At 64.2% G+C, this 57,671-nt stretch carries 36 protein-coding genes and 2 pseudogenes; 24 read left to right on the forward strand and 14 right to left on the reverse strand.

Translation table 11 applies throughout. The annotated features are described in order from the left end of the window. Positions 1-399: 399 nt before the first annotated feature. From XcyCFBP4188_RS17470 to xopQ, 3 genes and pseudogenes are all read right to left on the reverse strand, one after another. Positions 400-1,173, reverse strand: coding sequence for a C1 family peptidase (locus tag XcyCFBP4188_RS17470; RefSeq protein WP_104592534.1), 774 nt, complete (start codon positions 1,171-1,173; stop codon positions 400-402). A gap of 312 nt (positions 1,174-1,485) precedes the next feature. Next, positions 1,486-1,857 (reverse strand): annotated as a pseudogene (locus XcyCFBP4188_RS17475) (transposase); the annotation flags it as partial. Between the two features lie 56 nt (positions 1,858-1,913). Further along, complete coding sequence (gene xopQ, locus XcyCFBP4188_RS17480; protein ID WP_006449289.1) at positions 1,914-3,293, reverse strand: type III secretion system effector XopQ; 1,380 nt, start codon at positions 3,291-3,293, stop codon at positions 1,914-1,916. A gap of 438 nt (positions 3,294-3,731) precedes the next feature. Here xopQ and xopAV point away from each other — a divergent pair, with 438 nt between their 5' ends. After that, the gene (xopAV, locus tag XcyCFBP4188_RS17485; RefSeq protein ID WP_006449287.1) at positions 3,732-4,481 is read left to right on the forward strand and encodes a type III secretion system effector XopAV; all 750 of its coding nucleotides are present in this window, start codon (positions 3,732-3,734) and stop codon (positions 4,479-4,481) included. A 64-nt stretch (positions 4,482-4,545) separates the two neighbouring features. Here xopAV and XcyCFBP4188_RS17490 read toward each other — a convergent pair whose 3' ends face one another. Then, positions 4,546-5,175, reverse strand: a complete 630-nt coding sequence (locus XcyCFBP4188_RS17490) for a TetR/AcrR family transcriptional regulator (RefSeq protein WP_074056892.1) — start codon at positions 5,173-5,175, stop codon at positions 4,546-4,548. 171 nt (positions 5,176-5,346) lie between these two features. Here XcyCFBP4188_RS17490 and XcyCFBP4188_RS17495 point away from each other — a divergent pair, with 171 nt between their 5' ends. Together XcyCFBP4188_RS17495 and XcyCFBP4188_RS17500 are read left to right on the forward strand one after the other, a co-directional pair. Further along, positions 5,347-6,126: a histidine phosphatase family protein gene (locus XcyCFBP4188_RS17495; RefSeq protein ID WP_006449285.1), complete on the forward strand. Its 780-nt coding sequence runs from the start codon at positions 5,347-5,349 to the stop codon at positions 6,124-6,126. Further along, positions 6,126-6,995 carry an NAD(P)H-hydrate dehydratase gene (locus tag XcyCFBP4188_RS17500; protein WP_006449284.1) on the forward strand — a complete coding sequence of 290 codons (870 nt, stop codon included), beginning with the start codon at positions 6,126-6,128 and terminating at the stop codon, positions 6,993-6,995. Before XcyCFBP4188_RS17495 ends, XcyCFBP4188_RS17500 begins: the two co-directional genes overlap by 1 nt. 169 nt (positions 6,996-7,164) lie before the next feature. Here XcyCFBP4188_RS17500 and XcyCFBP4188_RS22910 read toward each other — a convergent pair whose 3' ends face one another. Beyond that, positions 7,165-7,548 carry a hypothetical protein gene (locus XcyCFBP4188_RS22910; protein WP_155767020.1) on the reverse strand — a complete coding sequence of 128 codons (384 nt, stop codon included), beginning with the start codon at positions 7,546-7,548 and terminating at the stop codon, positions 7,165-7,167. Positions 7,549-7,649: 101 nt separating this feature from the next. On the opposite strand from XcyCFBP4188_RS22910, the gene XcyCFBP4188_RS17505 reads away from it, so the two are divergent. Then, on the forward strand, positions 7,650-8,969 hold the full coding sequence (locus tag XcyCFBP4188_RS17505; protein WP_104592543.1) for a glycoside hydrolase family 30 protein: 1,320 nt from the start codon (positions 7,650-7,652) through the stop codon (positions 8,967-8,969). Positions 8,970-9,260: 291 nt separating this feature from the next. Here XcyCFBP4188_RS17505 and XcyCFBP4188_RS17510 read toward each other — a convergent pair whose 3' ends face one another. Then, positions 9,261-10,163, reverse strand: coding sequence for an SDR family oxidoreductase (locus XcyCFBP4188_RS17510; protein WP_006449281.1), 903 nt, complete (start codon positions 10,161-10,163; stop codon positions 9,261-9,263). Positions 10,164-10,346: 183 nt separating this feature from the next. On the opposite strand from XcyCFBP4188_RS17510, the gene XcyCFBP4188_RS17515 reads away from it, so the two are divergent. Further along, positions 10,347-11,054, forward strand: coding sequence for a DUF429 domain-containing protein (locus tag XcyCFBP4188_RS17515; RefSeq protein ID WP_006449279.1), 708 nt, complete (start codon positions 10,347-10,349; stop codon positions 11,052-11,054). Position 11,055: 1 nt separating this feature from the next. On the opposite strand, the gene XcyCFBP4188_RS17520 is transcribed toward XcyCFBP4188_RS17515, so the two are convergent. After that, positions 11,056-13,410, reverse strand: a complete 2,355-nt coding sequence (locus XcyCFBP4188_RS17520; RefSeq protein WP_104592544.1) for a GH92 family glycosyl hydrolase — start codon at positions 13,408-13,410, stop codon at positions 11,056-11,058. Positions 13,411-13,583: 173 nt separating this feature from the next. Between XcyCFBP4188_RS17520 and XcyCFBP4188_RS17525 the strand changes: the two genes are divergently transcribed. From XcyCFBP4188_RS17525 to XcyCFBP4188_RS17535, 3 genes are all read left to right on the forward strand, one after another. Further along, positions 13,584-14,213 (forward strand): alpha-ketoglutarate-dependent dioxygenase AlkB, encoded by a 630-nt coding sequence (locus XcyCFBP4188_RS17525; protein WP_006449275.1) that lies wholly within the window; start codon positions 13,584-13,586, stop codon positions 14,211-14,213. A gap of 213 nt (positions 14,214-14,426) precedes the next feature. After that, positions 14,427-16,136, forward strand: a complete 1,710-nt coding sequence (locus XcyCFBP4188_RS17530) for an FAD-dependent oxidoreductase (RefSeq protein WP_006449273.1) — start codon at positions 14,427-14,429, stop codon at positions 16,134-16,136. After that, positions 16,133-16,438: a UBP-type zinc finger domain-containing protein gene (locus XcyCFBP4188_RS17535; protein ID WP_074056899.1), complete on the forward strand. Its 306-nt coding sequence runs from the start codon at positions 16,133-16,135 to the stop codon at positions 16,436-16,438. The genes XcyCFBP4188_RS17530 and XcyCFBP4188_RS17535 overlap by 4 nt, the downstream gene beginning before the upstream one ends. 201 nt (positions 16,439-16,639) lie before the next feature. Here the strand turns inward: XcyCFBP4188_RS17535 and XcyCFBP4188_RS17540 are convergent, their stop codons facing one another. Next, entirely contained in the window at positions 16,640-17,386 is a 747-nt protein-coding gene (locus tag XcyCFBP4188_RS17540; RefSeq protein WP_074056900.1) for an EAL domain-containing protein, read from the reverse strand. 146 nt (positions 17,387-17,532) lie between these two features. Between XcyCFBP4188_RS17540 and XcyCFBP4188_RS17545 the strand changes: the two genes are divergently transcribed. From XcyCFBP4188_RS17545 to XcyCFBP4188_RS17560, 3 genes are all read left to right on the forward strand, one after another. Further along, a complete protein-coding gene (locus XcyCFBP4188_RS17545; protein WP_006449267.1) occupies positions 17,533-18,171 on the forward strand; it encodes an HD domain-containing protein in 639 nt (212 codons plus the stop codon). A gap of 621 nt (positions 18,172-18,792) precedes the next feature. After that, on the forward strand, positions 18,793-21,369 hold the full coding sequence (locus XcyCFBP4188_RS17555; RefSeq protein ID WP_104592535.1) for an excinuclease ABC subunit UvrA: 2,577 nt from the start codon (positions 18,793-18,795) through the stop codon (positions 21,367-21,369). Positions 21,370-21,900: 531 nt separating this feature from the next. Then, positions 21,901-28,050: a transducer protein car gene (locus XcyCFBP4188_RS17560; protein ID WP_104592536.1), complete on the forward strand. Its 6,150-nt coding sequence runs from the start codon at positions 21,901-21,903 to the stop codon at positions 28,048-28,050. A gap of 385 nt (positions 28,051-28,435) precedes the next feature. Here XcyCFBP4188_RS17560 and XcyCFBP4188_RS17565 read toward each other — a convergent pair whose 3' ends face one another. The 4 genes from XcyCFBP4188_RS17565 to XcyCFBP4188_RS17580 all read right to left on the reverse strand — a co-directional run bounded on the left by XcyCFBP4188_RS17565 (position 28,436) and on the right by XcyCFBP4188_RS17580 (position 34,947). Further along, positions 28,436-30,721 carry a glycoside hydrolase family 3 N-terminal domain-containing protein gene (locus XcyCFBP4188_RS17565; protein ID WP_104592537.1) on the reverse strand — a complete coding sequence of 762 codons (2,286 nt, stop codon included), beginning with the start codon at positions 30,719-30,721 and terminating at the stop codon, positions 28,436-28,438. Positions 30,722-31,016: 295 nt separating this feature from the next. After that, positions 31,017-33,314, reverse strand: a complete 2,298-nt coding sequence (locus XcyCFBP4188_RS17570; RefSeq protein ID WP_104592538.1) for a xanthine dehydrogenase family protein molybdopterin-binding subunit — start codon at positions 33,312-33,314, stop codon at positions 31,017-31,019. Next, positions 33,311-34,396 (reverse strand): FAD binding domain-containing protein, encoded by a 1,086-nt coding sequence (locus XcyCFBP4188_RS17575; RefSeq protein WP_006450814.1) that lies wholly within the window; start codon positions 34,394-34,396, stop codon positions 33,311-33,313. Before XcyCFBP4188_RS17575 ends, XcyCFBP4188_RS17570 begins: the two co-directional genes overlap by 4 nt. After that, positions 34,369-34,947 carry a (2Fe-2S)-binding protein gene (locus XcyCFBP4188_RS17580; RefSeq protein WP_006450813.1) on the reverse strand — a complete coding sequence of 193 codons (579 nt, stop codon included), beginning with the start codon at positions 34,945-34,947 and terminating at the stop codon, positions 34,369-34,371. Before XcyCFBP4188_RS17580 ends, XcyCFBP4188_RS17575 begins: the two co-directional genes overlap by 28 nt. Positions 34,948-35,238: 291 nt before the next feature. Between XcyCFBP4188_RS17580 and XcyCFBP4188_RS17585 the strand changes: the two genes are divergently transcribed. From XcyCFBP4188_RS17585 to XcyCFBP4188_RS17610, 5 genes and pseudogenes are all read left to right on the forward strand, one after another. Continuing rightward, entirely contained in the window at positions 35,239-35,763 is a 525-nt protein-coding gene (locus tag XcyCFBP4188_RS17585; RefSeq protein WP_023903059.1) for an RNA polymerase sigma factor, read from the forward strand. Next, positions 35,760-36,845, forward strand: a complete 1,086-nt coding sequence (locus tag XcyCFBP4188_RS17590; RefSeq protein ID WP_104592539.1) for a FecR family protein — start codon at positions 35,760-35,762, stop codon at positions 36,843-36,845. The genes XcyCFBP4188_RS17585 and XcyCFBP4188_RS17590 overlap by 4 nt, the downstream gene beginning before the upstream one ends. Before the next feature lie 197 nt (positions 36,846-37,042). After that, a complete protein-coding gene (locus tag XcyCFBP4188_RS17595; protein WP_104592540.1) occupies positions 37,043-39,949 on the forward strand; it encodes a TonB-dependent receptor in 2,907 nt (968 codons plus the stop codon). A 314-nt stretch (positions 39,950-40,263) separates the two neighbouring features. After that, positions 40,264-41,658: a histidine-type phosphatase gene (locus XcyCFBP4188_RS23230; protein WP_233397337.1), complete on the forward strand. Its 1,395-nt coding sequence runs from the start codon at positions 40,264-40,266 to the stop codon at positions 41,656-41,658. Positions 41,659-41,767: 109 nt separating this feature from the next. Next, a pseudogene (locus XcyCFBP4188_RS17610) lies at positions 41,768-43,072 on the forward strand (jacalin-like lectin). A gap of 249 nt (positions 43,073-43,321) precedes the next feature. Here the strand turns inward: XcyCFBP4188_RS17610 and XcyCFBP4188_RS17615 are convergent. After that, positions 43,322-43,747, reverse strand: a complete 426-nt coding sequence (locus tag XcyCFBP4188_RS17615; protein ID WP_074058752.1) for a type II toxin-antitoxin system death-on-curing family toxin — start codon at positions 43,745-43,747, stop codon at positions 43,322-43,324. An 8-nt stretch (positions 43,748-43,755) separates the two neighbouring features. Then, positions 43,756-43,977 carry an AbrB/MazE/SpoVT family DNA-binding domain-containing protein gene (locus tag XcyCFBP4188_RS17620; RefSeq protein ID WP_006450805.1) on the reverse strand — a complete coding sequence of 74 codons (222 nt, stop codon included), beginning with the start codon at positions 43,975-43,977 and terminating at the stop codon, positions 43,756-43,758. A gap of 158 nt (positions 43,978-44,135) precedes the next feature. Between XcyCFBP4188_RS17620 and lexA the strand changes: the two genes are divergently transcribed. The 8 genes from lexA (at position 44,136) to XcyCFBP4188_RS17665 (ending at position 57,642) form a co-directional block, all read left to right on the forward strand. Beyond that, a complete protein-coding gene (gene lexA, locus XcyCFBP4188_RS17625) occupies positions 44,136-44,753 on the forward strand; it encodes a transcriptional repressor LexA (protein ID WP_006450804.1) in 618 nt (205 codons plus the stop codon). A 1-nt stretch (position 44,754) separates the two neighbouring features. After that, positions 44,755-45,408 (forward strand): translesion DNA synthesis-associated protein ImuA, encoded by a 654-nt coding sequence (imuA, locus tag XcyCFBP4188_RS17630; RefSeq protein WP_006450803.1) that lies wholly within the window; start codon positions 44,755-44,757, stop codon positions 45,406-45,408. 9 nt (positions 45,409-45,417) lie between these two features. Next, on the forward strand, positions 45,418-46,836 hold the full coding sequence (locus tag XcyCFBP4188_RS17635; RefSeq protein WP_006450802.1) for a Y-family DNA polymerase: 1,419 nt from the start codon (positions 45,418-45,420) through the stop codon (positions 46,834-46,836). A 166-nt stretch (positions 46,837-47,002) separates the two neighbouring features. Then, complete coding sequence (locus tag XcyCFBP4188_RS17640) at positions 47,003-50,254, forward strand: error-prone DNA polymerase (RefSeq protein ID WP_006450801.1); 3,252 nt, start codon at positions 47,003-47,005, stop codon at positions 50,252-50,254. Positions 50,255-50,601: 347 nt separating this feature from the next. Next, positions 50,602-51,420, forward strand: a complete 819-nt coding sequence (locus tag XcyCFBP4188_RS17650) for an HDOD domain-containing protein (protein WP_006450800.1) — start codon at positions 50,602-50,604, stop codon at positions 51,418-51,420. A 369-nt stretch (positions 51,421-51,789) separates the two neighbouring features. Beyond that, the gene (locus XcyCFBP4188_RS17655) at positions 51,790-53,760 is read left to right on the forward strand and encodes an OPT family oligopeptide transporter (protein WP_006450799.1); all 1,971 of its coding nucleotides are present in this window, start codon (positions 51,790-51,792) and stop codon (positions 53,758-53,760) included. Between the two features lie 545 nt (positions 53,761-54,305). Next, the gene (locus tag XcyCFBP4188_RS17660) at positions 54,306-55,151 is read left to right on the forward strand and encodes a transporter (protein ID WP_006450798.1); all 846 of its coding nucleotides are present in this window, start codon (positions 54,306-54,308) and stop codon (positions 55,149-55,151) included. Positions 55,152-55,506: 355 nt separating this feature from the next. Beyond that, a complete protein-coding gene (locus XcyCFBP4188_RS17665; RefSeq protein ID WP_006450797.1) occupies positions 55,507-57,642 on the forward strand; it encodes an alpha/beta hydrolase family protein in 2,136 nt (711 codons plus the stop codon). Positions 57,643-57,671 lie beyond the last annotated feature (29 nt).

Genomic DNA, 57,671 nt, shown 5'->3' on the forward strand with positions numbered 1-57,671 from the left:
GTGAGATATGGCGCAGCGAAGGCCCATTCTTCGTCGGAGATATCGGTTGGATATGGCTTACGAGGCTTCATCCGTATACGTTATCGCGACAAGGGCAAAGTTCATAACACGCTCTATACATTTGCCTGTACGTTGCTACTATCTAAGTGCGCAAATCTATCAGCTAATGCGAAGTAGGCCAATAATATCTGGTCTAGTGAAATATCTATAAGATACACTTAGAGCAATATTCAAGGGGTTTTGTTAACGGTTCTTAGTTTGTAGCGCTGAACATTGAATTTCAAGTGTTTGACGCTGGCGGTGGAGTCAGATGCATTGAGGCGGTACCCTTCGTTCGGAAGTTGGCCGCGCCCGCACTTGCGGCGGACGCGGCCATCATCATGTTTCCTTTAGCGGCTTCTAATGAGCTACTACCGCTATGAGGACATCCTTGCCAACTACTTCCCAAGACAGCGTGCCAAAGCCCCGAGAGCCCCAGTTCTCGCCCCAACTGTTCTCGATAATCAGCCCGCTTTGATTGTAGCCAAGTGCTACGACGGCGTGCCCACCATTGATAGGACTGGTAGTGTCGTTGTCTACTTCGTTGGCGCCTAGGTCGTCAAAGCCTTGTCTGGTGTTGAAGCCGATCACCACCGGTGTTGATGCAGCTAGCGCTCGTTTTATCTGTTCGATCAGCGGGGCCTTTCCGTTCCCGCTACCCGAATAAATCACAGTGTATTTCTTGTACGGCGTTCGATGGTTTGCCGCACTGGCACGGTCGGCTGCGGTTGGTTTGTTCTTCCAGTTATAGTTGCCCCAGGAATAATGCTGCTCCGTGTCGATTCCTTGTAGAAGCGCCGTATCCAGGTTCGTTTCGATGTAGCTACCTTCATCGACGCCATTATTTACTTGGCTATAAAGATACATGGGGGCAAATCGTTTAACAGCCTGCTTCCCTGCGTTGGCGTACCAGCCGCCCAATGTGTGAGCCGTGGACCAGGATGCGCAGGAATTGACTTGCCCCTGGTCACCGGGCTCAATGGCAAAGCCGCGCAGATCAACACTGGCGGGTAGGTCGCCGGCACCGGTGCTCGTGGTGCCAAAGATGGGGGTGACTGGCTGGACCATCAAAGACTGCTTGAAGCCTTTGCCATGGGTTGCAGCCTGCGCAAGGGACATGGTGGAGCACCCCATCAGTACAACGAGGCAAGTGGAAATCGAGCATAATTGTTTCATTGGTTTCTAGTTCGCTTAAGGAGTGAGTCGCACAGAGCAGCCGCGTGGGCATGAACCACGCAGTGTGAGTGACGGCGGTTTGGTTTTTGAAGAGTGTAGAAAACTAGATCTTCGCGGCTCCCCAGCCGCAGCACAATATGATGGCCGCACGGGAGCCATGCTCACCGCAATGCGAAGAAATCTTCGCAATAAAGAACGTTTAGTCGAACTGGATTTTGCGAGACTTTCTCTCTATTTTCAGGGCGGTTAACAACACCCAGGAAGAAGCTGTCAACAGATGATGGAGCAAGCAAGCAAGAGCAACGTCAAGTGGAGATCGATGCAGCGTTCAAAGCGGATGCGCAGTTTGCCCATGCCTGCGAACCAGGCATGCGTGCGCTTGACGACCCAGCGATGACGGCCCAACCGGTGGTTGCGCTCAATGCCTCTGCGTGCGATCCGCGCAATGATGCCGCGCTGCTTGAGGAAGGTGCGACAGCGGGCGATGTCGTAGGCCTTGTCGGCGTGCAATCTGCCTAGCCAGCGTCGCGGGCGCCCTGGCTTGCCACCAATTGGCGGCAAGGCGTCGATCAGCTCCTCGAACACGACCGAGTTGTGCCGATTGGCGCCGGTGAGGCACACCGCCAAGGGCACGCCGAGGCGGCCTTCGGCAATTTTTCCTAACGCGGACTCAACGTGTTACTGCAGTGATTTACCCTTCATTTTTCAGAAGCAAGCGCCACTTTTGCCAAGGCAGACATCAACAGCTTCGCCTTTTCTGGGTGCTTGACTTCCTGTTCGTCCACCAGCTCCACAACGCTGAGTCCATCGGCCTGTATCTGCCTTGGCGTGAACAGCATGCCTGCCGCGCCGGGAACCGAGGCCAGCAGCGTCAACGGGTCGTACAAGTTGAGTTTGGTGACCCTCGGCCAGATCTGGTCGAAGGCCATGGCTTGATTTGCGCCCTCTTGCGGGCTGCTTGCCTGCGGTAGTGCGTCTGCGGTGAACGTGCGAAAGAACCACGCCTGATCCAGGCCCGGAAGCAGCCCTGCCTGAATTCCGTCCCACAAGCCGTTCAAGGCGTTTTTCTGCACGTCTTCGAGATACCTGCCCACCGAATGCCCACTCTTCGCCAGGCCTTCGTAGAACGAGGGCGACACCTCTGTCTTGTAGGCAGCTTCCTTGGTAACGATGCGCAACGGGATCTGCAGTTGCTGTGCCTTGCGGTACAGGCCACGGGCCGCGTCCAGGTCTGTCGCATTGTTGTAGGCGCGTGCGTCGGGCTGCACATGGCCCTCAGCGTCCCTGGCCGGCTCGACGCCCCCCATGATGGTGATGCTCTTGACGCGCTCGCGCACAAGCGCCGGATGCGCATCGACCAGCGCATGGGCGTCGGTCATGCCGGCAATCACCACCATGCTCAGCCCCTGCGGTGCCTGCATCAGGCGCTCCTGCAGCGCTTGCAGGCTGTTGTCGCAAATTTCGGCCGATTCCGCACGCAACCCCTGGCCTTCCTGCAGGAATTTGGCATGGTCCTTGGCCTGTTTCGCACTCATCGGGTAATCCTGCCCGCGTGAGACACGCACATCGGGGAGTTGCAGGCGGTTGAACACGCCCTTTGCGAGCCGGGCGCGCTGCTCGCGCACGCTGGCATCGCCCAAGGTCACCGCAACGTCGGTGAGGCGTACAAAGCCCGTTACCTGCAGTTGCTTGCCGATGGTGTAGGCGACCACATCGTCGGGGTCCTTGTTGGGGTCGGTAAACAGCACCGTATCGCGCGGTGTCGCCGGGGTGTGGAAACTGAGCTCCCGCAGCACCGCTGCTTCGTCGGGCGTCAGGCACGTACCGCCTTCAGCCCCGAGTTCGGCAAGCATTCGGCGCTGTGTTGCCGTCAGCGCAGGCGCACTGAGTGAGCGTTTGAGAATGGCAGCGCCTTGTGGTCTTTTCCGCGGCAATGCCTGCAGCGCCCCATCGCTGATCTGCGCGCAGGGCAGGTGTTGATCTGCCGACACGGTTGCAGTGCGCTCACCCGTAGACCCGGACGTTGCATGAGCGCCTGCAGGCACGTGCAGTGTGGGGCGATGCCTGATGGAATCCATCTGCTGTCCTTGCGTCGATGCTGGCCAATGAGGCGATCAGGATGGAGGCGGCTCCATTCTCTGGGATATCGATCGGCGAAGGGCGTTGCAACGACACGAAGCGGAGGTTGCCTGTTGCACTGCTTTGAGTGTGAAAGCGTGACCATCAGCATGGCGCGCGTTGCGATCTGCAGAGATCCTGCGCCCTCACGATGCCATTGCCGTCTGCCTGACGACTGCCTTCTACGCCGTTGTCAGATGGATTGGTCAGTCACTTCCTTGCGGCTGCGCGAAGCCGCGCATCTGCGGAAGCGTCTGCATCATCTGCTGGCTGAGCGCGCTGCGACGCATGCACGTCGCCAGACCGTCCATTTTTTCGGTCTTGCGCCAAGCGCAATGACGCTTGCGTAGCAGAGTGGTACGCAAGCACTTTGGTGAATCTGTTCTAAGAGGTGAGACATGGGTTCCTTCCCAGTGAGTTCTGTGGCTCGTGAAGCGGTAAGACACGATCAACGCGAGGCGCAGGCCCCGCGTGAGGTGGGTTACTCCTCGCAACGCGGCGACCCGCAGGCCAATCCACAATTGAAGCAAGACCTGTCGCGTGCGCCCGTGCGTGCGGCGCGGCTCAAGGCCCCACGCGTGCCCATCGGTGTGCACATTGCGAACACCGGGCTGCAGGCAGCGCGGTTTGCCACCTCTGCGGTCGCAGGGCCAGCCGAAGCCGCAGTTCTGGACGTGGTTCATGCGCCCGCTGCGGCGGCATATGAATATGCAAAAGGGGAGGTGTCCTGGAAAAAGAATGCGGGTGTCACGCTTGCGCCGGCCTTGGCCTACGCCGTGGTGATGGGCACGCTGTCTGCCGTGCAGTATCTGGCGAACCGGTACCTGCAAGCGCAGTCGCAGACGAGTGTCAGCAAGGCCGACAGGGCGAAGGAGTTGGGCGTCACCGAAGCATGTCTGGACGCGGCCGTTGCCATGGTGAACAAGGGGGAGGTGGCCGGTCCCGGGGGTGAGATGACCGAAGAAGAGGCAGCTGCGCTGGCAGCAGATCTTCAGAACCTGGCAACCGCAGACCGTTCCCGGCTGCCGCCAGAGCTCTGGCGCGCTGCCAGCGGCGTTGGCGACGACGCCTGCGCATTGGTCACTCGACTGCTCTTGGCCGCAAGAGCCCGCGCGTCTGCAGAGGCGTCTGCATCGTACGGCAGTTGAAAGGCGATCCCACGCGTTGCTGGTTGGAGTGGCGGGCCACGCATGCCCTGCCGGGTTTTCCGAACTACACCGGCGCAGACTTCAAAATCCCCGACAAACTCTCGCGCAGGATCAACTGCAGATGCATGCGGTTGAGTTCCATGCCGCTGGTCATCACGTTGTGCAGGCCGCCGCACATGGCGGCCACGGCGAAGACGCGGGCCTGGAATTCCTGCTCGCTGCTGGCCGGGTCGGCGTGGCCGCGCAGCAGGCGCTTGAGCAGGGCGCTGAGGTGTTCGATCAGCGATGCGCTCTGCCTGCGCATGAAGGCGGCCAACACCGGGTCGCGCAGGGTGGCCAGGTGCAGCTCCAGGTCGATGCGGGTGCGCTTGATGTTGATTTCCTGCAGCAGCCATTCTTCGAGCAGGCCGGCGATGAAATCCACCACGTGCACGTTGGCCGGGCGTTCCACCAGCCACATCTGGCGGATGGCGCGCATGTAGTTGCGCTCCAGCAAGGCGCGTACCAGCGCGTCCTTGTCTTCGAATCGCTGCAGCAGGCAGCCGCAGCTGACCTTGGCGCGCTCGGCAATCAGTTCGAAGCTGGTGGCGCCCAGGCCGGCGGCGTCGATGCATTGCTCGGCGGCGTCCAGCACCTCTTCCAGCAGCAGTTCTTCGCGCTCTTTCGCCGTGCGCAACAGCAGAACGTTGGACATGGGAAGCAGGGTGGCAGGGGGCTGCAGTATACCGGCGCGACGTTATCGCCCCGTTGTGCCTGCTTGTTGGTGTGCCGCGTTGCGCGCGGTGCTGAAACGCCTGCAGGCAACGGGTGATCGACCACGTTTTCACGGGCGCTGTGCGACACGTGGGGCTGATTTGTGCAGGAGATGGATGTGAGTGAGAAAAGTGCGATGGCTGGCGTGTCGACCCAGTGGCCCGAGCGGTTGTGGGTGGTGCGGCATGGGCAGAGTTCGGGCAATGTGGCGCGCGATGTGGCAGAGGCGCATGGCCATGCATTGATCGATCTGGAACATCGCGATGCGGATGTGCCGCTGTCGGCGTTGGGCGAGCGGCAGGCGCATGCGTTGGGCACATGGATGTCGGGTCTGCCGCAGCGGGAGCGGCCCACGGTGGTGCTGTGTTCGCCCTATGTGCGTGCGCGCCAGACCGCCACAGCGGTGGTGCGCGCGCTGGGCCACGGCGACGATATGCTCAGCATCGACGAGCGCCTGCGCGAGAAGGAGTTCGGCGTGCTCGACCGTTACACCACGGCCGGCATCCTCGCGACGTTTCCGGAGCTGGCCGAGCAACGCAAGTTGGTGGGCAAGTTCTACTTCCGCCCGCCCGGTGGCGAGAGTTGGTGCGATGTGATCTTCCGGCTGCGCGCGGTGGTTGGCGATCTGCAGCGAAATCATGTGGGTGCGCGGGTGTTGATCGTGGGGCATCAGGTGATCGTCAATTGTTTCCGTTACCTGGCCGAACGCATGGACGAGGCCACGATTCTGGGCATCGACCGCGAAGGCGAGGTGCCCAACTGCGGCGTCACCGAATACGTGGCCGGCCGCGGGGGGCAGGCGTTGCAACTGGTGCGGACCAACTTCGTCTCGCCCGAGCTTGCCGATGAGCCGGTGACCACTGAATCCGACCGCCCGGCCGGAGCACGCTGATGGCCACCGCACGCGTCCGCACGCTCAGCGCTGCCGCATTGCGTGCGCTGCCGCTGCCATCGCCCGGTGGCGACAAGGAACAGCGTGGGCGGGTGTTGATCGTGGGTGGGTCGATGCGTGTGCCGGGCGCGGCGCTGCTGGCCGGCGAGGCGGCACTGCGCGCAGGTGCGGGCAAGTTGCAGATCGCCACCGCTGCGAGCGTGGCGCCCGGCATGGCGCTGGCGGTGCCGGAGGCCCTGGTACTGGGATTGGCGCAAAACGGGCAGGGCGAAATTACGCGTGGGCATCGTGCGCTGGATGCGGCACTGGAAGCCTGCGATGCGGCGGTGATCGGGCCGGGGATGGCGTCGTCGGCAACCACCGCTGCATTGGTGAAAAGCGCGGCTGAAAAAGCGGTTTGCACGTTGGTGCTGGATGCGGGAGCGTTGTCGCGCGGCTTGCGTGCGCCGGTTGGGCGGCCATTCGTGTTGACGCCGCATGCGGGCGAGATGGCGGCATTGGCTGGAGACGACAAGGCAGCGATAGAAGCGGCGCCGGGCGAGTACGCGCTGACCTATGCGAAGACACTGCGCAGCGTGGTGATTGTCAAAGGCGCGGACAGCTTTATTGCCGGGCCGGAGGGGGCGCTGTGGGTGCATCGCGGTGGTGCATCCGGGTTGGGGACGTCCGGATCGGGCGATGTGCTGGCGGGATTGATTGCCGGGTTTGCCGCGCGTGGGTGCGATGCGTTGACGGCTGCGTTATGGGGTGTGTTTGTGCATGCGGCGGCGGGGAAGCTGCTGTCGAAACGGATTGGGACGGTGGGATTTCTGGCGCGTGAGCTTGGGGTGGAAGTGCCGGGGATTTTGGATCGGTTGTCGCGCCGGTGATCGAAGCTCTTCATCTTTGATGCTGTACGCAGGCCAGAAGCCCCTCTCCAGCGGGAGAGGGGTTGGGGTGAGGGTACGTCTGCTGGAGCAGTGGGTCTGTCTTTCCAGATGGGGTTTATGTTGTTGCCTTGATTGCAGGGGCTCGATCGCACTCTCAGCAGACGTACCCTCATCCGCCCTTCGGGCACCTTCTCCCGGTGGGAGAAGGGAAGGTCTGGAGCGATATGAAGGAATGCGCGCTTGCGCTCGTTTGTTGCGCGATGTTGCGGCGCGTTGGTCGGTTAGGCTTGCACACCAACCTGGGAGGGTGCACGGTGAAGCGAACGATTGCGTGGTCGATGGTGGGGGTTTTGGGGGTTTGGGGCGTTGCGACTGAAATGGTGTTGGCATCTGCATCTGCATTAACAGCAACAACAACTGCAGCAACAACAGCCGCAGCAAAAACAGCCGCAGCAAAAACAGCCGCAGCAAAAACAACCGCAGCAACGCCGATTCCGATGCCGACATCGACGGCATCATCTGTCTCTACACCTGCATCGAAAGTGGCGGACATCGAAAGTGGCGGATGCCGCAGTTGCGGATGCTGCTACTCAGCCAGCAGCACCCGCCGGCACGCTACGCGTCTACACCACCGCCCAAGGGGCGACGCAGCAGATGCGGGTCAGCACCGTCGAGGCACTCGAGACCGGGCATGCGTTGACGGAGAAAGAGAACAGCATCTTCGTCAATCCGCAGCACCGCTTTCAGGAAGTGTTGGGCATTGGCGGGGCGATCACCGATTCCAGTGCGGAGACCTTCGCCAAGCTGCCCAAGCGTGCGCAGCGCGAACTGCTCACTGCCTACTACGATCCGCAAAAAGGCATCGGCTACACGCTGGCGCGCACCACCATCCATAGCTCCGATTTCAGCAGCGCCAGCTACACCTACATCAAGGAGGGCGATGCGGCACTGAAGAGCTTTTCGGTCAAGCACGATCAGCGCTATCGCATCCCGATGCTACGCCAGGCCATTGCGGCGGCCGGCGGTAAGTTGACGACATTTGCCAGTCCCTGGAGCGCGCCGGCCTTCATGAAAGACAGCAACACCATGCTCAAGGGCGGCAAGTTATTGCCCGCGTATGCGCAGGCCTGGGCCACGTACTACACGCGCTTCATTGCGGCCTACGAAAAAGCCGGCATTCCGATCTGGGGCATCAGCGTGCAGAACGAGCCGATGGCGGTGCAGACCTGGGAGTCGATGCAGTTTTCTGCGGAAGAAGAACGCGATTTCCTCAAAAACCACCTCGGGCCCACCATGGCAAAAGCCGGCTACGGCGATCGCAAGATCATCGTGTGGGACCACAACCGCGACATGATGGTGCACCGCGCGCATGTGATCTTCGACGATCCGGAAGCGGCCAAGTACGCGTGGGGCATGGGCTTCCACTGGTACGAGACCTGGGCCGGGTTTGCGCCGATGGTGGAGAACGTGGCGGCGGTGGCGCAGGCGTACCCGGACAAGCATCTGCTGCTCACCGAGGCGGCGGTGGAAAAGTTCGACCCCGCCAGGTTGCAGTACTGGCCCAATGGCGAGCGCTATGGCACGGCGATCATCAACGACCTCAATCATGGGGCGGTGGGTTGGACCGACTGGAACATCCTGCTCGACCAGAACGGCGGGCCGAATCATGTAGGCAATTACTGCTTTGCACCGGTGCATGCCGACACGCGCACAGGCGAGGTGACTTACACGCCGAGCTACTGGTATATCGGCCACTTTTCCAAATTCATCCGGCCGGGTGCGCAGCGGGTGAGTGCGGCCAGTAGCCGTAGCAATCTGATGACCACTGCATTTGCGAACCGCGATGGCTCACTGGCGACGGTGGTGATGAATGCCGGCGATGTGGCGATCCGCTACAACCTGTATGTGGGCGAGGCGTCGCGCGCGTTGGAGATCCCGGCGCATGCGATCCAGACGGTGGTGATGACGCAGTAAGGGTGGATGGTGGTCGCAGTGTTGGTGGGAGATTGCGTACCCTCATCCGCCCTTCGGGCACCTTCTCCCGGCGGGAGAAGGAGGGGCTTGCGTGATCGAAGCCATCTTTGCGTAGCCGGTCGAACTAACTTGCGTATCCGTCTTACTGATGCATCACCAGTCGATACTGTCGCCAGTACCAAAAACGCCACCGAAGAGACGCTTGCCGATCACTGCGCATGCAGCGATCGGCAAGGTTTTGGTGACGCTACGGCGGAAGCTCTTTCTGTTGGCTCAGGACAGCCGGTTGGCTCAGGACAGCAGCAGACCACCGGTGGCACCGAACACTTCGCCAGTGACGTAGCTGGATTCCTGCGAAGCCAGGATCACATACAGCGGCGCCATCTCCACCGGCTGGCCGGCACGCTTGAGCGGGGTTTCCGAGCCGAAATCGGGAATCTTCTCCGGCGGTTGGCCACCGCTGGGTTGCAGCGGGGTCCACACCGGTCCGGGTGCGACCGCGTTGACGCGGATGCCCTTTTCGGCGACCTGCTGCGCCAGGCCCTTGGTGAAGTTGACGATGGCGGCCTTGGTGGAGGCGTAGTCGATCAGGGTTGCCGAGGGCTGGTAGGACTGGATCGAGCCGGTGTTGATGATGGATGCGCCCGGCGGCAGATGCGGAATGGCCGCCTTGCATAGCCAGAACATCGCGTAGACGTTGGTCTTGTAGGTGGCGTCGAACTGCTCGGTGGTGATGTCGGCAATATCTTTCACCGCGGTCTGCTTGCCGGCGATGTTGACCAGCAGATCCAGCCCGCCGAGTTCCTTGACCGCGCGTGCGACCAGTTCATTGCAGAACGCTTCGTCCTTGAGGTCGCCCGGGATGCTGATGGCAGTGCGGCCTTCGGCCTGGATCAACTGCACCACCTCCGCCGCGTCCTGTTCTTCTTCCGGCAGGTAGTTCAGCACGATGTCGGCGCCTTCGCGTGCGTAGGCAATCGCGGTGGCGCGGCCGATGCCCGAATCTGCACCGGTGATCAGCGCCTTGCGGCCCTTCAGGCGGCCGAAGCCCCGGTAGCTCTGCTCGCCGTGGTCGGCCTTGGGTTGCAATGCATGGATGGTGCCTGGCGCTTCCTGGGTTTGCTCGGGGAACTTGGGCTGCGGAAACTGGGTGAGCGGGTTCTGCATTGCGTACTGGTTCTTGGTGCTGGACATGCACTGGCTCCTGCAGTGGGGGATGGCAGGCCGCAGGGTGCTGCGGCCCGATGCAGATCAGTCTGGAAAGCAACGCGATGCGTGCGGGTGAAAGAATGTTGTGCATGATGTGAACGCGTCAGGCAGATCGCATGCGAGCGATGGCGCAGCGCCGTGCACGCACGTCACGACCGGAGAACAGCAATGCAGTGTGTGGGGATCGATGGCGCCGGCAGCGGTTGGTTGGCGGTGTGGGAGGAAGACAATGGGCTGCAATTTGCCTGTTACCCGACAGTTGACGCCTTGGCGAGCGCACTGCGCCACATCGATGTGCTCGGCGTGGATATTCCGATCGGCTTGAGCGAGCACGCGCCCCGCGCTGCGGATGCGCAGGCGCGGCGCTTTGTCGGCGGCAGACGCGCATGCAGCATCTTTTCCGCGCCGCTGCGCGGGATGTTGCATGCAAGCACGCAGGTGGAAGCCTCTGCATTGCATCGGGTGCTGGACCACGACGGGCAGCGTGGCTTTGGCGTGCAGTCGTTTGCGCTGCTGTCGAAGATTCGCGCCTGGGACGACGCCTTGCGCGCTGACCCGGTGTGGGCGGAGCGCGTATTCGAGGTGCACCCGGAAGTGTCGTTCGCCGTGCTCGCTGGCGGGCAGGGCCTGACGGCGGGAAAGAAGAGCAGTGCGGGCCATCAACAGCGAGCCGCCTTGCTGGGCCAATGCTACGGCGACGGACAGGTCGCCGCATTGCTGGAGCGCGTGCCGCGTGCGCTGGCCAAGCCGGACGATGTGTTGGATGCCTTGGTGGCCTGCTGGAGTGCGCAGCGCATTGCCGCAGGCACCGCCGGCAGCTTGCCGGCGGTGGTGGAGCGGGATGCCTGCGGGTTGCGCATGGGCATCCACTACTGACTCAGTGCGTCTGCGTCGACATCGAATACGGTCGCTGCGCCGGGTCGGTGGCCCATTGCTGATTCGGCGTGGCCTGCATGTGGAAGCGCAGTTCGCCGCCGGCCTGAATCTGCTCGTGCGTGAGGTAGGCGCGGGTCAGTGGTTGGCCGTTGAGGGTAGCGCTGCCGATATAGGCGCGTGCAGTGCTCAATCCCTCGGCGATCACGCTGAAACGCTTGCCGTTGGGCAGGTTGAGCGTGGCGCGCGGCAGGAACGGGCGGCCGATGATGTATTGATTGCTGCCCGGTGCGACGGGATAAAAACCCAACGTGGTGAACACGTACCACGCCGACATCTGGCCGAGGTCGTCGTTGCCGGCCAGGCCTTCGGGGCCGGCGTGGTACTGGGTGTCCATGATCTGGGTCAGCCGCGCCTGGGTGCGCCAGGGCTGGCCGGCGTAGGCGTACAGATAGGCGACATGGTGGCTGGGCTCGTTGCCGTGCGCGTACCAGCCGATCAGGCCGGTGATGTCTTCCATGTGCTCGAACACCTTGGGGTCGACTTTGGCATCGAACACCGCGTCCAGACGTGCCAGCAGTTTGTCGTCGCCGCCATGCGCGGCAGCCAGCCCGGCGACGTCCTGCGGCACATACCAGGAGTATTGCCAGGCATTGCCTTCGGTGTAGTCGCTGCCATAGCCGCTGGCGGATGGATCGAACGGCTCGCGGAAATTTCCAGCACGCGTGCGCGCGCGCATGTAGCCAGTAGCGGGATCGAAGGCGTGTTTCCAGTTGCTGGCGCGCTTGCTGAATTCTGCGGCGATGGCCGGCTTGCCGAGCTTGTCGGCCATGCGCGCGATGGTCCAGTCGTCGAAGGCATATTCCAGCGTCTTGGAGGCGGCTTCGCCTTCTTCGTCGATGGGCACATAGCCGAGTTCGCGGTATTGCGCGATGCCGTCGTAGTGGCCGTAATTGGCGCTGGCGACCATGGCCTCCAGCGCTTCGTTGGCATCGAAGCCGCCGATGCCTTTCATGTAGGCGTCGGCAATCACCGGCACGGCGTGGTAGCCGATCATGCACCAGGTTTCCAGGCCGTGGAACGCCCAGACGGGGAGGATGCCGTAGGCGCTTTCGCGGCGCGAGGCGAGCAGGGAATTGACCACGTCGCTGCTGCGTTGCGGCGGCTGCACCAGGGTCAGCAGCGGATGCAGGGCGCGGTAGGTGTCCCACAGCGAGAAAGTGGAGTAGTTGGTCCAGCCCTTGGCCTGATGCACGGCATTGTCCGGCCCGCGATAGCGGCCATCGCTGTCCATGAACAACGTAGGCCCGAGCAGCGTGTGATACAGCGCGGTGTAGAGCTGGGTGCGTTGTTGCGGCGTGCCTTGCGCATCGATCGCCGACAGTGCCTGCGTCCACTGCGCACGCGCATCGGCGCGCACGCGGTCGAAATCGAAACCGGGCACCTCCGCATCCAGATTGGCGATGGCGCCAGCTTCGCTGACCGGCGACAGCGCGACCTTGACCACCAGCGGGGTACCGTCGTTGGCGACATCGAACACGCCCACCAATTGGCGGCCTTCGATCTGCGCACGTTGCGCTGGGTTCTTCTCGCCCGGCGGCGGGAATCCCTTGTACGGGATGTCCTGCTCGGTGTCGTGCAATTGGGTGGCGGTGAGCGGGCGGGAGAAGCGCATGGCGAAGTACAGCTGGCGGCCGGGTGCCCAGCCGCGGGTTTCGCGAAAGCCGGTGACGGTGCCATCGCTGCGCACGCGTAGCCGCGACCACTGCACCTTGCCGGGGTAGTCGTACAGGCTGGTGCGCAGGTCCACCAGCACGTGTGCCGGCTTGTCTTTGGGGAAGGTGTAGCGATGCACACCCACGCGCGCACTGGCGGTGAGTTCGGCGCGGATAGCGCGGTCTTTCAATGTCACCGCGTAGTACCCGGGCTGGGCCTGCTCGCTGGCGTGGTCGAACTGCGCGGTGTAGCCGCTGCCGGGTGTGGCGATATCGCCGCGTTCGAGTTTGACCTCGCCGGTTTGCGGCATCAGCAGGATATCGCCCAGGTCCGAATGCCCGGAGCCGGAGAAGTGCGTATGCGAGAAACCGACAATCGTGCTGTCGCTTTGCCGATACCCGGCGGCCCAGCCGTAGGCCTCCTTGCGCGGTTTGATCTGCGTGTCCGGGCTCAGCTGCACCATGCCGAACGGCACCGTGGCGCCGGGATAGGTGTGGCCTTCGCCGCCGGTGCCGATAAACGGGTCCACCGCCTGGAAGCCAGCGTCTGCAACGCGTGGCGCAGCGATGCCGGCAGACGTGGCGAGGGCGGCAAACAGCGCCAGCCAGCGCAGAGGAGACAAGGCGATCGACCGATGCTGCATGCGGAAGGTTCCAGGCGGATGCAGCGCCGGACCGTAGCACAGCTGTCGGGCCTGATCGTGTGGCATCGTGCGCCTGCATCGTTGAGCTCGCTGGTCTGCACGCAACGCGGTTGCCAAAGAAAAACGCCAAGCCGTGCTGCTGAAATCGCGCAGACCGCCCGCATATCACGCAGATGGATCTGTTCGACGCTCCTTCCATGCCCTTGCAGGTGCTGCACGATGCCGAGGGCGGTGTGCGCTATTGGCCGCAGCTCCTGACGCCTTCGCTGGCGCAGGAATGTTTCGCCGCATTGCGTGAGGCAATCGACTGGCGCAGCCAACACCGCGAGATGTACGACCGCATCGTCGCGGTGCCGCGCATGCTCGCCTCGTATCGGCTGGATGCACCGCTGCCGCCGGGGTTGCCATTGCACGCGCTGCTCGCTGCAGTGCAGGCCGTGCTGCCCGCGCCGTACAACGCAGTGGGCTTGAATCTGTATCGCGATGGCCGCGACAGCGTGGCAATGCATCACGACAAACTACAGACGCTGCTGGCGCCGCACCCGATTGCCTTGATCTCGTTGGGCGCGCCGCGCCGGATGCAGTTGCGGGTAAAGGACGGCAGCACGCGTGCGATGGGTGTGGACCTGGCGCCCGGGAGCCTGCTGGCAATGAGCCATGCCTCGCAAGTCACCCACGAACACGGCATTCCCAAGACGGCCCGTGCGGTGGGCGAGCGCATCAGTGTGGTGTTTCGTGTGCGCCCGGCCGAGCGCATGGCTGCCGGGCAGCACGGCCCACATTGGGAGCCGGCGCAGACATAGTGCGCACGGTTGCGGTTGATTGCTGCGTTGAGTTCGGTAACGCGCCACTGGCCCGGTTCCTGCGCAAACGCTGCACATGTCCTTGCACAGCAGCAGCTTTTGCTCGCGTGCGCGTGTGCTGCGTGTCATCGCCGGTCTTGCGCATTCGGGTGATTGCCATCGCCCTCACGGCTGGCCATGCTTGCATGCAGTCCCCCTCAGCGTCGCCATCCCATGTCCCTGGCCGATACCCGCCACCATCAGATGTTTCCCGAGCTGGACTCGGGCCAATTGGCGATCACGCGGCGTTTTGCCAGCGGGCCGGCACAGCGTTTCGATGCGGGCGAGACCGTGTTCGAGGTTGGCGATGCGCATGCGCCGGTGTGGGTGGTGCTGCAAGGCGCCATCGAGGTGGTGCGCCGCGACGGGTTGGGCAACGAAAAGCCCATCACCTTGCATACGCCCGGCCAGTTCACCGGTGAGGTGAGCCAACTGGCCGGGCGCGCGTCGCTGGCCGGCGGACGTGCCGGGCCGGAAGGTTGCCTGGCATTGCCCTTCGACACCGCACATTTGCGCGCCTTATTGATCAGCTCGGCGGAAGTGGGCGAGGTGGTGATGCGCGCGTTGATCCTGCGCCGCGTGGGTTTGATCGAAGGCGATGCCTCGGGGTCGGTGTTGATCGGCGAACCGGACGACCCGCACCTGACCCGTTTGCAGGGCTTTTTGACCCGCAATGGCTACCCCAACACGGTGATGGATGTCTCCGATGAGGAAGGCCGCGCGTTGGTCGAGCGGTTGGGCATCCAGGAACACGATTTGCCGGTGATGGTGTGCCCCAGCGGGCGCGTGTTGCGCCAGCCCAGCGATACCGAAGCCGCGCATTGCCTGGGCATGACCCCGGAGATCGACCCGGACAAGCGCTACGACGTGGCGATTGTCGGCGCCGGGCCGGCCGGTCTGGCCACCGCGGTGTATGCCGCCTCCGAAGGCTTGTCGGTGATGGTGCTGGACCAGCGTGCCATCGGCGGGCAGGCGGGTGCATCGGCACGCATCGAAAATTATCTGGGTTTTCCGACCGGGATTTCCGGCCAGGCCCTGGCCGGGCGCGCCTATAACCAGGCGCTGAAATTCGGTGCCGAACTGGCGATCCCGATCGAGGCCGGCACGCTGGAATGCGGGCGCGAAGACGGTGCGCTGAAGCTGGATCTTGCCGATGGCAAGCAACTGCTGGCCAGCACCGTGGTGATCGCCTCGGGTGCGCGTTACCGGCGCCCGGAGATCGAAGGGCTGGACCGTTTCGAAGGCCACGGGGTCTCGTACTGGGCCTCGCCGGTGGAAGCGCGGCTGTGCGAGGGCGGGGTGGTGGCGCTGGTGGGCGGTGGCAATTCGGCCGGCCAGGCGGTGGCGTTTCTGGCACCGCGGGTGAAGCAACTGCACCTGATCATTCGTGGCGAAGGCCTGGAATCGTCGATGTCGCAATACCTGATCGAACGCATCGCGGCGTTGCCGAATGTGCAACTGCATACCGGCACCGAAGTGTCCGCACTGGAAGGCGACCCGGAGCGCGGTCTGCAGGCGGCGGTGTTGCGCACGCGCGCGGATGGGCAGACCACGCATGTGGAGCTGCGGCATCTGTTTCTGTTTGTCGGCGCCGACCCCAACACCGGTTGGTTGCAGCAGTGCGTGGAGACAGATACACGCGGATTCGTCATCACCGGCACCACGCGCGGCGATGGTGTGCCGGCGTGCCTGCCGCTGGAAACCAATCGGCCGGGCGTGTTCGCCATCGGCGATGTGCGCGCCGGCTCGGTCAAGCGCGTGGCGGCCGCAGTGGGCGAGGGCGCTGCAGTAGTGGCGCAGATTCACCAGTACCTTGCGCACCAGGCCAACCCGGTGCCCGAGTCCGAACTTGCCACTGCCACCCAGGAGTCCGCCACATCATGAGTGATCACTGCACGCATACCGGGCAGATTGCCGAGGTCACGCCGAGCGCGCGTGGTTGCGAAGACTGCCTGGCCATCGACAGCACCTGGGTGCATCTGCGCCTGTGCCGCAGTTGCGGCCATGTGGGCTGCTGCGATGATTCGCCGCACAAACACGCCACTGCGCATTACCACGCCACACACCACCCCATCATCGAAGGCTACGACCCGCCCGAAGGGTGGGGCTGGTGCTATGTGGACGAGGTGGAAGTGGCGTTGCCGGATCAGACGCCGCAGCTGGGGCCGATTCCGCGGTATGTGTGATTGGCGGCGCGGGGTGTTTGCTGGGGCGGTGATGGGTTCTTGGGCGCCGCCGGGAATCGGGATTGGGGAATCGGGAATCGTAACTGCGGTTTCGATGCGTTTAATTTCTTTCCTGCTGGGACGTTGTGCGTTGGTGATTGCTAGTGGCACCCGCTGATGAGGTGTGTGCTGGTTCGCTTGCTTCACTCGCACACATGCGAATCACTCCGGCCAATGCACCTGCGGCAACACACCGATCTGCGGGCGGGCGAACAGATAGCCTTGTTGCAGGTGGATGCCCATATCGCGCAGGGCGCGGTATTCGTCGGGGTGTTCGATGCCTTCGGCAATCACGGCGATGCCGAGTTCTTCGCACATGCGGGTGGTGTGGCGCACGATTGACTGGCGGCTGCGGTCGGCGTCGATGCCGCGCACCAGCGCGATGTCCAGCTTGAGCAGGTCGGGCTGGAAGTCGGCGAGCAGGCCGAGCCCGGAATAACCGGCACCGAAGTCGTCGATGGCGGTCTTCAGGCCGCGCGCTTGATAGGTGCGCATGATGTCGAGCAGATGCGCCGGCTCGGCCAGGTGCTCCTGTTCGCTGACTTCGAAAATGATGGCGTCCAGCGGCCAGCCGTATTGCTCGGTGGCCGAGAGCGTGGCGCGCAGGCAGTGCTCGGGGTTGTAGACCGCATTGGGCATGAAGTTGATCGACAACAAGGCCGGCAGTGCGATCTGCGCGGCGCATTCGATCGCCTTGATGCGGCAGGCCTGATCGAAGGCGTAGCGGTTGCGCTCATCCACTGCGGCCAGGATGCTGCCGGCCGATTCGCCGTTGACGCCGCGCACCAACGCTTCGCCGGCGTAGACCGTGCGGGTGGACACATCGACGATGGGCTGGAACGCCATGGTGATGGCGGTGGGGAAGTCCTGACCATCGCGGCAGGCATTGCAAACGGGAAGGGGCGGCATGGCTGAGCAATCGTGCGGCGTGGGGAAACTCTAGCCTTATCGACTGCAACAGCGTGTCATTGAGCCTGCACACATCATCGCGGCGTCCTCACCCTGCGTCTGGGCACGCTCGGCGATAATGCGCCATCGCTCGCATCGGACGCCCCATGACCGCTCTCACCGAACGTTACGCCCTGGCTGTGGATTACGCGCGCATCGCCCATGCCGGGCAGCTGCGCAAGGGCACGCAAATTCCGTATCTGAGCCATTTGCTGGGCGTGTCCACGCTGGTGCTGGAATGCGGCGGCGATGAGGAGCAGGCCATTGCCGGGCTGTTGCACGACGTGGTGGAAGACTGCGGCGGCGGCCATGAGGCCTCGATCCGCGCGCAGTTCGGCGATACCGTGGCCGATATCGTGATGGCGTGTACCGACGCCACTGCCGAAGACAAGGCCGAGGTGGACAACACCGAGCGCGCACGCAAACGCGACTGGCGCGAGCGCAAGTCGGCCTACCTGGACCACTTGCGCAAGACGCCGGAGCGCGCGCTATTGGTATCGGGCTGCGACAAGCTCTATAACGCGCGCACCATCGTGCAGGACCTGGAAAACCCCGCCGTGGGGCAGGACATCTTCAACGTGTTTACTGCCGGGCGCGAGGGCACGCTTTGGTACTACGGCGAGCTGGAAGCCATCTTCCGTACGCGCGATGCCGCCACTGCGCGGTTGTTCAGTGGCGTGGTGACGCGCATGCAGGCGTTGGCCGATACCGGCGAGCAGCCGGTGCCGGCGCATGCGTTGGGGTGATCGCATTGTAGAGCGGCTGATTTGCGGGTTTGCTGCAGGGCCCTTGCCCGCCCGCCGTCGCGGGACACGCCGCAAGTACGTCCTTGTAGTGTCATCGGCACGTTGGTTCGCGGCTGATCTGCGGGTTTGTTGCAGGGCCCTTGCCCGCCCACCATCGCGGGACACGCCGCAAGTACGTCCATGTAGGCTCTTACGCGGCATCCATGCCGCGTAAGGTCCCGCGACGGTGGGCGGGCAAGGACCAGTCGAGATGGTCGGTGTGTATGGTTAAAAGCAATGCATGGCGTGCTTCTGACTCGATAGCTCATCTGTAGTTCTGCTACCCGCACCAGCAAGCCGCAACTCGCGAGACCACCAGCTTTTACTCAGCTACCGACCAACTTTCTGGTGCGGTGTCCTCGCCGATTGCGGGACCGTGTGGCGGCATGGATGCCGCCACCGAGCCTACATGGACGTACTTGCGGCGTGTCCCGCGAGCGGCGAGGGCACCGCGCACTCGACCGACCAGGCTGTTGACTGTTGACCTAAAGCACTCGACTGCACCTAAACGATGCGACGACGACATCGGCTGCATGCGCGCCGCGCTAGGCTAGTGCGTTGTCGAACGTCGGTCTGGTAGTCATGTCCAACGCAATCTCGTCGTCCTCTGGCCTGGTGCGTGTGCGCGGTGCGCGCGAGCACAACCTCAAGAACGTGGACGTGGACATCCCGCGCGATGCGCTGGTGGTGTTCACCGGAGTGTCCGGCTCGGGCAAGTCGTCGCTGGCGTTCGGCACCATTTTTGCCGAGGCGCAACGCCGCTATCTGGATTCGATTTCGCCATATGCGCGGCGCCTGATCGACCAGGTCGGCGTGCCGGAAGTGGATTCCATCGAAGGCCTGCCGCCGGCAGTGGCCTTGCAGCAGGCGCGCGGCGCACCGAGTGCGCGCTCGTCGGTGGGCAGCGTCACCACCATCTCCAATTCCTTACGCATGCTGTATTCGCGTGCGGGCACGTATCCGCCAGGGCAGGAGATCATTTATGCCGATGGTTTTTCGCCGAACACGCCGGCCGGTGCGTGCCCCACCTGTCACGGGTTGGGGCGCATCTACGATGCCACCGAAGCGACCATGGTGCTGGATCGCACACTGAGCATCCGCGACCGTGCGGTGGCCGCGTGGCCTGGCGCCTGGCACGGGCAGAACCAGCGCGACATCCTCACCACGCTGGGCCACGACGTCGACGTGCCGTGGCACACGCTGCCGAAGAAAACCCGCGACTGGATTCTCTACACCGACGAACAGCCGGTGGTGCCGGTGTATGCCGGCTACAGCCTGGACGAGGTCAAGCGCGCGCTGCGCCGCAAGGAAGAACCCAGTTACATGGGCACCTTCACCAGTGCGCGGCGTTATGTGCTGCACACCTTTGCCACCACCCAAAGCGCGCAGATGAAAAAGCGCGTGGCGCAGTATCTGATCAGCACCCAGTGCCCGCAGTGCGATGGCAAGCGGCTACGGCGCGAGGCGTTGTCGGTGACCTTTGCCGGGCTGGATATCGGCGAGCTGTCGCGCAGGCCACTGGATGACGTGGCCGAGTTGCTGCGCCCGGCTGCGGAGGGCAATGCTGGCAAGCGCAAGCGCAATAACGCGCGCACGCAGGCCGACACGCATCCCGAGCAAGCGATCGCCGCGCAACGCATCGCTGCCGATCTACGCGCGCGGATCGAGGTAGTGCAGGCACTGGGCCTGGGCTATCTCAGCCTGGAGCGCAGCACGCCCACGCTGTCGCCGGGCGAGCTGCAACGGCTGCGGCTGGCCACGCAGATCCGCTCGCAATTGTTCGGCGTGGTGTATGTCATGGACGAACCCTCGGCCGGCCTGCATCCGGCCGATGCGCAGGCATTGCTGGGCGCGCTGGATCAGCTCAAGGCTGCGGGTAATTCGGTGTTCGTGGTGGAACACGAGGTGGACGTGATCCGCCATGCGGACTGGATCGTGGACGTGGGCCCTGCGGCTGGCGTGCATGGCGGGCAGGTGCTCTACAGCGGCCCGCCTGCAGGATTGGAACAGGTGCACGCCTCATCCACGCGGCGCTATCTGTTCGGCACGCCGCCGCAGGTGCACAGCCATGCGCGCGATGCCACCGGGTGGCTGCAGCTGCGCGGCATCACCCGCAACAATGTGCGGGAGTTGGATGTCGACTTGCCGCTGGGCGTGTTCACCACCGTTACCGGCGTGTCCGGCTCGGGCAAGTCGTCGTTGGTGAGCCAGGCGCTGGTGGAATTGCTGGCCGCCCATCTTGGGCAAACGCAGGCAGAGGAAGACGAGGCGCTGGATCCGCTGGAGCGTGGCACGCAGGTGCCGCTGGGTGGCGCGATCGTCGGTGGGCTCGATCAGGTGCGCCGGCTGGTGCGCGTGGACCAGAAACCGATCGGCCGCACACCGCGTTCGAATCTGGCCACCTATACCGGCCTGTTCGATCCGGTACGCAAGCTATTCGCCGCCACCCCGGCCGCGCGTCGCCGACGTTACGACCCGGGGCAGTTTTCGTTCAATGTCGCCAAGGGCCGCTGCGCCACCTGCGAAGGCGAAGGCTCGGTGCACGTGGAATTGCTGTTCATGCCCAGCGTCTACGCACCGTGCCCAACCTGCCATGGCGCGCGCTACAACGCCAAGACCCTGGAGATCGAACTGCGTGGCCACAGCATCGCGCAGGTGTTGGAAATGACGGTGGACCAAGCCGCCACATTCTTTGCCGAAGACGCCAGCGTGCTGCGTCCGTTGCAGGTGTTGCGCGAAGTAGGGCTGGGCTATCTGCGGCTCGGCCAGCCGGCCACCGAACTCTCCGGTGGCGAGGCGCAGCGCATCAAGCTGGCCACCGAACTGCAACGCGCGCAGCGGCGCGACACCGTCTATGTGCTGGACGAGCCGACAACCGGCCTGCATCCGGCCGACGTGGATACCTTGATGCGCCAGCTGCAAGGCCTGGTGGCGGCGGGCAATACGGTGATCGTGGTCGAACACGATATGCGCGTGGCCGCCAGCAGCGACTGGGTGCTGGACATGGGGCCGGGCGCCGGTGGTGCGGGCGGCCATGTTGTGGTGGCGGGTACACCTGATGTGGTTGCACGGCATCGCGGCAGCCTGACTGCTCCCTTTCTCGGGGCGCTGATCTGTTTGATGATAGATGTCGCAGTTGGACGACAACGCGCCGTCTAAGTGTCAAGAAGGTTCGCTAGCTCGCGCAGAGTTTCGCATGTGCATTTCCGCACCGAAATAATCGAACTAAGGTAATCGGGACTAACCCAAGCTGGGTGTCTAGGGTTCTTAGGACACTATGTGCTCGCGCGATGTGCCAACTCTTCTGGGAGGGAGACGGGCATGTGCTTGATTGTGGAAGATGCAACGGTACCGGCGTCGGTCTGTATTGATCACGATGCTTATGTTTCGGCCAGCAGTGCGCGTGCAAACACCGCGCGCGATGGTCTAGATGGACCGCGCTGCGTGACTGTGCGCTCGGCTTGCGCAGCTGGGGACGTAAGCACTGCTTCGCCTCAGCGGTCGGATGCCTTGTGCATCTCCGGTATCGCAGCGGTTCGAATGCATTTCCAGCCAGCGATCGGACCCATGCATTTTCTGGCGTCGTGGATTCGCACGCCTGCTGCATAGCCGCGCGTGGGCGTTGCAGAGAATGCGAGATCGTCGTCAGTAGATGCCGATGTCTAGTATCCATATCTTTGGGCTATTCAAATGACCTTACCGGATTCGATCACACGTTCGAGTCAGTCGCGACAAACGCCAACGCTGGAGCCTGCAGAACCAGCGACGGCTTCACCGCAGAGTAGGCCTGCACCCGAGACTGCGGCCGACATCCTGGGCGCCTTGCCTGCACGGGCGGGGCGCAGGGCATCCAGTAAGACCGCCAATGCTGCGCTCCACGTGCAGAACGTTTCATCGCATGGTGGACGGCGGGCTCGCATGCACCTCGAGGGCGCGGCTGCCGCAGACGGCGATGTCACGAGCTTGATGGAGGCGTGTCTGGCGCGTCGGCCCGTCGTTCACAGCGAATCCAGTCTGGGTGGCGGTGGACGTCTGTTGCGCTACATGCCGGATCGTGACGACTCGCGCATGCCACGCAACGAGGCGTTCTTCACCACCATCCCCGGCTTGCTGATCGCAGCTCTTACCGTGCATCCGGCGGTCGAGCGCCGCACCGGTACTACGCCGACGGCCGACCAGGTCGCCAGTCAGCTGGCCGATCCGCCGATCGGCCAGCTGACCGGCATCTGGCAGGCTGCCGACGGGCAATGTTTCGCCCTGCGTGCCAACCAACTGCATCGTGTCGAGGCGTCCGGGCACTGGGCAGCCGTACCGCTGCCACCGGCATGTGATGCGATTGCTCATCTCTGCATGCTTGGCCGGCAGGCCGATGGCGGTGTGTACGTCCGTGCAGGCGAGCTGTGCTGGCGTGCCGGCAACGAGCAGATGTCCATCGCGGTGGGCCCGACGCCCGAAGGCGCCTTGCTGCGGTTCGATGCGGACGGCAGGCCATGCATGCTCCATGCTGGTGTACTGCGCCGCTGCGATGACGATCAGCCCGGCCGGGTCGTGGAACTGACGCGTCCGGTAGCTGGCGGCCCGGCCTTCGAGTCGACACCTGCGATGCCTGTGGATGTGTTGCCACTGGCGCATGCCGCTGCCTTGGTGCTTGATGACAAGGGACGTGTGTATGAAGCCGACATGCGCGGGAGCGGGCCAATTGTCGCGCGACGATTGACGTTGCCTCGCCCGATGGGCAGCGAGCAGGGCTGGGCGGTGACCTCCATGGGGTTGTCGACCGATCACAGCGTGCATCTTCTGCTCGAACACAGCGACGGCAGGCGCATCTCGCTGCAGCGGCCGGCAGGGCAAGCGCAGTTCCAGCCGGCGTTCATGCTGGATCGTCCGTTGTTGCTCATGCGCAGCGAGGGGCTGCAGATGCCTGCGGATGAGGCGATGCAGTCGCGGGTGGTGCTTGATGGGCACGCGCAACTGGGACATCTGGACGGCGTACTGCATTACTCGCCTTCTCCGAACCAGCCATGGGAGCGGCTGACGCTTCCCGGCGGCGCGCCGTTGACCGGCGTTGTCTCCCTGCATAGCGGTCCGCGCGGTTTTGTCGATCGTCGTCCGGTGTTCGCACTGCTGGCCGCACCGTCCCGATTGGTCGAGCTCAAGCTTCCCGGGCGCACCACCTGGCTGGCTGCTCATGCGGCGCCCAGCACACCCTCGGGTGGGCCGCTCGCCGTGGTGCCGGACGTGGTGGAGGTGCGTTGCCTGCCGATCGCCCGCTTCGATGAAGACATCGCGCAGGCGGCGGTGCATGCAGACCGCAGCGCTGTGGTGATGGCCGCCTCGGGGCGATTGATCAAGGTCGATGCGGATCGAAACAGCGGGGACGTGCCCGCGCTGGAAGGCGTTGTCGCGATCGCGGTGGGATTGGATGATGCCTTGTACGCCTTGAGCCAACCCGGCGATGGATCTGCACACGTGCACCGTCTTTCGCACGACCATGACCGGTGGGAGGCTTTTCCGGTTACGTTGCCGCAGACCTCTCCACTCCCGAGTGCGCTGCGAACCACGCGTACCGGACAGCTGCAGTTACGGCTCGGCGCGCAGTGGCACACGGTGCTGCCAGCGATGACCGGTCCCGACCGGGCCCGCTTGCCTGCACGCGTGGCTGCGCATGCGTCGCCTGATGACGTGGCCGTTTCCGGCACCCAGTCCGGCTCCAATGCACGGGTCAATCGGCAGCAGGCAAGCCGTCTCAGGACACCGGACCACGATGCGGCGGTCAGCACCACGTTGCTGGGGACCACCTCCACCGATCCACTGAGCCTGCGCTCGAATGCACGGGTGCTCGCACAGAGCGGCCGCGCGCAGGCCGCTGCGCTCGTAAAGGTGCTCACGGACGTTGCCGGTGGCACTGCGCGTGCCGTGGCCGGGTGGACTGGCGTTGGATACGCCCCCACCACGCAGCAACGGCGGCTCGCCCGTTTCCGTTCCGAGGCAGAGCAGGTCCTGTCTTTGGCGCTTGAGATGTTCGACACCTTGCCGGTACTGGCAGAGGCGCGTATTGCCGGTGCCGCAGGTCCGCACCAGCCTGCCGCGCTGTCGCAGAGCCAGCACGAACGACTTACGACGCTGCGTAAAACAACCTTGGCTGGCTTGCTGCGCGATCTGCGCAAGATCGGGTTCCGTGAGGGCGTTCTGGCTGCCGATTTCTCCATGGCGGATGGCGGGTGCACCCAGCGCGCGAGTTCGACCGCAAGTTATCGCGCCGCCGAGCTTTGGCGGCGGGCGCGTTCGGCCGTGATGCGCACGACGGTACAGAACAGCGATGACATGTTGCCGCACTTGGATCGTTGCATCGCTGCGCTGGCCGGCGGTGCGTCGCTGCATCCGCAGGCGTTGACCGCTATGGAGCATGCACAACTGGCCGAATTGCGCGAGGTCAGTCATCGGCTCAAGGCTGCCGGGGTCAGATTGCCGATCCGAAATGGTCGCGCCACCGATGCGTCGAGTGATCCGCATGCCCTGCGCAGTGCATGCCTGCTCGCAAGTCTGATGGAGTACAACGCGTTGCTGGATGTCGATGATGCGGCGGCGCTGGAGGCGGCCGACGCAAGGCAGCGGCAATCCGGGCTGCGAGCCCTGGCGAAGCTGGGTCTGTCGTCATGGCGTGAATTGGAGGCCTTCGACGACGTGGTGACCACCTTCCGCGAGGAAGTCGCCACCCCGGGGAGCGCGCGTCAGCTGCAATTGCTCAAGAGCATCGGCCTGTCGCCAGGCGCGGCCCCGGACGAAATGGCTGCGCGCATGATCGATGTGTTGCAGGACCTGTTCAATCGCAGCACGTTCTTCACAAGCAGAGTGCGCTCTGCCGAGCTGCGCGGCTCGCTCGGTTCTACGCAATGGATGGATCTCAATCCGGTCAGCGTCGGCATGGGCGGCGAAGCCATCCACGCGCTGGGTGTCGAACGCATCGGCGACTCGAAGGACGGCGATGCGGGACTGGTTGCCTTCTTCGTTCGGCATGCCAAAGCGACCGCGTCAGGGACGGCAGGCATACGCATTGATCTGCGGCCAGGCCCAGGAACCGGCGCACATGTCTACGATGCGGATCCTGCACGGACCTTGTCGGCGACGTGGGGCGGGGCGGCAAATCTCAGCGCAGGCGGTACCTACCAACATGGCGTGGGCGCAGCCGTCATCCTCTCGCCATCGACGATTCCTGAGTTCGCCAGGCTGTTGTTTGATCGTCATGATGACGACACCACCAAGCTATTGCGTGCAGGCGTGAACGAGGGGGCGATCGGGCTGGATCTGTTCGAAACCAATGCCAATGGATCGCTCAACGTCAACCTGACCTTACAGCCGCTCGCGGTGCGGCATTCTTACGGTCCAAGACAGCCCGTCGCACCCAACGCCGCGCCAGACGCAGCCGGCACCGACAACCCGCGTAGCGCAGTCTCGGCCTCCTTGCCGTTCAGCATGACGGCGCAGGCCGGTGTGCAATGGAGCCAGATGGAGCTGCATCTGGACCATGCGTGGCAAGAGATCATCGGACTCGAGTTCCAGGGCCGCGTCGGCCTCACTGCCGAGGTCAGCAGCGGCATCAATCTCTCGGGCGCATTGACGTCGGTGCTTGGCCGAAATTTCGCACGGCTGGTCAACGCGGTTACCGGTGCCGGCAATCTGCAGTTGGCCGGTGTTCGAGTGGCCTCCAGCGACGTGCAACTGCCGACCGATGCGCCATTGGACGATACGCGCACCGGTCCTTTGCTGGGGACCGCCAGCTACAAGCGCACGCTTGACACGCAAGCCGCCCAGCCGATTAGCCCGCAGGCATGGGACGCGATGCGCAAACGGCTCGAAGAGATCATCCCGGAGAGCATGGCCGAACTTGATGGAATGCGATATCCGGCGACACCTGGCGAGCGACGGGACGTACTGCTGAAAGCAATCGAACGTATTCAGGGGGCGCAGGCGCGTGCGATCGAAGCTGGCGCCTTGCTGGAGGGTCCGGCGCTGGCACAACAACGTGCGTGCGCCGAACAAGCCACCCTTGCCGAGGCGTCCTCGCTATGGAAGGGCGGCTCGCCCTCCGAGCGCGCGGCCATGGTCGACCTGCTGCACCAGTTGCGGCAAGAGGACGCTGCCGCCATCCAGCAGCGTGCGCGCATCATTCCTGGCGCACGTGTGGAGATCAACATGTTCGGGCGCGAATCGCTCGACGCGGTGGTCAGCCATGCCATTGGTCATTACGCGCTTGGCGAGAAGATGCGCGACGTTGCGGAGCTGCGTCGCAAGATTCCCGGGCTGGGCGAGGTATTGCAGAGGTTCAAGGATGTTCCCAACGTGAATCAGGTTCGCTTCGTGTTCGAAATGCGGCCACAGGCAATTGTCGCGATCAACGACGCGCTGGAGGTCAAACAGCACGCGCAGGCTGCAGCCGCACTGGGATTGCGGGAGCCCGCAGGTGCAATGGCCTGGCGTGATGCGCTCGTTGCCGCGCAGCGGTCGCCGGATCTCTACCGTCTGGCGGCTATCGCTGTGCACAATACCGACGAAAACCCGGTGACCAGTCGCGTCGGCCTGCCGCTGCTGAATGTGGCAGCTACGGCAGTGTCGTCGCACCAGCTGTTCGAGGCAGAGATCCAGTTCCGTTATGGGCTGTACGATCGTATCGAGGGCGCCGAAGTGCTCGAGGCAGGAGTACGTGCACTGCGACAGTCACTGGACCCTTTGCAGGTGGTGGGTGTGCAGGCGCTCGGGCAACGTCAGAGGGCGAACATTCCCTCATCCGTTCCGGCCTCGCCGCGCGGCGAACGGCCCAGGCTGAAGGAAGCGCGCGACCTGGAATTCGAACGCCATCTCCAGATGGGCGTCGTGCCGGTTGGCCCACACCTGCGCGCCTTGACGCGCGACCTGACACGGTTCGAGGAGCAGACCCAGCGCACCGTGGCACAGTATCTGGCACACGACGCTTTAGCAGATGCAGTGAGTGGCGCACAGGCCAATGTAGGCGAACGCATCAATCAATTGTTGGCCAGGCTTGCACCCGCAGACGACGGCGTGACCGAGGCAGCTATCACCGGATCAGGCCTGCATCGTAGGCTCGCTTCGCTGCAGGCCTGTCGCGATGCTGTGCATCAGGCAACCGATGCGCTGGACAAGGCATACGACGACTTCCGCACCCACATGGACGCCAGTCGCGCTGAGAACAGGGACATTGCGGCGGTTCAACATGCGTTCGAATTTCTACAGCGCGCTGCCGAGTGCGATCACACGCTGGTGTCTGCAGTCGACGTTCTCTTGCGTCGGACCGCAGAAATATATGAGGTGCAGGACCGAGAGCTCCGGGATATGGACGACAGGCTGGACGACTTGCTGCCGCGTCTCGATGGACTGGGCCAGGCCTCTGAGCTGGAGCGCAGGGCTTTTGAAGATGCCGAACAACGCCTTGTAGAGGTCCGGAACGAAGCGCTGCAGGTATTGGACAGGCATGCTGGGGGGACGGACGCTGCAAAAGCGATTGATGCGGAGGGCAAGGCAGAGGCCATCAAGACACTTGAAGATGCGATGAAGGACGCCTTGCAGCAGATGGCTGCGACCCGTGATCGCATCGCAGAGCTCGTGTCGTTGAAAGATAGTCTTTGCGCCCGGCTGGCAGACGATATCGGGGCGTTGCGCGACATCGACGAGCATACACTTGCCGCGCGATCGGTCGTGATGCAGGCGCGTGATCTGGGCGCCGGTGCGCATGCCGCAATAGTGGCCATGCTGAAGGAATTGTCGGATGACGATGCCCCGGGCCAGGACGTCGCCGGCAGCCAGATCACGTCGGGCCAGGAGTAACCGACCACCCAGGCATCGTGCAGTTTCAATCAGCTGTGTCGCTCCGCAGCGCAACGCTGCTTTCGCATCATCAGGCATGGGACTTCAGGCCGCTTGTCCTACGCTGGGGGAGCATGCCTTGGCCGGCGCCAATTGTCCGAGCCTCATTATCCGATACATCTGGGATCGCGCGAGCGGTGCGCTTCGTCGAGCCGATGCGAAGTTGATCGCCGCATCAATACGTGTCACGGTGCGCAGCCTCTGTTCCGTGCGCGCCAGATGCGCGTTGAATGTCTCCCGCATCTGCGCGGCAGTTTCCCCTGTGTCAGGCAAACGCTGGAAGTCGAGAATCGTGGTGACGTAAGGGAGAGAGATCCAGGCCGCCAAACTGAGCGACGCAGAGCACTCACTCTAGCAGTTCAAATCTCGCAGAAACGCCTGCAGCTTCGGCCGATGGCGCCACCCACACATCGAACACGCCGGGCTCCACGGTTGGCTGCAATGCCTGGCCGATAAACAACAGGTCCTCACGGCGCAGCACGAACTCCACCGCCACGCTGCCGCCTGCCGGCACTGCAAGCTTGCGAAAATCCTTCAGCTCGCGCACCGGGCGGGTGACGCTGGCGCTGCGGTCGCGGATGTAGAGCTGCGCCACTTCTTCCGTATCGCGCGTGCCGCGGTTGTGGATGCGCGCGCTTATACGCAGGCTGCCGGTCGCCGTCATCCGCGTATCGCTCAAGCGCAGCTCGCCGTATTCGATGCGGCCATAGGTCAACCCGTGGCCGAAGGGGAACAGTGCGGTGTTGGGCACCGTTCGGTAGTGCGTTTTATACGGCTCCAGCACATCCGGCTGCGGATTGGGGCGGCCGCTGGAGGTGTGTGCGTAGAAGTAGGGCACCTGGCCTGCCGCGTGCGGAAAACTCACCGGCAAGCGGCCCGATGGCGCACGCGTGCCAAACAGGATGTCGGCTACCGCAGCGCTCGCCTCCGAACCCAGGAACCAGCTGACCAGGATCGACGCGCATGCGAGTACCGGCCCCTCCAGCGCGAGTGCACGGCCGGTGCTCAGCAGCACCACGACCGGCGTGCCGGTGGCGATCACGGCCGCCAGCAATTGCTGCTGTACCTCGGGAATGCTGATCTCGGTGCGCGACTGCGCCTCGCCCGAATAGCTCAAGGGTTCACCGATTGCCAGCAGCGCCACATCGGCATTGCCAGCGGCTGCCACTGCCGCCTGCACCCCGCCCGGCAGCGTTTGATCGAAGCCGCAACCGTCCTCCACGCGCAGTGCAGTGGGGTCGTCCAGCGCGCCCGACAGTGCAGCGGCCAGCGTGTTGCGGTTGTCCTCTTCATCGAACAGGCTCCACGGCCCGGCGTGATTGAGCCAATCGCGCGCCATTGGCCCGATCAACGCAATGCGCTGGCCGCTGCGTCGCAATGGCAACAGCTCGCCGTCGTTCTTCAGCAACACCACCGATTTGCATGCGGCTTCGCGCGCCAGTGCCAGGGTTTCGGCGCGGCGCTGACGCGACTGCGCGAGCCTGGGCCGGATGCGCCGGAACGGATCGTCGAACAGCCCCAACGCCGCCTTGAACGTCAGCACGCGGCGCACCGAGGCATCCAGCCGTGCCATCGGCACCTCGCCTGCGGCAACCAGGGCAGGCAGGTAGCGCAGATACAGGCCGCTTTCCATGCTGATGTCCACCCCGGCCATGAAGGCCAGCCTGGCCGCCTCGCGGTCGTCGGCTGCAACGCCGTGCGCAACCAGTTCCTGGTCGGCGCTGAAGTCGGACACGACCAAGCCCGGGTAGTTCCACTCCTGACGCAGCACGCCATCCAGCAACCACGCGTTGGCCGTTGCCGGAATGCCCGACAGTTCGTTGAATGCCGCCATGGTCGTGACCGCACCGGCAGCGAAGGCGGCCTGAAACGGCGGGAAATAGACCTCGCGCAGCGTCCGCTCGGAGACATCCACACGGTTGTAATCCAGCCCTCCTTCGGCCGCGCCGTAGGCGGCGAAATGCTTGGGGCAGGCTGCCATCGCATCGGGATTTGCCAATCCTGCATCGCCCTGGAAGCCGCGCACCCGCGCCTGTGCGAACAGCCGCGCCAGCAGCACGTCTTCGCCAGCGCCCTCGACGCCACGGCCCCAGCGTGCATCGCGGGCGATGTCCACCATCGGCGCGAAGGTCCAGTCCAGACCCACCGCACTGGCCTCCATGGCCGCTGCGCGCGCCGTGCGCCGTGCCAGGTCTGGCTCGAAGCTGGCCGCTTCGGCCAATGGCACGGGGAAGACGGTGGTATAGCCATGGATCACATCGGCGGCGAACAGCAACGGAATGCGCAGCCGGCTTTGCAGCGCTGCCTTCTGCAGTTGCTGGTGCCAGCGCACGTTGGAGCCATTGAAGACCCCGGTCAGCCGCCCGGCGCGGGCCGCAGCCAGCTGATCGTCCCCATCGGCAGAGCGTGCAAGCGGGTTGGCGACGATCGCCTTGCCATCCTGCTGCGCCGAGCTGAACAGGCTGAGCTGGCCAGCTTTTTCTTCCACGCTCATGCGCGCGATCAGTGCGTCGATGAAAGCAGGCGTGCGCACCGCCCCGGACGGCAGCGCCCAGCCGGTGGGAATGCGCGCGAGCAGGCCTAGCGCGGCGGCGCCACCCAGCAGCTGGCGCCGCGTCGTGCGTGGAGACATGTGAGGATTCTTGGGTGGAGTGTGTGTGCACGCTACAGGATGGGCGACCCCGGTAACCAGACTGCTTTCGCTTTCCGCGCGGTGACAACGCAGAGGCCTGCAGATCGATCACGAACCGGTCATGCACGTCGGTGTCGTGCACGCGCGCTGGATGGACGTGCGGTAGCGCAATACGCCTAGATGTCTACCAGTGACGAAAATGAAACGGACCCAGTGCATTCGATGCACTGAGCCCTGTCGTACCCCATCAATTGTCGGTTGCGTTGTGCATTGCAGGCACATCGCCCCGCGTTCGTCAGTCCGCCATCACCTTGTCTGGCGTCATCGGGGTACTGCGGATGCGCTTGCCGGTGGCATGGAAGATCGCATTGCAGATCGCTGCCGAGACACCGATCAGGCCGATTTCGCCAACGCCTTTTGCGCCCAGGCTGCTGACGATGCGGTCGTCCTCGTCGGCGAAGATCACATCGATGTCGTGGATGTCGGCATTGGCCGAGACGTGGTACATCGCAAAATCGTGATTCATGAAGCGGCCGAAGCGGTGATCGGACTGGGTGTGCTCGTGCAGCGCCTGGCCGATGCCCCAGACCACGCCGCCCACAATCTGGCTGCGCGCAGTGATCGGGTTGAGGATGCGACCGGCCGCAATCGCACTGACCACGCGGGTTACCCGCACCGTGCCCAGCTCTTCGTCAACGCGCACTTCCACGAACACCGCGCCATGGGTGGCACGGGTGTAGTTGCGCTGCTTGAACACATTGGGCAACAGCAGGAACTTGTCTTCGATCTGTTCCAGCTGAGCGGCACGCAACAGCTCGGGCAAGGCGATTGTGGTGCCGGCATCGGCGCGCAATGCCAGCGTGCCATCGGCGAAGACCACCTCGTCCAGCTTGGCCTTGGTAAAGCGCGAATTCGGTAACGCCTGGGCCAGCCGCAGCAGCCGTGCGCGCAGTTTCCCGCATGCACCATCCACCGCCGAACCTACCGTGGTCACATGCGACGAGCCGCCTTCGATCGGTGCGACCGGCAGTGTGGAATCGCCGAGCTGGAAGGTGACCTGTTCCAGCGGCAAGCCCAGCGCTTCGGCGGCGATCATCGCCATCACCGTGTAGGTGCCGGTGCCGATATCGCTGGCCGCACTGCTGACCACCAGCCGCCCATCGGCATGCAACACGGCGTGCGCGCGCGCAAACATCTGCATCGCATCCCATTGGCCGGTGGCCATGCCCCAGCCGACCCATTCATTGCCTTCCTTGCGCGCGCGCGGCTGCAACGGGCGTTGCGCCCAACCGAAGCGCTCGGCACCTTGCTGGTAGCACGCGCGCAGTGCCTTGCTGGAAAAAGGCTTGTCGTCGGCCGGATTGACCTCGGCGTAATTCTTCAGGCGCAGCGCCAGCGGATCCATGCCGAGCTCATAGGACAGCTCGTCCATCGCCACTTCCAGCGCATGCACGCCGTGCGCGGCGCCGGGTGCGCGCATGTCCATCGGGCTGAACTGGTCCAGGCTCACCAGGTTGTAGCCCAGATGCACGTTGTCGCAGGCGTACAACTGCCCGCTCCAGTTGACCACCACCTCGACGTAATCTTCGATGCGTGAGGTTTCGGCAATGGCTTCGTGCCAGATCGCACGCAAGGTGCCGTCGCGGTCTGCACCGAGCTTGAGCCGCTGCAATGTCTCTGGGCGATGGCCGAAGGTGAACATCTGCTGCCGCGTCAGCACCACGCGCACCGAGCGATCCAGCAGGATCGAGGCCATCACCGCCAGCGGCAATTGATACTGCGGGCGCAGCCCGGAGCCGAACGCACCGCCCACGTAGGGATTGCGCACGGTGACCTTGCGCTTGCTCAAACCGAACACATGCGAGACATACCAACGGCTGTTCTGCGAGCCCTGGGTCTTGTCGTAGATGGTGAAGTGTCCATCGTCCTCGCGGATCACGGTGGAGGCGAACAACTCCATCGGATTGTGGTGCTCCACGCCGCTGTAATAGTCGGCCTGGACCTGGACGGCGGCATCGGCGAACGCGGTGTCTGGTTTGCCCTTGTCCTTGGGCGGCGGCGAGAAACCCGCCTTCATGGCCTTGGGTTTGTGCGCACGGTCCAGATTGGTCATCAGGTTGGTTTCGTGCGGGTCCTGCAGCAGCTCCACTTCCACCAGATGCGCCGCGTGGCGCGCCGCTTCGAAGGTGTCGGCAACCACCAACGCGATCGGCTGGCCGCTGTACAGGATCTTGTTGTCGTACAAGGGGCGGAACGGCGAACCGGCAGGTGCGGTCATGTCCTTGTAGAACAGGTCCATGCCGCGCATATGCGGGCGGTTTTCATGGGTGACGATTTCCAGCACGCCGGGCACTGCACGCGCGGCGGCGAGATGGAAGGCGACGATCTCGCCCTTGGCAATGCTGCTGTTGACCACCACGCCATAGGCCAGATCCGGCACCGGCCATTCGGCGGCATAACGCGCCTGGCCGGTGACCTTTGCGCGTCCATCGATGCGGGTGACGCCGGTGCCGGTGGGGCGATAGCCGGTGCCGCTGTCGGCAACCGGTGGGGTCAGGTCGCTGTTGGATAGATCGGTGCTGCGTGCGTTCATGGCGATTCCTCCAGCGCGCTGGTTCGCCCGCGGTTGTCGATGGTGCCCTCGCGGGCGACGTCCAATGCACGCACGATCGCGCGGCGGGCCAGCGGCAATTTGAAGGCGTTTTCGCCTTGCGATTGCGCGCCTTGCAGCAACGCATCGGCCAGGCTGCCGAAACTCTCTGCCGTGGCCGGCTTGCCCGCCAGCTGTGCTTCGGCCTCAGGATTGCGCCAGGGCTTGTGCGCCACGCCGCCCAGTGCAACGCGCACCTCGCGGATGCTGCCGTCTTCTGCCAACTCCAGCGCTGCGGCCACCGAGACCAGCGCGAAGGCATACGACAGACGCTCGCGAATTTTCAGATAGGCACTGTGCGCGGCGAAGCGCTGCGCATCGGGCAGATCGATATGCACGATCAGCTCATCCGGCGCCAGGGTGCTGTCCAGCTCCGGATGATCGCCCGGCAAACGATGGAACTGCGCAAAGGGAATATCGCGTTCGCCATTGGGGCCTTGCACATGCACGACTGCATCCAGCGCCGCCAGTGCCGTGCACATATCCGAGGGATGCGTGGCGATGCAGTGCGCACTGGCGCCCAGGATGGCGTGATATTTGGTCAGCCCGCCGATGGCCGAGCATCCCGTGCCTGGCTCGCGCTTGTTGCACGGCGTGGCATGATCGTAGAAGTACACGCAGCGCGTGCGCTGCAACAGGTTGCCGCCATTGCTTGCCATATTGCGGATCTGCGGCGAGGCACCGGCCAGAATCGCAGCGCTCAGCAAGGGGTAGCGTGTTTCCACCTCCGGGTGATAAGCGGTGTCGGCATTGCGTGCAAGCGCGCCCAAGCGCAGTCCGCCATCGGGCTGCGTGCTGATGCTGTCCAGCGGCAGCCGGTTGATATCGACCAGGCGGCTGGGCCGCATCACTTGCAGCTTCATCAGGTCGGTGAGATTGGTGCCGCCGGCGATCAGACGCACGGGGGCTTCGGCAGGCACCGGCTGTGGGTCGCCACGCACTGCAAGTGCAGTGAGCGCCGCATCGACGTTGTCCGGGCGCGTGTAGGTAAGCGGAATCATGCCGGCACCGTCCCTGGCGTCCACGGTGTGGTGGCGCTCTCGCTGCTGTCGCTAGGTTTGCCCAGCACTTCCATCACCGCATCGGTGATCTGCGGATAGGCACCGCAACGGCAGAGATTGCCGCTCATCAATTCGCGCACCTGATCGCGGTCGTGCGCCTTGCCTTCGTTGATCAGGCCGAGAGCCGAACACAATTGCCCAGGCGTGCAATAGCCGCACTGGAAGGCATCGTTCTCGATGAATGCGCGCTGCAACGGATGCAGTTGTTCGCCATCGGCCAGGCCTTCGACCGTGGTGATGTCGGCCCCGTCCTGCATGACCGCAAGCGTGAGGCAGCTATTGATGCGGCGACCATCCACCAGCACGGTGCACGCGCCGCACTGGCCGTGGTCGCAGCCTTTTTTGGTGCCGGTGAGATCGAGCCGGTCGCGTAACAGGTCGAGCAGGCTCACCCAGGCTTCGAGCTGTAATTGGTAGGGCTGACCGTTGATGCGCAGGTTGACCGGGTAGGTCGGCGCAGCGGGAGTGGCGGTGGCCGGCGCCAGATGAGTGGCAGTGGCGGGCGTGGCATTCATGCGAACCCCGTGGCGATGGCTGAGAGGAGAACGCTTACCTTGATGCCTGCCTGGTCAAGGTGTGGTGTAGGTGGGTGATGCATCTTTCACACGTGCGCGATGTCGAAACATGCTCACGCGTGCAGCGGGATGCGCTGGCTGCGCATGACGTCGCTTGTGTGGATAACCCGCGTGTTGGAGCGGCGCGGCACGACGCTGCATGCGCGGGCGCACGCCATGCAGCCGCGCGTCATCGTGGTGTCACCTGCATTGGCCAGGCTAGCCGGCCCAGCGCAAGGGGAGCGCCCACTCATGAAAGCCAACGCCGCCCGCGCGTGGACGCAGGTGTTTACCCAGCATGGATCGGTGCTGCGTGGCTTTTTCGTGCGCCGTGGTGCCAAAGAAGAGGCGGAGGATCTGGTGCAGGAGACCTATCTACGCCTGTTGCGTGCGCATCAGGATCAGGGTGAGGCGATCGCCAATCCCGAGGCCTATCTGTATACGGTGGCGCTGAACTTGGCGCGCGAGCAGGCCGTGCGACGTAAACAGGCGCCGCTGCGCATCGAAGAGATGGAGCAGTTTTCGCAGGTGTTGGCCGCAGGCGACGATGTGGAAGACGCCGCGCACCGGCAACAGCGGCAACAACGCTTGCAGGCCTTGCTGGCGACATTGCCGGAGCGCACCTGCGCGGTCCTTGTGATGCAGTACCGCGATGGGCTGAGCTACAAGCAGATCGCCGAGCGCATGGGGGTGTCTGCGCATATGGTCAAGAAACATGTGGTACGTGGGTTATCAGCGTGCAGACGCGCAGTGGCCGACAGCGGAGAAAGCTGGTGAGCAAGTCTGCAGTGCCAAGCCGCAGCGCTGTCGCTGAGGCCGCGCAATGGCATGCGCTGCAACGCATGCAGGCGCTGGATGCGGGGCAACAGGCCAGCTTTCTGCAATGGCTGACGGCATCGCCGCTGCATGTGCGCGAATACATGGCCGTGCTGCGCGTGTCTGGCGAACTGGGCGATGCGTTGCGCGGCATGGAGTTGGACGTGGATGCTCTGCTCGACGCCGACCGGCGCAAGAGCACTGATGCAGTGGCGCCGAACGTGATCGCGCTGCCGTTGCCGCCACGATTGACGTTGCAACATGCGGCCCAGCCGCGCCGCTCCGAAGCCCAACGCAGTGCGCGCGTGCGCCGCTGGAGCATGGGGCTTGCCGCAGCACTCTGCGGGGTGGCAGTGCTGACCGGCTGGGCCTGGCCGCGCACGCAAACCTACGCCACCGTGCACGGCGAGCAGCGCAGCGTGCAGTTGGCCGATCGCAGCGTGGTGCATCTGAATGCCCAGACCAGCGTGCGCGCGATCATGACGCCGTGGAGCCGTCACCTGCAGCTGTTGCGCGGCCAGGCCAGCTTTGTGGTCGCACCGGACCGGCGCCCCTTGCAAGTGCACGCAGGCCATCTGCGTGTGGAGGATATCGGCACCACGTTCGACATCGCGTTGTATCAGCGTCAGGCACGTATCGAGGTGGCCGAGGGCCGTGTACACGTGTGGCACGAACAGCGCGCTGGGCAACCGATGCTCGCCAATCTGGGGGCAGGGCAGAGCGCGCGTATCGACGATGCGACTGGCCGGGTCGAACTCGCCAGCGAAGAGGTGGCCACGATGCATGCCTGGCGGCAGCGCCGCATCGTGTTCCGCGACGCACCGCTAGCCACGGTGGCCGAAGACTTCAATCGGCTCAATCGTACGCGCTTGTTGATCGACGACGCTGCCGCCGGTGCGTTGCGGCTCACCGGCAATCTGCGCGGCGACGATATCGCCTCGCTGCGTGCCTTCCTCGACGGCCAGCCGAACCTGCGCGTGGTCAGTGCACCGGGAATTCTGCGCGTGAGCAGCCGGCCTGCGCAAGACACGCTTGCGCGATAGCCGTGGTGCCAGGTGACGTCTCGATGCGTGCATCGCCTGTGCGCGCCCAGCGCTCGCACCTCCCGTGCGTGTCACAGAAAATTCATCAAAAAACGGTGCCCGATCGTCGCTGTCGATCCTCGTAGTCCGGGTACAACGCAGCATTCCCGCCTCGCGTGAGGTGCTGCGCATTGCTTCCTCCCCTACTGGATTCCACGATGCGCCGTACGTTGTTTCTTTCGATCGCTCTCGCCTTGCATGCAGGCACTGCCGGCGCCCAGGCGGCACCTGCCACCATCGCGGTCGATGCGATTCCTGCCCAGCCACTGGCACGCGCGCTCAATGCGCTCTCGCGTCAGACCGGGCTGCAGTTTGTCTATGCCGCAGGCGTGGCCGGCAACCCGCAGACCCGCGCCACCGCTGCCGGCGTTGCACCGGAGCAGGCCTTGCAGCAATTGCTCGATGGCACCGGCCTGCGTTACCGCTATCTCAATGCGACCACGGTGACGATCGAAACCGCCGAGCCAGCACCCGGCATGCCGCAGGCAGTTCCTGCAACAGCCGCAATCGCAACGACCGCAACGGCGCCAATGCCGCGCGCAGACGCACCGGTGCAGGAGCTGGACAGCATCCAGGTACTCGGCAGTTACGCCGGCAGCCTCAGCGCCGCACTGCGGCAGAAGCGTTATGCCGACAGCGTGGTGGATGTGATCGCTGCCGAAGACATCGGCAAGCTGCCGGCGCAGAACGTGGCCGAAGCGCTGCAGCGCGTGCCCGGCGTGTCGATCGTGCGCGATCGCGGCGAAGGGGTGTACGTGCGCGTGCGCGGCCTGGGCCCGAACTTCCAGGTCACCACGCTCAACGGCCAGACCATGGCTGTCAACGAGAATGTGCGCACCTCCGGCCAGACCGGGCGGCAATTCCGTTACGACACGCTGCCGGCCGAACTGGTCTCCGGGCTGGATGTGATCAAGAGTCCCACCGCCGATCTGGACGAAGGTGCGATCGGCGGCATCATCAATGTACGCACGTTCCGCCCGTTGGAACTGGGCAAGACGCTGACCAACGTGTCGCTGGAATCGAGCCAGGCCCAGCGCACCCAGGCCAACGATCCGCGCGCCTCCGGCCTGTTCAATTGGGTCAATGCCGAAGGCACCTTCGGCATGTTGATTTCCGGCGCGTATGCGCAACGCACGCTGCGCCAGGACCGCGTCAACGAGGTGAGCTGGGACTATTACCGCAACGGCGTACCGGGTGTGCCCGGCGCCACTTACGTGCCCACCGGTCTGCGCCCGACGCTGGAGCTGGAAGAGCGCGAACGCACCGGTGTGGCCGCCTCGCTGCAGTGGAAGCCGAGCGCGCAATGGGAAACCAACTTGGATCTGCTCTATGCCAAGCAGACCGTGCATTACGACGAGTACAGCATGGGCGTGGGCTTCGACAGCCTGGCCAAGCTGAGCAATCTGCGCGTGGAAAACGGCGGCATTACCGGTTTCGATTATCGCAACGGCCAGGTGCAGATCTCGCGCGAAACCTCTGGCATCACCGACGACAATCGCAGTGCGCGCCTGTCCAGCACCTGGAGCGGCGACCAATGGACGCTGGGCGCGGTGGCATTCCACTCGCAGGCGCACAGCTACGATTCGGATCCGATCCGGCGCACCCGGCTGCGCAGCGGTGCCAACCTGTCGATGCGCGTGGACATGCCGCAAGCCGACGGCGACAACGTGCCCGATTGGAGCTTCACCAACGGTTTCGATCCAACCAACCCGGCCACCGTGGCAGGGCGCCGGCTGGAATGGCGCGAGATCGACGCACGCGACAAGGAAGACGCACTGCAGTTCGATGCCAAGCGTGCGCTCGAGGGCGGCTTCTTCCGCGACTTCAAGGTGGGCGCCAAGTATCGCCAGCGCTCGCGCACTTACGACCGTGCCGACCTGCTGCTCAACAGCATCGCCGGCGTGCGTTTTCCGGGCAGCAATTTCACCGCATTGCCGGTGGGCGACATGCTGTCGGACGCTAACGGCAATCTGCCGCGGCAATGGTTGGCGCCGATTGAATCCACGTTCTGGGGCAATTGGCCGACCAGCGCCGATCTGAGCAATACGCCCAATAGCGCCGACCTGCAGAATTCCTATGAGGTGCAGGAAAAGATCGCCTCGGCCTACGCGATGACCAACTTCGGCACCGAACTGGCCGGCCGCGAGCTGCGCGGCAATCTCGGTGCGCGCGTGGTGCGCACCGAACAGGCCACCGATGGCCATGCCGATGTCAACGGCAGTGCGCAACCGGTGCACTTCGAGCGCACCTACACCAATGTGCTGCCCTCGTTCAATGCAGCCTGGGACGTGCGCGAGGACATGGTGCTGCGTACCTCCGCTGCCAAGGTGATCACGCGCCCCGATCTCACCGACCTGTCGTCCAAGCTCACCTTCAATTCCAGCGGCGAACGCTTCACCGCCAGCGGTGGCAATCCTGCGCTGCAGCCGTTCGAGGCATGGCAGTACGACCTGACCTTCGAGTTGTACATCGACGGTACCTCCGCACTGACCGGCGGGTTGTTCTACAAGGATATCTCCAGCTTCATCCAGACCCAGATGTCCAACCTGGTGTACGAAGGCCAGACCTATCTGCTGTCGTCCAAGACCAACGGCAGCAAGGCGATGGTGCAGGGTGCGGAAGTGGCGTATCAGCAGGTGTTTAGCGGCTTGCCGTCGCCGCTGGATGGCCTGGGCATGCAGCTCAACTACACCTGGACCGACAGCAAGGCGACCTATCACGACGGTAGCAACAGCTTCACCGACAGCCTGGAAGGCGTGGCCAAGAACACCTACAACGCCGTGCTGTTCTATGAGAAGGGGCCGTTGATGGCGCGCGTCAGCTATAGCTGGAGCGACGACATTCTCAACGCGGTCGGCACCGCCAATGTGGCAACGCTCAACAGCGACCAGTTCGGTAGCCTGGATGCCAATGTGGCCTACAAGGTCAACGACACGCTGTCGGTGTTCGTCAATGCGATCAACCTCACCGGCGAAGTGCAGCGCCAGTTCGTTGGCGATCACTTGTTCGGCGGCTATACCGACTATGGCCGCACCTGGTCGGTGGGGATGCGCGCGCGTTTTTGAGATTGGCCGGGACCGGCTGACGAGCAGCCGTCAGCTGGCTGCGGACGGCGCGCTTGTGGTCCGAGCGTAGGAGCGGTGCATGCCGCTCCTGCATCGGCCGCGCCCACCTGACAGCTGTGCAGTTGCGTTGATCGCCGTTCCACAGTTGTCGGCGGCAGCCACTGCCGCTACTCGGCGCCTACTGCAGGGCGCCGCATGCAAGGCAGCATCGCCCGCGTTGGCGCTGTTGCCAGCTGCATTGCGCGAGATCTCGCGCAATGCAGTGGGTGCAACACGTTTCGAGACCACTCATGTCATTACTGCCTCGTATCTGTATGTGTTTCTTTGTGCTGTTCGTTGCCGGCCCGCCTGCGTTGGAAGTGGCGCATGCCGCTGCCGCAGCGCCGGAGACACTTGAAAAAGTCGTCATCCTCAAACGCCACGGCGTGCGTGCGGCGATGTCCAGCCCGGAGCAATTGGGTCGCTACTCCGCACGTCCCTGGCCACGCTTCGCTGTGCCGGCCGGTCACCTGACCGCGAACGGTGCACGTCTGGAAGCGTTATTCGGTAGCTATTACCGCGCGCATTACGCGCCGCTCGGTGTGTTCGATGGCGATGGTTGCGATAACGTGTATTACTGGGCCAACCGTACCCAGCGCACCATCGCCTCGGCACGCGCGCTGGCAAGCACGCTCACGCCGGGGTGCACGAACACGGTGCACCGCGTTGCCGACGGCGCGTCCGATCCACTGTTCGACGGTGCCCCGGCATTGCGGCAGCCGGCTGCCGCTGCATTGATGCGCGCGGCCATCGCCGGCCGCGTCGGTGGGGACGTGGCGGCCTGGAATGCCGCGCAACACGATGCGATCGACAGCCTGCAGCAACTGCTGCTGCAGTGCGCGCAACGGCCGTGTGCGGCGCAGGCCGGTGCCGGCAAGCAACGTCTGGATGCGGTGCCCGCACGCATGGGCGATGCCCACGATGGAATTGCCGGTGTCGAAGGCCCGGCACCAGCGGCATCGGGTATCAGCGAAAGCCTGCTCATGGGCTGGGCCGATGGACAGGACTTTGCCGCGTTAGGGTGGCAAGGCGTGAACGAGGCCAGTCTGCTGCGCGCATTCGCACCGCATCAGGCCGAGTTCGCGCTGCGTCTGCGTGCGCCGACGGTGGCGCGCATGGCCAGTTCGCCGCTGGCCGCACGGTTACTGGTGACCTTGCAGCAAGGCAGCACTGCCGACGCTGCCACTGATACTCACAGCAACAGCAACAGCAACAGCAACAGCAACAGCAACAGCAACAGCAACAGCAACAGCAACAGCAACAGCAACAGCAACAGCAACAGCAATCCATCGCGCGTAACCCCAATCGGCGGCGATGCAAGGCTGGTGGTGCTGTCCGGGCACGACGGCACGCTGACCTTGCTGGCCGGCATGTTCGATCTGCATTGGCAGTTGCCCGGTTACCAGCCCGACCAGACCGTGCCCGGTGGCGCGCTGGTATTCGAGCGCTGGCGCCGTGCCGATGGGCAGCGCGTGATCCGCTTGCGCTACACCGCGCAGACCCTGGCGCAACTGCGCGAACGCCGCGTGCTGACGCCACAGGCGCCGCCGCCGTCATCGCCGGTGTTCATTCCCGGCTGTAGCAGCGCCACACCTGATTACGACTGCCCACTGCCGGCCTTGGCCACGTTGATCGGCGCCGCAATCGACCCGCATTACCTGAGCGAATGACGCTGCGCGCGCCGGCCACGACCGGCGCGTGTAGTTGCATCGGCGCATGAGCGCCGTTTCTCTGGCCACCGTGCCAGCCGCTGTTTTTCACCACTGCAAGAGGCGATTTATGCTCCACCAGCTACGTACTCTCGTCAGTCTCGGAATCACGCTCGGTCTTGCCTGTGCAAGCATTGCCCAGGCGCAAACAAACGTCGGCGTCCTCGACGTGCTGACCTACAATGTCGCCGGCCTGCCCGAAGGGCTGTCCAGCGGAACGCCGGCCACCAACACCGCATTGCTGGCGCCGAAACTGGCACCTTACGGCCTGGTCAATGTGCAGGAAGACTTCAACTACCACGCCACGCTGTACGCCGGCGATGCGCATCCGTACCGCACCGCCACCAGTGGCGGCGCTGCCTTCGGCGACGGGCTCAATACGCTCAGCAACTATCCCTTCAGCGACTTCACCAGGATCAAGTGGAATCAGTGCAACGGCACCGACTGCCTGACGCCGAAGGGTTTCAGTTACATGCGCGTACGCCTGGCCGATGGCGTGTTGCTGGACGTCTACAACGCGCATCCCAATGCCGGTGTCGAAGCGGGCGATTTGTCCGCACGCCGTGCCAATATCGGCCAGCTGGCGCAGTTCATCCAGACTTGATCGGCTGGCAACGCGGTGCTGGTGATGATGGATTCCAACACGCGCTACACCCGCAGCGACGACAACGTCCGCGAGCTGATCGCCTCCAACGGTTTGAGCGATCCATGGCTGGAATTGATCAAGGGCAGCGCACCGGCGGCCGGCGCTGAGCCGCTGCTCTGCGGCACGCCACCCACCAATGCCTGCGAGGTGGTCGACAAGATCCTGTACCGCGATGCGCCGCAACTGACCCTGGTGGCCAACCGTTACCAGCTCGATGGCGGCGGCTTCTACGACAGCGCCGGCAAGCCCCTGTCCGACCATTACCCACTGCATGCGCAGTTCGGTTGGGCCGTGGGCGACCAATTGCGCACCAGCGACCAGTTCGGTGGTCCGCATGGCATTCCGTTCAACGATCTGGCCGGTAATGCCAGTGGGCGTCCGCTCAGCGGCGTGACCCTGCGCGGCGGCGCGCGCCTGGATGGCCTGGGTGTGATCCTGGACAGTGGCAAACTGCTTGCGCATGGCGGCAGCGGCGGGCAGGCGACCACGTTGTCGCTGGGTGCCAACGAAACGCTGTCCTCGGCCACCTTCAGAGTGGGCAAGTACAACGACCGCACCCGCGTGTTCTCACTGAGCCTGCGCACCAACAAAGGCCGCAGCGTGCAGGTGGGCACACCGAGCAGCGAGACCTACACGCTGCCCGCGCCGAGCGGCTGGCATATCGCCGGTTTCACCGGTCGCGCCGGCGAGGAGATCTATAAGTTGGGTGTGGTGTATGCGAAGGACTGAGCGTAGCTGACGCAACAGACTGCGTAACGAGCGTAACGAGCGTAACGCGTTGCGTAGCAGCGGCACGGCCAGGGATGGCCAGTGTTGCGTGAGCGGCTGCACGCCCAGGCTTCAGCGATATTGACGCCGTGCTTGCTTGGATTCTTCACTGTGCACAGTGCAACGAGACCGCTGATGACGGAAGTAGAAACGCGCTGCACGGCTGCAAGGCTCAAGCGCAAAGCAGAGTGCTATCAGCCGGAGGGATGCTCAGCCATAGGTGGGTCGTGTCTCGTGGATATGCCGGTCGTCACGCAAACGCACCCTTGCCCGTAGCCACTGCCCAAACTGCTTCTCGCTCCAGGCGCCATCGGCCAATTGCATCATGGCGACGTACTTGTCTTCTTGCGACGCAATGAGCTCAGCACCATTGAGTCCAAGAAAGACGCGATAGCAGACATGGGCGGTGCGCTTGTTGCCATCCACAAACGGGTGATTGCGTGCCAGCCCATAGGCCAGGCTCGCAGTCAGTTCCACCAGGTCGGGCGGGGGATCGCCGTAGGAGAACAACTGTTGCGGGCGTGCCAGCGCCGAATCCAGCAAGGCTTCATCACGCACGCCAGCTGCGCCACCGTGCTCGCTCAACTGACGTTCGTGTATTGCCAAGGCAAGCGCGCGCTGGATCCAGACGACCATGCGCGTGTTCATTTGGCCAACTTGTGCAGCACCTGCCGATCCTCGCGCATCACCTGCTCGGCCACCTCCATCTGCGCGGCCAGGGTCGGGTCGAACGCGGTCAGCTTGATGCCGTCGGGCGTTTCCAGCGCATACAGTTCGTCGCCCTTGCCCAGGCGCAGGCGGGCCAGCAGTTCCTTGGGCAGGATGACGCCGGCGGAATTGCCGATGGAGGTGATCTTGAGTTTCATGGCAGCATCCTTTGTTATTACGTAAGTTATAACTCGGTGCCCGGTTTGTCACAAGCTCGCCCGCTGAATCGGCTCAGCAAGCTGAGTCGGCCAATCTCGCCTGCTGCGACCGAGGGGTGTACAAATGTACACCTAGTCCCGGCTGGCCGTTTTCTTCCATGGAACCTCTCTCTCCCAAACGTGCGGCGGTGCTGATCTTCCTGCAGGAACAGGCCCGCGCAGGGGTGTCGCCCAGCCTGGCCGAGATTGCGCAGGCATTCGGCTTCGCCTCGCGCAATGCCGCGCAGAAGCACGTGCAGGCACTGGCCGAGGCCGGGTTGATCGAGCTGCTGCCCAATCAAAAGCGCGGCATCCGCGTGCCAGGCCGGATGAGGCCTGATCCGGCGCGCGATGCAGTGCTGGCCTTGCCGGTGCTGGGGCGGGTGGCGGCCGGTGTGCCGATCGGGGCGGATATCGGGCTGGATCGTCAGCTGTGGCTGGACCGCGCGCTGTTCTCGCTGCGCCCGGATTATCTGTTGCAGGTGCAAGGCGACTCGATGATCGACGACGGCATTCTGGACGGCGATCTGGTCGGTGTGCATCGCAGCAACGATGCGCGCGATGGGCAGATCGTGGTGGCGCGGGTGGATGGCGAGATCACCATCAAACGACTGGAGCGCGGCGACGAGCGCATCCGCCTGTTGCCACGCAACCGCGCGCATGCGCCGATCGTGGTGGCGGCCGATGCCGACTTCGCGATCGAAGGGCTGTACTGCGGTCTGATCCGGCAGGGTTGAGATGAGCCAGGAGCCCGCGCGCATCAGGCAGGACGGCAACGCGGCAGTCGCACTGCCGCTGGACGCCCTGCTGGCCGCGCGTACGGTGTGGCGCGCAGGTCACGGCACGGCCATTGCCCATGGCGGCGAATCCACCGGGCATGCCGCACTGGATGCGCTGCTGCCCGATGGTGGCTGGCCGCGGCGGGCACTGACCGAATTGCTGTTGCCCGCGCACGGCGTAGGCGAGATCGCATTGTTGTTGCCCACGCTGGCGCGCATGACTGGCGCCAGCAGTCGCGTAGTGCTCGTGGCGCCGCCGTTCATTCCCTACGCACCGGCCTGGCAGGCGGGCGGGGTGGTGCTGGAACATCTGGAAGTGGTACAGGCCTACCCGCGCGACGCCTTGTGGGCATTCGAACAATGCCTGCGCAGCGGTGCCTGCGCGGCGGTGTTGGGCTGGCCGCAGACCGGCGATGCACGCGCGTTGCGGCGGCTGCAGGTCGCCGCCGACAGCGGCAATTGCTGCGCCTTCGCATTGCGCGACCGCAAGCATGCGGTCAATGCATCGCCGGCCGCCTTGCGGCTGGAATTTCTGCCCGAGCGCGATGCCTGGCAGGTGCGCAAATGCCGCGGTGGGCAGGTCCCCTCGCAGCCGTTGCGGCTGGCGCATTGAGGCGCGCGCATGTTGTGGGCCTGCATACTGCTGCCGCAGCTGGCGCTGGACGCCGTCCTTCGGCGTCTGGAAGAGCCGCACGCGCCGCTGGTGCTGGTCGAAGGGCCGGCGCAGTTGCGCAGCCTGCATTCGGTCAACGCAGCGGCGTCTGCCGCCGGTCTGAAAGCCGGCATGCGGCTGTCGGCGGCGCATGCGCTGATGGCCAATGTGCGCACCATCGATTACGAGGCGCAGGCTGAGGCGCGCACGCAGCGGTTTCTTGCGGCCTGGGCGTATCGGCATAGTTCGCTGGTGAGCCAGCAATGGTCGCGCGCCATCGTGCTGGAAGCCGGCGCCAGTTTTCGGCTGTTCGGTCCGTGGCCACGTTTCGAGCGCCGCCTGCGCGATGAACTGCAGGCGTTGGGGTTCCAGCACCGGCTTGCACTGGCACCTACACCGCGCGCCGCGCGCGTGCTGGCCGGCTTGCGCGATGGCATGGTGGTGACGCAGTTGCCGGCTTTGCACAGCACGCTCGACAAGGTGCCGGTACGTCGTGCCGCCTTGCCCGGCGATGTCGGCGAGCGCCTGCAGCACATGGGCGTGCGTACGCTGGCTGCGGTGCGTGCATTGCCGCGCGATGGGCTGCGCCGGCGTTTCGGTGCGGGTTTGCTCGATCACCTGGACCGCCTCTACGGCCAGGTCGACGACCCCTTGGAGTGTTACGCACCGCCAGATCATTTCGACCAGCGTGTGGAACTGGGCTACGAGGTGGAAATGCATCCGGCGCTGTTGTTCCCGCTGCGGCGTTTGATCGGCGATCTGTGCACGTATCTATCCATTCGCGATGGTGGCGTGCAACGGTTCTTGCTGCGACTGGAGCACGAACAAGGCGCCACCGATGTCGAGATCGGCCTGCTGACGCCGGAGCGTGCGCCCACGCTGTTGTTCGAGCTTGCACGCAACCGGCTGGAGCGGGTGGAAATTCCGCGGCCGGTAGTGGCGATGCGCTTGCTGGCGCGGCAATTGCCGCCGTTCGTGCCGGCCATGCGCGATCTGTTCGATCAACGTGCGCAGCAATCGGTGGAGTGGCCGCAGCTGCGCGAGCGCCTGCGTGCGCGGCTCGGCGATGAGGCGGTGTATCGCGTGCTGCCGGCCGACGACCCGCGCCCGGAACGCGCCTGGCGGCGCGCCATCGGCGATACGCTGCGCGAAACCGATGCGCCACCGCGCCCGCCGCGCCCCACCTGGTTGTTGCCACAGCCGGTGCCCTTGCACGATGCGCAGTTACGCATCGTCTCCGGTCCTGAGCGATTGGAAAGCGGCTGGTGGGACGACGACGAAGCACGTCGCGACTATTACGTCGTAGAAACCGCGCGCGGCCGTCGCGGCTGGGCATTCGCCGCACCCGGCCGTGTGGATGGCTGGATGTTGCATGGGTGGTTTGCATGATCCGACCCATCCCACTGCGGCAACGCATCACTGCTTGCCGGGCTGGTCATCGCAGAGGTACCGCAAACATCCGGTGCCACGGAGCGAAGGAGTACCTGCAACGAGGCGATCTGCGGTGTACTGGAAAGACGGTGTGGTGGCAGCGCGATGTTGAAGAGGTGCACCCATGAGCTGGGACGACGCCGTCGACGGTGTTGACCGCGACACGCCCGGCGGGCGCATGCCACGCGCCTGGAACGTGGCTGCACGTTTGCGTGCGGCCAATGACGACATCAGTCATGCGGCGGTGGCCGATGGCCTGCCCGCGTATGCCGAACTGCATTGCCTGTCGGATTTCTCGTTCCTGCGCGGCGCCTCCAGTGCCGAGCAGTTGTTCGCACGCGCGCAGCACTGCGGTTACAGCGCGCTGGCCATCACCGACGAATGCTCGCTGGCCGGCATCGTGCGCGGCCTGGAAGCCTCGCGCGCCACCGGCGTGCGCCTGATCGTCGGTAGCGAATTCACCCTGGTCGATGGCACCCGCTTCGTACTGTTGGTGGAAAACGCGCACGGCTATCCGCAGTTGTGCGCGCTGATCACCACCGCGCGGCGTGCGGCGAGCAAGGGCACGTATCGGCTGGGGCGTGCCGAGGTGGAGGCGCAGTTTCGCGATGTCGCACCCGGCGTGTTCGCAGTGTGGATGCCCGGCGCGCAGCCGCAGGCCGAGCAGGGTGCCTGGTTGCAACAGGTTTTCGGAGAGCGTGCATTCCTGGCGGTGGAACTGCATCGCGAACAGGACGATGCAGTGCGGTTGCTTGCCTTGCAGCTGCTGGCCCAGCAACTGGGCATGACCGCACTGGCCAGCGGCGATGTGCATATGGCGCAGCGCCGCGAGCGCATCGTGCAGGACACCTTGACCGCCATCCGCCACAGCTTGCCGCTGGCCGAGTGCGGCGCGCACCTGTTCCGCAACGGCGAGCGCCATCTGCGCACGCGCCGGGCCCTGGGCAACATCTATCCGGATGCGCTGTTGCAGGCCAGCGTTGGGTTAGCGCAGCGCTGTACCTTCGACATTTCCAAGCTCGAATACACCTATCCCAAAGAGCTGGTGCCGGAAGGCCATACGCCGGCCAGCTATCTGCGACTGCTCACCGAAACAGGCATGCGTGAGCGGTGGCCGAATGGAACGCCGGCAAAGGTACGCGCCGACATCGAAAAGGAATTGGCGCTGATCGCCCACAAAAATTACGAAGCATTCTTTCTCACCGTGCAAGATGTGGTGCGCTTCGCACGTGATCAGCACATCCTGTGCCAGGGCCGTGGGTCTTCGGCCAATTCGGCGGTGTGTTATGCGCTGGGTATCACCGCAGTCAATCCGGATGAAACCCGTTTGCTGATGGCAAGGTTTCTCTCCGAAAAACGCGACGAGCCACCGGATATCGACGTCGATTTCGAACACGAGCGCCGTGAGGAAGTGCTGCAATACGTCTACAGCAAATACGGCCGCGAACGCGCGGCACTGGCGGCGACGGTGATCTGCTATCGCGGCAAGAGCGCCGTGCGCGATGTGGCCAAGGCGTTCGGCCTGCCGCCGGACCAGATCGCGTTGCTGGCCAATTGCTACGGCTGGGGCAATGGCGACACCCCGATGGAGCAACGCATCGAAGAAGCCGGATTCGATCTGGCCAATCCGCTGATCAACAAGATTCTTGCGGTGACCGAACACCTGCGCGATCACCCGCGTCATCTGTCGCAGCATGTCGGCGGCTTCGTGATTTCGGATGAACCGCTGTCGATGCTGGTGCCGGTGGAAAACGCGGCGATGGCCAACCGCACCATCATCCAGTGGGACAAGGACGATCTGGAAACCATGAAGCTGCTCAAGGTCGATTGCCTGGCGCTGGGCATGCTCACCTGCATCCGCAAGACATTGGAGTTGGTGAGCGGCCATCGCGGGCGCGATTACACCATCGCCACGCTGCCGGGCGAGGATGCGCCCACCTACAAGATGATCCAGCGCGCCGACACGGTGGGCGTATTCCAGATCGAATCGCGCGCGCAGATGGCGATGCTGCCGCGGCTCAAGCCTGTGGTGTTCTACGACCTGGTGATCGAAGTGGCGATCGTGCGACCTGGCCCGATCCAGGGCGACATGGTGCATCCGTATCTGCGCAGGCGCCAGGGCCGCGAAGAAGTGAACTATCCATCGCCGGAGGTGGAAGAGATCCTCAAGCCAACACTGGGTGTGCCGTTGTTTCAGGAGCAGGTGATGGAGCTGCTGATGCATGCCGCCGAATACACAGAGAGCGAAGCGGACAATCTGCGTCGTTCAATGGCAGCGTGGCGCCGTGGCGGTGACATGGAGCAGCACCGCACGCGCGTGCGCGAACGCATGCAGAACAGAGGCTACGCCTCCACCTTCATCGACCAGATCTTCGAACAGATCAAAGGCTTCGGTTCCTACGGCTTCCCGCAAAGCCACGCCGCCTCGTTCGCCAAGCTCGTCTACGCCAGCTGCTGGCTCAAACGTCACGAACCTGCAGCCTTCGCCTGCGGCTTGCTCAATGCGCAGCCGATGGGCTTCTATTCGGCCAGCCAGATTGTGCAGGACGCGCGCCGCGGCAGTCCTGAGCGTGCGCGCGTGGAGGTGTTGCCGGTGGATGTGCTGCATAGCGTCTGGAACAACACGCTGGTCGGTGGCCGGCCATGGTGTAGCGACGAAGACCCTGGCGAACAACCGGCGATCCGTCTGGGCATGCGCCAGGTCGCTGGATTATCGGAAGGGGTGGCAACGCGCATTGTCGCCGCACGCGCGCAACGGGGCTTCGCCGATATCGGCGATCTGTGCCTGCGCGCCGCACTCGACGAAAAAGCGCGCCTCGCCCTGGCCGAGGCCGGCGCCTTGCAAGGCATGGTGGGCAATCGCAATGCCGCGCGTTGGGCCATGGCCGGCGTGGAAGCGCGGCGGCCGCTGCTGCCTGGTAGCCCCGAAGAGCGCCCGGTGGAATTTGAGGCGCCGCGCGCAGGCGAAGACATCCTGGCCGATTACCGTTCGGTCGGCCTGAGCCTGCGCCAGCACCCGATGGCGCTGCTGCGCCCGCAGATGCGTCAGCGACGCATCCTGGGCCTGCGCGAGCTGCAAGGCCGCAGCCACGGCAGCGGTGTGCATGTCGCCGGCCTGGTCACCCAGCGCCAGCGCCCGGCCACTGCCAAGGGCACCATCTTCGTCACCCTGGAAGACGAACACGGCATGATCAACGTCATCGTCTGGTCGCACCTGGCGCTACGCCGCCGCCGCGCACTGCTGGAATCGCGCCTGATGGCGGTGCGCGGCCGCTGGGAACGCGTGGACGGCGTGGAGCATCTCATCGCCGGCGATCTGTACGACCTCAGCGAGCTGCTCGGCGAAATGCAACTGCCCTCGCGCGATTTTCATTGAGTATTTGCCGGCAAAATCGACCAACACCAGCATCGCGTTACGGTCACGATTCCAGACCAGGTCTATCGGCATCCATCATCCGCAGTTGTGGCCGTCCTCGACCACATTGCCCTGCTGCCAGCATCGCCGCATGGCGCTGTGTTCGCTGTGGCGTTGCAGTGTTCCATGCGCGACGCGCAGCGCTCTGCGCAGGCGCGCAAAATCCAATGGCGCTGCGGCTTGGCGCCCAGTGATGGCGATGGCGTGGTCACGCCAGGGCATGCATCGGGCTAGTGACTTTCAAGCGGCCTGTACTACACCATGGCGGGCGCAGTTGCGCTGACCTATTCCTTTCCCACGAGGCGATCATGAAGTTGGAGGTTTTGTTTGACCAGTTGCATACCTTGCCCACGGTGCCCAAGGTGGCGCAGGACCTGATCCGTCAGTTCGATGATCCGACCACCAACATCGATGTGTTGGCGCACACCATCGAGCGCGATCCGGTGATCGCCGCCAAGGTGTTGCGGCTGGCCAATTCGGCACGCTTTCATGGCCTGCGCGATTCCACCAGCGTCGAAGACGCGGCCATGCGGCTGGGCTTCAATACGCTGCGCACGCTGGTGCTGGCCTCGGCGATGACCGGGGCGTTTCGTGCCGGCCCGGGCTTCGATCTGAATACATTCTGGCGGTACAGCTTTGGCGTGGCCGGCATCTGCCGGCTGCTGGCACGCCAGCACGGTCTCGATCCGGAAACCGCATTTACCTGCGGCATGATGCACAACATCGGCGAGCTACTGATCCAGTCAGGCGCGCCGGAATACGCCAGCCGCATCAATCACGAGGCCTCATCGGCCGGCCACGCTGCCGAGGAAACGCTGCAGCTGGGCTTCGGCTACCCGGAAGTGGGCGCCGAACTGGCAAGGCGCTGGCACTTGCCGGTGGTGATCCAGCAAGCCATCGCCTACCAGGTCCGCCCGGCCGCCGCACCGGAAGGCGCGCTGATGCCGTTGCTGCTTGCCCAGGCAGTCCAGGTGTCCGACGCATTACGCATCCATGACGGCGCCATCCCGGCGGCTCTGGAAGCCGTACGCGGGCCATTGATGGATAGCGTGGATCTGGACGCCTTGTTCGCGGCGCTGCCGGACGTGATCGAGGCCGACCGCGCGTTTGCCGAATTGCTGCATTGACGAAGCGGTTGCACAGATGCGACTGGAGCGCTGGCAACCCGTTGCGAGCGCTCATCACGGTGCATGTTGACGGCATGCAGAAACCGCTGGGTCAAAAAGCTGCATGCCGGTTCCGGGCACCGCGCATGCCTGTCTGAGCGCTGCGCGGTCGTTTAGGCATCCGCGCCCAATCGCTGCGCCATGCGCCATGCGCCGTGCAGGGCGGCGCCGTGGCGTAACCGATACGACGCTGCGCGGCACTCCTGTCGCGCTGGCTCGCGTCGGCCCGCTGCACTCTCATCCGCCACACTGTCACGCCGCGCCGCAGCTGGACGGAACTTCAGCTAGGCGCTAGCGTGGTCCGGATTTTTTGCCACAGGGGAACTGCCCATGAGCCATGACGCGCAACCGCGCCAGCTCACCTTCCGTGCCGTCGTGCTGTCCATCGTGCTGGCGGTGGTGCTTTCGGCCGCCAATGCCTATCTGGGCCTGTTTGCCGGCCTGACCATCGCCACCGCCATTCCGGCCGCGGTCGTCTCGATGGGCGTGCTGCGCCTGCTCGGCGGCGGCACCATCCTGGAAAACAACATCGTCCAGACCGGTGCCTCGGCGGGGTCGTCGATCGCGGCGGGGGTGATCTTCACCATTCCCGCGCTGGTGATCATGGGCTATTGGCCGGACTTCAAATACTGGTGGGTGCTCGGCATCGCCGGCATGGGCGGGTTGCTCGGGGTGCTGTTCTCGGTGCCGCTGCGGCGCTCGATGATCGTCGAAGACCCGCTGCCATTCCCCGAAGGCAAGGCCGCGGCCGAAGTGCTCAAGGCCGGTGCAAACCCCGGTCCGGGTCTGAAGATCCTGGCCATCTCCGGTGCCATCGGCGCGCTGGTCAAGCTGGCGGCGGCCAGCGGCCTGCGGGTGATCCCGGACACCTGGGCGCAGGCCACGTATCTGGGCAGCAGCCGGCTGGTGGGGTATCTGGGCACCAACCTGTCGCCGGCGCTGCTGGGCGTGGGCTACATTGTCGGCTTGAATGTCGGCATCGTGGTGTTGTCCGGCGCGATCCTGTCCTGGCATATCGCAATCCCGCTGTATCAGCAGTTCTTCATGGGCTCGGATCCGGCATTGGCGCAGAGCCTGATCAATGCACCGGCGGCGGACGCGGCATTCGCCATCTGGGGCGCGAAGATCCGTTATCTCGGCGTCGGCGCGATGTTGATCGGTGGCGTGTGGACGCTGTTCTCGCTGCGCAAGTCGCTGCTGTCCGGGGTCAAGAGCGGCTTCGCCGCCGCGCGCAAGAGCGGTGGCGGTGTGGTCGCCGAGACCGAGCGCGACCTGCCGATGAAGTGGATGCTGGTGGCGCTGGTGCTGTGCACCTTGCCGCTGCTGGGCCTGTATCAGGCGATCGTGCAGCAATGGCACGTGTCGATCCCGATGACCATCATCATGATCGTGGCCGGCTTTCTGTTCGTGTCGGTGTCCGGGTATCTGGCCGGGTTGATCGGCTCGTCCAACAACCCTGTTTCGGGCATCACCATCTCCACGATCCTGTTCGCCTCGGCGGTGCTGGTATTGCTGCTCGGCAAGGACGGTCTGGTGCCGGCCGGCATCGGTGGCGCGCCGTTGGGCGCGGTGGCGGCGATCATGATCGGTGCGGTGGTGTGCTGCGCGGCGGCGGTGGGCGGCGACAATTTGCAGGATCTCAAGGCGGGTTATCTGGTCGGCGCCACGCCCTGGAAGCAGCAGCTGATGCTGGGCATCGGTGCGTTCTCCTGCGCGCTGATCATGGCGCCGGTGCTGAACCTGTTGGCGCAGGCGTACGGCATCGGCCCGGCCACTCCGCAGCATCCCAATTCGCTGGCTGCACCGCAGGCCACGCTGATGGCTTCGGTCGCCAAGGGCTTGTTCGGCGGCGAGCTGCCGTGGGCGATGATCGCCATCGGTGCCGGCGTGGGCGCGGCGATCATCGCGCTGGACGAATGGCTGAAGAAAACCGGCAAGCGCTTCCGCGTGCCGGTGCTGGCCGCGGCAATCGGTATCTATCTGCCGTTGGAACTGATGGTGCCGATCTTCATCGGTGGCCTGATCGCGCACCTGGTGGAACGCTTCCACAAGATCCGCGCCGACGACGAAGACGGCCGCGACCGCGTGCATCGCCCGGGCGTGCTGTTCGCCGCCGGCCTGATCACCGGCGAGGCGCTGATGGGGATCGCCATCGCGGTGCCGATCGTGCTGTCCAGCCGCGCCGATGTGCTGGCATTGCCGGCTGGCTTGCAGCTCAACCAGTGGTTCGGCCTGGCGATCCTGGCCCTGGTCGGCTGGCTGCTGTATCGCGTCGGCAAGGGCGGCGAACAGACCGCCTGAGCGTGATGCAGCATTGAGGCATGCGCTTGCACGCCTCATCCCGACGGACACGCATCGCTGGATGCGTGTCCGTTTTTCGTTGTGGCGTTGCGATCCAGTGCCGCTGCGCCGCACGCGCAGCGAGATGCGCCGCTTCGGTCTTCCGTCGTCTTTGCGTTGGCTTTACGCGCTACACAGGCGCCATGCATAGCGACTTTATGCCGCTGCTCCGTATCGTGCCGTCTCCCGCACGGATGGTGCGCCACGGCTACTGCATGCCTCGATCGATCCCGATGACACCCCGCGACGCAGGTTCTCGCACCGCGTAACGCTGCGATGGATGTCAGTGAAAGTGCTACTCACATCACGCTGTGCAACATCGGCTTGCGGTTGCGGTCGCTTTTGTCATGGTTGGCCCCTACGGGCCTGCAGACGCCTATAAGATCGATTGGCAGGACGTCGCCCGTCGGCGGCCATGCAGTCGTTCTACCTCCACGTGCATTTCCCCCTCACTAACGCTGACCGTTCACACGATCTGTCCAGCGTCTTGCCATGGAACCACTGCAATGCTGACTGCTATCTCCAAGCGCTCCACCCGCGCACAACGCGCACCGTTGTTGGCCATCGCACTGACCGGCGCGCTGTGCAGCCTGGCGCTGCAGGCGCAGGCACAAGACGCCACCGAGGCGGCGTTGTGTACCGATCGCCCGACCAAGGCCAATTCCACCTGTACCGTGCCCACGGGCGCCTGGCAGCTGGAAACCGACATCGGCAGCTATACCCGCGACAGCCAGCCTGGCACGCGTATCGAAACCTCCTACTTCACCAATCCCACGCTCAAGTACGGCGTCAGCGACCGCATCGATCTGCAGCTCAACTGGGCGCCGCAGCTGCAGGTCAAAACCACCGATCGCGCTACCGGTGCACGCAGCAGCCTGAGCGGCGGCGGCGATATCTTTCTACGGATGAAGGCGCGTTTCTACGAAAGCGACACCGCCAGCGTGGCGCTGCTGCCGTTCGTCAAGGCACCGACTGCACGTACTGGCCTGGGCAACGACGAGTGGGAAGGCGGCGTCGCATTGCCGATCAATTTCGTGTTGCCCAATAGCTTCTCGCTGACCCTTGGGCCGGAGGTGGATTGGCTGGCCGACAGCGATGGCAGCGGCAACCATGTCGCCATCGTCAATGCGATCAACCTGGCGCATCCGCTCACCTCGAAGTTGTCGATGGCGGTGGAAGTGTGGTCCTCGATCAATCGCGACCCCGCCGAAACCATCGAACAGTATTCGGCCGACATCGCTGCTGCGTATCTGATCAATCCGCTGTTGCAACTGGATGTGGGCGCCAACTTCGGCCTCAACGACCGCACCCCGGACGCGCAGGTGTATGTGGGGATGTCTCACCGCTTCTGATGTGTTGAAGCGGGGCATCACTGCGACATAAAAACCGCGTGGGTAGCAGCGGTGCGATAAGACTTTATGTGGTGCCGGTTGACCGGCACCACATCAGCTGCGCGCTGCACGCGCAGGGCGATCGACGACCGACCGCCTGCATCTGCTGCGCAGTTTGCAACCTGCGCCCATGTCGATGCCGCTGCAAGATTTGCTTCAATGCAGCACGGTCCACGTTGCACGTATCGCCAGCTGCGCATTTTTCCAGCTGCCCCGGCATGCGCACGCGGCCATAAAGGCAGACCCAACCGCAAGCCTTTGCGCGCTCGCCACGGCAACGCCTACCATCGACGTTTTGCCGTTGCGGGAACTGCCGATGAAGCTTCGTTACGCCGTGTTGCCCCTGTGTCTGTTGGCCGCCTTGCCAAGCCTTGCCGCCGCGCGCGGTTTCGATGTGCGCGACATAGTTGCGTTGGACCGGGTGTCCTCGCCCGCGCTCAGCCCCGATGGCAGCGTGCTGGTATTTGCCAAGCGGCAGGCCAAGAGCAGCAACGGCAAGCCGGCCACCGGCCTGTGGATGCGCAACCTGCGTACCCGCGATGCAGCGCCGCCCAAACGGCTGACTCCGGAAGGCTGGAACGTCAACAGCCCGGCGCTGTCGCCGGATGGCAAGACGGTGTATTTCCTCAGCAGCAGATCCGGCACCCAGCAGCTGTACGCGCAACCGCTGACCGGCGGTACCCCGCAGCAACTCACCGCGTTTGCGGTGGATGTGGACAGCTACAAGCTCTCGCCCGATGGCAAGCGCATTGCCTTCAGTGCCGGCGTGTTCCAGGACTGCGGCTCGGATCTGGGTTGCACCAAGACCAAGCTCGCCAGCGTCAAGAACGCCAAGGCCAGCGGCGTGGTGTACGACCAGTTGTTCGTGCGGCATTGGGACACCTGGAACGACGGCCGCCGCAACACGCTGTTCGTCGCAGACCTGCCTGCCGCCGGCGCCAAGGCGGTGATCGGTGCCTCGGCGATCAGCGCCACGCTGGCCGGCGATGCGCCGTCCAAGCCGTTCGGCGGCAATGACGATTACACCTGGTCGCCCGATGGCAGCAGCGTGGTGGCCAGCGTGCGCGTGCCGCAGCCGCATGGTCCTGAGGCAGGCAAGAATGCAAAGGCCGGCAGCAAGCCCACCGGCAACGACGAGCCGTGGCAGACCAACTTCGATCTGTATCGGCTGGATGCGGCCGGCAAGTCCGCACCGGTCAATCTGACCGCATCCAACCCGGCCTGGGATGCCGGCCCGGTGTTCAGCAGCGATGGCAAGACGCTGTACTACCGCGCAATGAAACGCCCCGGTTTCGAGGCCGACCGCTTCGGCCTGATCGCGATGGATGTCGCCAGTGGCAAGACCCGCGAAATCGCGCCCAAATGGGACCGCTCGGCCGGCGAGATCGTGTTGAGCGATGACGGCGCCAGCCTCTACACCAGCGCCGACGACCTCGGCGAGCACCCATTGTTCAAGATCGATATTGCCAGCGGCGAGGCGACCAAGCTGGTGGGCGAGGGCAGCGTGCATGCGCCGACGCTGGCCGGCAACACGTTGGCGTTTACACGCAATTCGTTGAAGAGCGGCGATCAGGTGTTTGTCAGCGACGTGCAAGGCCAGGGCCTGCGTGCGATTACCCAAAGCGCCGGCGAGCTGCTGCCCGACGTGCAGTTCGGCGACTACGAACAGTTCCAGTTCAAGGGCTGGAACAATGACACCGTGCATGGCTACGTGGTCAAGCCCTACAACTATCAGGAAGGCAAGACCTATCCGGTGGCGTTCCTGATCCACGGCGGCCCGCAGGGCAGCTTCGGCAATGGCTGGAGCAACCGCTGGAATCCGCAGACCTACGCCGGGCAGGGCTACGCGGTGGTGATGATCGACTTCCACGGCTCCACCGGTTACGGCCAGGACTTCACCGATGCGATCAGCCAGCATTGGGGCGACCGCCCACTGGAAGACCTGCAGAAGGGTTGGGCCGCTGCGCAGAAGCAGTACGGCTTCCTCAACGGCGACAAGGCCTGCGCGCTGGGTGCCAGCTACGGCGGCTACATGGTCTATTGGATGGCCGGGACGTGGCTTGACAAAGACGGGAACCACCCCTGGAAGTGCCTGGTCGATCACGATGGCGTGTTCGACAACCGCACCATGGGCTACGCCACCGAGGAACTGTGGTTCAGCGAATGGGAAAACGGCGGCACGCCGTGGCAGAACCCGGCCGGCTACGAGAAGTTCAACCCGGTGCTGCACGTGGACAAGTGGAAGGTGCCGATGCTGGTGATCCACGGCCAGCAGGATTTCCGCATCCCGGTCGAGCAGGGCCTGGCCGCGTTCACCGCGCTGCAGCGCAAGGGCATCGACTCCAAGTTCCTGTATTTCCCGGACGAGAACCACTGGGTGCTCAAGCCGGACAACAGCGTGCTGTGGCACGACACCGTCAACAGCTGGCTGAAGCAGCATATCGGCCAGTGATGCTTTACCCGGCACGCCGCCTGGTGCGG

It is taken from the genome of Xanthomonas hortorum pv. cynarae (assembly GCF_002939985.1).
Taxonomy (GTDB): Bacteria; Pseudomonadota; Gammaproteobacteria; order Xanthomonadales; family Xanthomonadaceae; genus Xanthomonas; species Xanthomonas hortorum_D.

Coding starts and splice junctions, on each gene's coding strand:
- XcyCFBP4188_RS17595 (WP_104592540.1), top strand. CDS start 37,043: ATGCGCCGTACGTTGTTTCTTTCGATCGCTCTCGCCTTGCATGCAGGC.
- xopAV (WP_006449287.1), top strand. CDS start 3,732: ATGGGTTCCTTCCCAGTGAGTTCTGTGGCTCGTGAAGCGGTAAGACAC.
- XcyCFBP4188_RS17545 (WP_006449267.1), top strand. CDS start 17,533: ATGACCGCTCTCACCGAACGTTACGCCCTGGCTGTGGATTACGCGCGC.
- XcyCFBP4188_RS17495 (WP_006449285.1), top strand. CDS start 5,347: ATGGATGTGAGTGAGAAAAGTGCGATGGCTGGCGTGTCGACCCAGTGG.
- XcyCFBP4188_RS17520 (WP_104592544.1), bottom strand. CDS start 13,410: ATGCAGCATCGGTCGATCGCCTTGTCTCCTCTGCGCTGGCTGGCGCTG.
- XcyCFBP4188_RS17500 (WP_006449284.1), top strand. CDS start 6,126: ATGGCCACCGCACGCGTCCGCACGCTCAGCGCTGCCGCATTGCGTGCG.
- XcyCFBP4188_RS17570 (WP_104592538.1), bottom strand. CDS start 33,314: ATGAACGCACGCAGCACCGATCTATCCAACAGCGACCTGACCCCACCG.
- XcyCFBP4188_RS17505 (WP_104592543.1), top strand. CDS start 7,650: ATGCGGGTCAGCACCGTCGAGGCACTCGAGACCGGGCATGCGTTGACG.
- XcyCFBP4188_RS17490 (WP_074056892.1), bottom strand. CDS start 5,175: ATGTCCAACGTTCTGCTGTTGCGCACGGCGAAAGAGCGCGAAGAACTG.
- XcyCFBP4188_RS17515 (WP_006449279.1), top strand. CDS start 10,347: ATGCAGTGTGTGGGGATCGATGGCGCCGGCAGCGGTTGGTTGGCGGTG.
- XcyCFBP4188_RS17560 (WP_104592536.1), top strand. CDS start 21,901: ATGACCTTACCGGATTCGATCACACGTTCGAGTCAGTCGCGACAAACG.
- imuA (WP_006450803.1), top strand. CDS start 44,755: ATGAGCCAGGAGCCCGCGCGCATCAGGCAGGACGGCAACGCGGCAGTC.
- XcyCFBP4188_RS17660 (WP_006450798.1), top strand. CDS start 54,306: ATGCTGACTGCTATCTCCAAGCGCTCCACCCGCGCACAACGCGCACCG.
- XcyCFBP4188_RS17640 (WP_006450801.1), top strand. CDS start 47,003: ATGAGCTGGGACGACGCCGTCGACGGTGTTGACCGCGACACGCCCGGC.
- XcyCFBP4188_RS22910 (WP_155767020.1), bottom strand. CDS start 7,548: ATGTCCGCCACTTTCGATGCAGGTGTAGAGACAGATGATGCCGTCGAT.
- XcyCFBP4188_RS17620 (WP_006450805.1), bottom strand. CDS start 43,977: ATGAAACTCAAGATCACCTCCATCGGCAATTCCGCCGGCGTCATCCTG.
- XcyCFBP4188_RS17635 (WP_006450802.1), top strand. CDS start 45,418: ATGTTGTGGGCCTGCATACTGCTGCCGCAGCTGGCGCTGGACGCCGTC.
- XcyCFBP4188_RS17565 (WP_104592537.1), bottom strand. CDS start 30,721: ATGTCTCCACGCACGACGCGGCGCCAGCTGCTGGGTGGCGCCGCCGCG.
- XcyCFBP4188_RS17580 (WP_006450813.1), bottom strand. CDS start 34,947: ATGAATGCCACGCCCGCCACTGCCACTCATCTGGCGCCGGCCACCGCC.
- XcyCFBP4188_RS17555 (WP_104592535.1), top strand. CDS start 18,793: ATGTCCAACGCAATCTCGTCGTCCTCTGGCCTGGTGCGTGTGCGCGGT.
- XcyCFBP4188_RS23230 (WP_233397337.1), top strand. CDS start 40,264: ATGTGTTTCTTTGTGCTGTTCGTTGCCGGCCCGCCTGCGTTGGAAGTG.
- XcyCFBP4188_RS17525 (WP_006449275.1), top strand. CDS start 13,584: ATGGATCTGTTCGACGCTCCTTCCATGCCCTTGCAGGTGCTGCACGAT.
- XcyCFBP4188_RS17585 (WP_023903059.1), top strand. CDS start 35,239: ATGAAAGCCAACGCCGCCCGCGCGTGGACGCAGGTGTTTACCCAGCAT.
- XcyCFBP4188_RS17540 (WP_074056900.1), bottom strand. CDS start 17,386: ATGCCGCCCCTTCCCGTTTGCAATGCCTGCCGCGATGGTCAGGACTTC.
- XcyCFBP4188_RS17535 (WP_074056899.1), top strand. CDS start 16,133: ATGAGTGATCACTGCACGCATACCGGGCAGATTGCCGAGGTCACGCCG.
- XcyCFBP4188_RS17470 (WP_104592534.1), bottom strand. CDS start 1,173: ATGGGGTGCTCCACCATGTCCCTTGCGCAGGCTGCAACCCATGGCAAA.
- XcyCFBP4188_RS17615 (WP_074058752.1), bottom strand. CDS start 43,747: ATGGTCGTCTGGATCCAGCGCGCGCTTGCCTTGGCAATACACGAACGT.
- lexA (WP_006450804.1), top strand. CDS start 44,136: ATGGAACCTCTCTCTCCCAAACGTGCGGCGGTGCTGATCTTCCTGCAG.
- XcyCFBP4188_RS17665 (WP_006450797.1), top strand. CDS start 55,507: ATGAAGCTTCGTTACGCCGTGTTGCCCCTGTGTCTGTTGGCCGCCTTG.
- XcyCFBP4188_RS17510 (WP_006449281.1), bottom strand. CDS start 10,163: ATGTCCAGCACCAAGAACCAGTACGCAATGCAGAACCCGCTCACCCAG.
- XcyCFBP4188_RS17650 (WP_006450800.1), top strand. CDS start 50,602: ATGAAGTTGGAGGTTTTGTTTGACCAGTTGCATACCTTGCCCACGGTG.
- xopQ (WP_006449289.1), bottom strand. CDS start 3,293: ATGGATTCCATCAGGCATCGCCCCACACTGCACGTGCCTGCAGGCGCT.
- XcyCFBP4188_RS17530 (WP_006449273.1), top strand. CDS start 14,427: ATGTCCCTGGCCGATACCCGCCACCATCAGATGTTTCCCGAGCTGGAC.
- XcyCFBP4188_RS17655 (WP_006450799.1), top strand. CDS start 51,790: ATGAGCCATGACGCGCAACCGCGCCAGCTCACCTTCCGTGCCGTCGTG.